34 protein-coding genes and 1 pseudogene are annotated in these 57,531 nt (G+C 65.0%); 5 read left to right on the forward strand and 30 right to left on the reverse strand.

The window, feature by feature from the left end:
• Positions 1-156 precede the first annotated feature (156 nt).
• From ACVOLO_RS13215 to glyA, 4 genes are all read right to left on the reverse strand, one after another.
• Entirely contained in the window at positions 157-624 is a 468-nt protein-coding gene (locus ACVOLO_RS13215) for a GNAT family N-acetyltransferase (RefSeq protein ID WP_481570772.1), read from the reverse strand.
• A 49-nt stretch (positions 625-673) separates the two neighbouring features.
• Entirely contained in the window at positions 674-1,597 is a 924-nt protein-coding gene (locus ACVOLO_RS13220; RefSeq protein ID WP_481570773.1) for a hypothetical protein, read from the reverse strand.
• A gap of 30 nt (positions 1,598-1,627) precedes the next feature.
• Complete coding sequence (gene nrdR / locus ACVOLO_RS13225) at positions 1,628-2,161, reverse strand: transcriptional regulator NrdR (protein WP_481570774.1); 534 nt, start codon at positions 2,159-2,161, stop codon at positions 1,628-1,630.
• A 94-nt stretch (positions 2,162-2,255) separates the two neighbouring features.
• Positions 2,256-3,509, reverse strand: coding sequence for a serine hydroxymethyltransferase (gene glyA, locus ACVOLO_RS13230; RefSeq protein ID WP_481570775.1), 1,254 nt, complete (start codon positions 3,507-3,509; stop codon positions 2,256-2,258).
• Positions 3,510-3,749: 240 nt separating this feature from the next.
• Between glyA and ACVOLO_RS13235 the strand changes: the two genes are divergently transcribed.
• Positions 3,750-5,447: a ShlB/FhaC/HecB family hemolysin secretion/activation protein gene (locus tag ACVOLO_RS13235; RefSeq protein WP_481570776.1), complete on the forward strand. Its 1,698-nt coding sequence runs from the start codon at positions 3,750-3,752 to the stop codon at positions 5,445-5,447.
• A gap of 11 nt (positions 5,448-5,458) precedes the next feature.
• A complete protein-coding gene (locus tag ACVOLO_RS13240) occupies positions 5,459-12,076 on the forward strand; it encodes an MBG domain-containing protein (protein WP_481570777.1) in 6,618 nt (2,205 codons plus the stop codon).
• A gap of 72 nt (positions 12,077-12,148) precedes the next feature.
• Here ACVOLO_RS13240 and ACVOLO_RS13245 read toward each other — a convergent pair whose 3' ends face one another.
• Positions 12,149-12,622: an RcnB family protein gene (locus tag ACVOLO_RS13245; protein WP_481570778.1), complete on the reverse strand. Its 474-nt coding sequence runs from the start codon at positions 12,620-12,622 to the stop codon at positions 12,149-12,151.
• Between the two features lie 217 nt (positions 12,623-12,839).
• Between ACVOLO_RS13245 and ettA the strand changes: the two genes are divergently transcribed.
• Together ettA and ACVOLO_RS13255 are read left to right on the forward strand one after the other, a co-directional pair.
• Positions 12,840-14,504: an energy-dependent translational throttle protein EttA gene (ettA, locus tag ACVOLO_RS13250; protein ID WP_481570779.1), complete on the forward strand. Its 1,665-nt coding sequence runs from the start codon at positions 12,840-12,842 to the stop codon at positions 14,502-14,504.
• Positions 14,505-14,919: 415 nt separating this feature from the next.
• Positions 14,920-16,236: an NCS2 family permease gene (locus ACVOLO_RS13255; RefSeq protein WP_481570780.1), complete on the forward strand. Its 1,317-nt coding sequence runs from the start codon at positions 14,920-14,922 to the stop codon at positions 16,234-16,236.
• A 22-nt stretch (positions 16,237-16,258) separates the two neighbouring features.
• On the opposite strand, the gene ACVOLO_RS13260 is transcribed toward ACVOLO_RS13255, so the two are convergent.
• The 5 genes from ACVOLO_RS13260 to ACVOLO_RS13280 all read right to left on the reverse strand — a co-directional run bounded on the left by ACVOLO_RS13260 (position 16,259) and on the right by ACVOLO_RS13280 (position 22,189).
• Positions 16,259-17,044: a DUF3667 domain-containing protein gene (locus ACVOLO_RS13260; RefSeq protein WP_481570781.1), complete on the reverse strand. Its 786-nt coding sequence runs from the start codon at positions 17,042-17,044 to the stop codon at positions 16,259-16,261.
• Positions 17,045-17,186: 142 nt separating this feature from the next.
• Complete coding sequence (locus ACVOLO_RS13265) at positions 17,187-18,200, reverse strand: fimbrial protein (protein ID WP_481570782.1); 1,014 nt, start codon at positions 18,198-18,200, stop codon at positions 17,187-17,189.
• Positions 18,191-20,809 carry a fimbria/pilus outer membrane usher protein gene (locus ACVOLO_RS13270; RefSeq protein ID WP_481570783.1) on the reverse strand — a complete coding sequence of 873 codons (2,619 nt, stop codon included), beginning with the start codon at positions 20,807-20,809 and terminating at the stop codon, positions 18,191-18,193. Before ACVOLO_RS13270 ends, ACVOLO_RS13265 begins: the two co-directional genes overlap by 10 nt.
• Before the next feature lie 51 nt (positions 20,810-20,860).
• On the reverse strand, positions 20,861-21,586 hold the full coding sequence (locus ACVOLO_RS13275) for a fimbrial biogenesis chaperone (protein WP_481570784.1): 726 nt from the start codon (positions 21,584-21,586) through the stop codon (positions 20,861-20,863).
• A gap of 72 nt (positions 21,587-21,658) precedes the next feature.
• The gene (locus ACVOLO_RS13280) at positions 21,659-22,189 is read right to left on the reverse strand and encodes a fimbrial protein (RefSeq protein WP_481570785.1); all 531 of its coding nucleotides are present in this window, start codon (positions 22,187-22,189) and stop codon (positions 21,659-21,661) included.
• Positions 22,190-22,590: 401 nt separating this feature from the next.
• On the opposite strand from ACVOLO_RS13280, the gene ACVOLO_RS13285 reads away from it, so the two are divergent.
• Positions 22,591-22,935 (forward strand): hypothetical protein, encoded by a 345-nt coding sequence (locus tag ACVOLO_RS13285; RefSeq protein ID WP_481570786.1) that lies wholly within the window; start codon positions 22,591-22,593, stop codon positions 22,933-22,935.
• Between the two features lie 253 nt (positions 22,936-23,188).
• On the opposite strand, the gene pncB is transcribed toward ACVOLO_RS13285, so the two are convergent.
• The 20 genes and pseudogenes from pncB to ACVOLO_RS13385 form a co-directional block, all read right to left on the reverse strand.
• Positions 23,189-24,373 carry a nicotinate phosphoribosyltransferase gene (gene pncB, locus ACVOLO_RS13290; RefSeq protein ID WP_481570787.1) on the reverse strand — a complete coding sequence of 395 codons (1,185 nt, stop codon included), beginning with the start codon at positions 24,371-24,373 and terminating at the stop codon, positions 23,189-23,191.
• 247 nt (positions 24,374-24,620) lie between these two features.
• Entirely contained in the window at positions 24,621-25,454 is an 834-nt protein-coding gene (locus tag ACVOLO_RS13295; protein ID WP_481570788.1) for a glycosyltransferase family 2 protein, read from the reverse strand.
• A complete protein-coding gene (locus ACVOLO_RS13300; protein ID WP_481570789.1) occupies positions 25,451-26,311 on the reverse strand; it encodes a glycosyltransferase family 2 protein in 861 nt (286 codons plus the stop codon). Before ACVOLO_RS13300 ends, ACVOLO_RS13295 begins: the two co-directional genes overlap by 4 nt.
• 50 nt (positions 26,312-26,361) lie before the next feature.
• Positions 26,362-28,566, reverse strand: coding sequence for a type II secretion system secretin GspD (gene gspD, locus ACVOLO_RS13305; protein ID WP_481570790.1), 2,205 nt, complete (start codon positions 28,564-28,566; stop codon positions 26,362-26,364).
• A 9-nt stretch (positions 28,567-28,575) separates the two neighbouring features.
• The gene (locus ACVOLO_RS13310) at positions 28,576-29,256 is read right to left on the reverse strand and encodes a type II secretion system protein XpsN (RefSeq protein ID WP_481570791.1); all 681 of its coding nucleotides are present in this window, start codon (positions 29,254-29,256) and stop codon (positions 28,576-28,578) included.
• A complete protein-coding gene (gene gspM, locus ACVOLO_RS13315) occupies positions 29,246-29,857 on the reverse strand; it encodes a type II secretion system protein GspM (RefSeq protein ID WP_481570792.1) in 612 nt (203 codons plus the stop codon). The genes ACVOLO_RS13310 and gspM overlap by 11 nt, the downstream gene beginning before the upstream one ends.
• Positions 29,832-30,959, reverse strand: a complete 1,128-nt coding sequence (locus tag ACVOLO_RS13320) for a PilN domain-containing protein (RefSeq protein ID WP_481570793.1) — start codon at positions 30,957-30,959, stop codon at positions 29,832-29,834. Before ACVOLO_RS13320 ends, gspM begins: the two co-directional genes overlap by 26 nt.
• Complete coding sequence (locus tag ACVOLO_RS13325; RefSeq protein WP_481570803.1) at positions 30,956-31,807, reverse strand: type II secretion system minor pseudopilin; 852 nt, start codon at positions 31,805-31,807, stop codon at positions 30,956-30,958. Before ACVOLO_RS13325 ends, ACVOLO_RS13320 begins: the two co-directional genes overlap by 4 nt.
• 2 nt (positions 31,808-31,809) lie before the next feature.
• Positions 31,810-32,454: a prepilin-type N-terminal cleavage/methylation domain-containing protein gene (locus ACVOLO_RS13330; RefSeq protein WP_481570794.1), complete on the reverse strand. Its 645-nt coding sequence runs from the start codon at positions 32,452-32,454 to the stop codon at positions 31,810-31,812.
• Positions 32,451-32,843 carry a type II secretion system protein XpsI gene (gene xpsI / locus ACVOLO_RS13335; RefSeq protein WP_481570795.1) on the reverse strand — a complete coding sequence of 131 codons (393 nt, stop codon included), beginning with the start codon at positions 32,841-32,843 and terminating at the stop codon, positions 32,451-32,453. The genes ACVOLO_RS13330 and xpsI overlap by 4 nt, the downstream gene beginning before the upstream one ends.
• Entirely contained in the window at positions 32,840-33,307 is a 468-nt protein-coding gene (gene xpsH / locus ACVOLO_RS13340) for a type II secretion system protein XpsH (protein WP_481570796.1), read from the reverse strand. The genes xpsI and xpsH overlap by 4 nt, the downstream gene beginning before the upstream one ends.
• A gap of 53 nt (positions 33,308-33,360) precedes the next feature.
• Complete coding sequence (gene gspG, locus ACVOLO_RS13345; protein ID WP_481570797.1) at positions 33,361-33,789, reverse strand: type II secretion system major pseudopilin GspG; 429 nt, start codon at positions 33,787-33,789, stop codon at positions 33,361-33,363.
• Between the two features lie 28 nt (positions 33,790-33,817).
• Entirely contained in the window at positions 33,818-35,035 is a 1,218-nt protein-coding gene (gene xpsF / locus ACVOLO_RS13350; RefSeq protein ID WP_481570798.1) for a type II secretion system protein XpsF, read from the reverse strand.
• A gap of 31 nt (positions 35,036-35,066) precedes the next feature.
• The gene (gene gspE / locus ACVOLO_RS13355) at positions 35,067-36,731 is read right to left on the reverse strand and encodes a type II secretion system ATPase GspE (protein WP_481570804.1); all 1,665 of its coding nucleotides are present in this window, start codon (positions 36,729-36,731) and stop codon (positions 35,067-35,069) included.
• Between the two features lie 359 nt (positions 36,732-37,090).
• Positions 37,091-38,962: a S8 family peptidase gene (locus ACVOLO_RS13360; protein ID WP_481570799.1), complete on the reverse strand. Its 1,872-nt coding sequence runs from the start codon at positions 38,960-38,962 to the stop codon at positions 37,091-37,093.
• A 155-nt stretch (positions 38,963-39,117) separates the two neighbouring features.
• Positions 39,118-47,184, reverse strand: a complete 8,067-nt coding sequence (locus ACVOLO_RS13365; RefSeq protein ID WP_481570800.1) for an ESPR-type extended signal peptide-containing protein — start codon at positions 47,182-47,184, stop codon at positions 39,118-39,120.
• Between the two features lie 601 nt (positions 47,185-47,785).
• Complete coding sequence (locus ACVOLO_RS13370; protein ID WP_481570805.1) at positions 47,786-49,276, reverse strand: YadA family autotransporter adhesin; 1,491 nt, start codon at positions 49,274-49,276, stop codon at positions 47,786-47,788.
• A pseudogene (locus ACVOLO_RS13375) lies at positions 49,262-52,519 on the reverse strand (hypothetical protein); the annotation flags it as partial. The gene ACVOLO_RS13370 and the pseudogene ACVOLO_RS13375, both read right to left, overlap by 15 nt.
• A 518-nt stretch (positions 52,520-53,037) precedes the next feature.
• Positions 53,038-54,915 (reverse strand): S8 family serine peptidase, encoded by a 1,878-nt coding sequence (locus ACVOLO_RS13380; protein WP_481570801.1) that lies wholly within the window; start codon positions 54,913-54,915, stop codon positions 53,038-53,040.
• Positions 54,916-55,016: 101 nt separating this feature from the next.
• Positions 55,017-57,531: YadA family autotransporter adhesin (locus tag ACVOLO_RS13385; protein WP_481570802.1), on the reverse strand; the 2,515-nt coding region annotated here is incomplete at its 5' end.

The following is a 57,531-nucleotide window of genomic DNA, read 5'->3' on the forward strand; positions in this document are numbered from 1 at the left end:
AAGCTGCGGGTTCGTGTGTGGCGGGGTGGGTCGCGCACGCTTTTCGACGCCGGCGGGCGCGGGCGTGCGCCCCCGGGACCCCAAAACCCGCTGCCCCTCTCCGGGCGCCCCCCCCGCCCGCTCCTACAAGCACCCCATGGAACCGGCGAACAGGCTCTACGTAGCCTTGGTCCCAACCGCCATCACCGTGATCGCCAGCGGCCCCAGCTGCAACTGCGTGTGCACGTGCCAGCCCAGGCTCAGGTACCAGTCCACCATGGGTACTTCGCAGTACAGATACAGCGTCGGCACCCCCAACGCGGCGGCCTGAGTGATGCAATGACGCACCAGCTGCGCGCCAACGCCCTGGCCGCGTGCGCGCGGCTGCACATACAGCGAGGCAAGCCAGGGCGACCAGCCCCGGATCTGTTCGTGATCGTCGTGCAGCAGGCTCACCGAGCCCAGCCAGCCCTGCTCATCCTCCGCCAGCCATGTGCAGGGAATGGCGTCACGCTGTTGTGCGCGCAACTCGGCTTCGGCCTGGGCCAATGTCCAGTCCGGCAACAGCGTGCCGAAGGCCTGCACATGCGCAGCCGCGATTACCGGCAGCAGTTCGCCCCGGTCCTGGAGATTGATGATCTTCATCGGATTCAACTCAAGCCGCCACGCTCGCTAGCCTGTGCAATCAAGAATGCTAATCGCTCACGCGCTGGAACACACCCACGCCCAAGCCATCAAAGCGCGCGCCATCCTCCGCCTGCTCCAGCAGCAAGCCCATCGCTGCCGACTCGCACAGGCCCAGCGCGCAGCCGTCAAACAGCACCTGGTAACTGGGCCGCAGCGGCGGTTGCAAAGGCAGGCGCAGCGGCGCTTCCATGCCAGGGAAGTGCAGGCGCAGGCCAGTCACCACCTGTCCCGGCATCGGTGACGGAAAGCGATCGGTATTTTCCCCCGGCAACTTGCCTTCAGCGGCCAGTTCGCCCTGGGCCAGTTCCAACACCACCTGCACGCCTTCGCTGGCCACACCACTCATGGGATCGTGGAGATTCACATACAGTGGCCTGCCAGCTACGTGCGTGTCCGCCAGTTGCGCCTGCAGCTCCTCATGTTCGTCCTGGCCCCTGCGGTCAGCCGGGTTCGGATGTGCCTGCTGCAGGTCGGCAAGCAACTGCTGCAACTGCGCGCGCTCTGCCGACCTGAGTTCATACGGCACCAGTTGCACGGTGTCGGCGAGGTCATCGTGCGGATGCAGCAACAACATGCCGTCCACCAGCGACCATTGCCCCTTCGAACTGCGCGGCATGGGAGGCATCGCCAACTGCAACGCATAGCTCCCGCCGCCGTCCAACTCCAGGACGGAGCCCACAAAACCCTCTTCGACGATGCGATAACGCCCTGCCAGCGCCTGTGGCGTACAGGCATCCCCCACGCAGGAAGTTGGATTGCGCTGCGTTTGATCCAGCGCGGCGGCAGCGTTGAAAGCCTGCTGCGCAGCCAGCCGAGCGCGCTCGGCCAGATCAGAGGGGCGGGACTGCGCCTGCGCCGCCAATGCCAGCCACAGCACGGCCACAGCCAGTCCATTGCGTGAAAGCCGCCGCCCCCTTGATTGCATCGCCACTTCGGCCTCCCTACCGAGCCAACGGACCGATCAGCGCTTGCCGCTCTTGCCTGCCCGTGCCGCTTCCGCCCGCGCATTCGCCAACAACGGCAGCTGACCCTCGTCACTGGAATGATCCCGCTCGAGCTTCTCGATCTCGTCGCGGAAATCGGCCACGTCCTCGAAACTGCGGTACACGGAGGCAAAACGCACGTAGCCCACATGGTCGAGCTTGCGCAGCTCGTCCATCACGAAACCGCCCACCTTGATGGAGGGCACCTCGCGCTCGCCGCACATGCGCAACTGGTGCACCACCGCGCGCACCGCCGCTTCGATGCGTTCTTCGGACACCGGGCGTTTCTGCAGCGCACGGTCAAAGCCCACGCGCAACTTGCGCGCGTCGAATGCTTCGCGGCCACCATCGCTCTTGATGATCACCGGCAGTTTCAGCTCGATGGTTTCCAACGTGCTGAAACGCTCACCGCATGCCTCGCAGCCACGCCGGCGCCGGATGGTGGCGCCGTCCTCGGAAACCCGCGAATCAATGACGCGGGTATCGATGTGCTGGCAGAAGGGACAATGCATTGTCAGGAACCCACAAAAAGGAACGAGGGACCCATGGGCGCAACCGCGTTATGCATTACCTGTCCCCCGTTCCTCATCGCTGTTTGCTCGCCTGTCAGCCGTAGACCGGGTACTTGCGGCACTGCGCGCTGACCGCATCACGCACGCGCGCGATCACGGCTTCATCAGCCGGGGCGTCGAGCACGTCGGCAATCCAGTTGGCCAGGTCCACGCAGTCCGCTTCCACATAGCCGCGGGTGGTGATGGCCGGGGTGCCCAGGCGCAGGCCCGAGGTCACGAACGGCGAACGCGGGTCGTTGGGCACCGAGTTCTTGTTGACGGTGATGTGGGCCTTGCCCAGCGCGGCTTCGGCATCCTTGCCGGATACCTCCTTGCCGATCATGTCCACCAGCATCAGGTGGTTCTGGGTGCCGCCGGAGACGATCTTGTAGCCACGCGAAATCAGCGTGGTGGCCATCGCCTGGGCGTTCTTCACCACCTGCTGCTGGTAAGCCTTGAATTCCGGCTCCAGCGCTTCCTTGAAGGCCACCGCCTTGGCGGCGATGACGTGCATCAGCGGGCCACCCTGGATGCCGGGGAACACCACGGACTGCAGCTTCTTCTCGATCTCTTCGCCGGCGCCCTTGGCAATGATGATGCCGCCGCGCGGACCACGCAGGGTCTTGTGGGTGGTGGAGGTGACCACGTGCGCATGTTCGATCGGGCTCGGGTACACGCCGGCAGCGATCAGACCGGCGACGTGCGCCATGTCCACGAACAGGTAGGCACCGACCTTGTCGGCGATGGCGCGGAAGCGCGCCCAGTCGATGACCTGCGAATAAGCGGAGAAACCCGCCACCACCATCTTCGGCTTGTGCTCCAGGGCCAGGCGCTCGACCTCGTCATAGTCGATCAGGCCGGCTTCGTTCACGCCGTACTGCACGGCGTTGAAAATCTTGCCCGAGGCATTGACCTTGGCACCGTGGGTCAGGTGGCCGCCGTGGGCCAGGCTCATGCCCAGGATGGTGTCGCCCGGCTGCAGCAGCGCGAAGTACACGGCCTGGTTGGCCTGCGAACCGCTGTGCGGCTGCACGTTGGCGTAATCGGCACCGAACAGCTGCTTGAGGCGGTCGATGGCCAGCTTTTCAGCCACGTCCACATATTCACAGCCGCCGTAATAACGCTTGCCCGGGTAACCCTCGGCGTATTTGTTGGTCAGCTGGCTGCCCTGGGCTTCCATCACCATCGGGCTGGCGTAGTTTTCGCTGGCAATCAGCTCGACATGGTCTTCCTGGCGCTGGCATTCCTGGGCAATGGCCTTGGCCAACTCGGGATCGTAGGACTCGATACGGACATCACGCGAGAACATCACAGCTCCTGGTACGGGGGCGAGGGAGCTGCCGATTGTAGCCCGTTCCCGGCACCAAACCGCCCCTGTTCCCGCATTGCGGCGGCGGGCCGCTGCGCCAGACAAACCGTGACTTTAATCACAAAACCACCGAACTCCCTGAATCCGGTGAGGGCCGGCCTCCGGTTTTCGCGGTTAACCAAGTAAGCCGTCAGCTTTGCCAGGCGCACGGCACCCCTGAATGACAAGGAACACGCTGCAATGCCCTGCCCCGGCCGCCCGCTGTATTACCGCCCTTTCCGCACACTGCCACTGGCTGCAAGCCTGCTTGCACTGGCGCTGGCCACCGCCGCCGGCCAGCCAGCCTGGGCACAGCCGGCCGACGCCGCCGCGGGCAATGCCCACGTGGAGGCCACGTTGCAGATTGCCCGGGTCAGCGTGGAAGGCGTGGGCGAGCACCCGGCCAGCGGCATCAGCCAGGCCGCCATTGATGGCATCGCCAACCAGGCCTTGCGCGAAATCAGCCCAACATTGCCGGCGGCGCTGAATTTCGCGCAGATCCAGCAGATCAGCGCCCGCATCACCCAGGCCTACCGCGATGCCGGCTTCCTGGTATCGCTGGCCTACGTGCCGCCGCAGCAGATCGGCGACAGCCAGACGCTGACCCTGAAAGTCATGGAAGGCCGCGTCGGCCGGGTGCTGGTGCAAGGCAGCCAGCGATACCGCGAAGACCAGCTCACCGCCAGCAGCCTTGGGCTGATTGGCCGGCCGCTGCGCAAGGCCGAGCTGGACCGCGCCCTGCTCTACGCCCGCGACCTGCCCGGCGTGTCGGTCACCTCGGTACTGCAGCCAGGCCAGAACGAGGGCGAGACCGACATCATCCTGGTCGCCACCGACAGCGCGCGGCCTTACGAGATCACCGCCGGGCTGAGCAACCACGGCACCGACAGCACCGGCAAATACCGCGCCGAGCTGGGCGTGAGCGCGTTCAACGCGCTGGGCGCGGGTGACGTGCTGGCGGCCAGCGTCGGCTACGGGCTGAACCCGGCCGACAGCTGGCAGGCGGCGTTGTCGCTGAGCATTCCCTCGTCCCAGGTGGATGGCCTGAGCGCCATTGCCGGTGTCAGTCGCAGCGAAATGGAACTGAACTCCGGGCCGTTCGCCGCCCTCGGCATCAACGGCCCGACCACGCAGTTTTATGCCGGTGGCGATTGGAAGTTCATCCAGCGCACCGACCTGCAGGTGCAGGCCTCGGCCCGGCTGATCCACGAACAATCACGGCTCAAAGGCCTGGGCCTGGAGTTGTCGCGGCATGCCTTCAATGTGGTCGATGCGGGCCTGAGCCTGCGCCATACCGACCGCCGCTGGCGCGGCATCAACCTGGCGCAACTGTCGGTACGCAAATCCTTTGACGACCAATCTTCGCCGATGAACTGGCTGTATCCCGCCCACGCATCCTACTTCTGGGTCAGCCGCCTGACCGCTGCGCGCCTGCAGGCGCTGCCTGCCAACCAGCGCCTGCTGCTGCGCGGCAGCGCCCAGTTCACCGACGACGCGCTCACCCCACTGGAGCAGTTCAGCGTGGGCGGGCCGACCAGCGTGCGCGCCTATCCGCTGTCCGCCGCCTTGGGCGACCGCGGCGTGCAGGCCACGTTTGAGTACCAACTCAGTGCACCGGGTTTTGCCGACCGTGCTTCGCCGTTCAACGGCCGCCGCTGGGGCGATCTGCTGGAACTGTCGCTGTTCTACGACTGGGGCCGCACGTCCCCCGCCGCCGACAACCGCCGCCTCGGCATCCTGCCGACCACCCTGGAAGGCGCCGGCGTTGCGCTTGGCCTGCACCTCCCCTGGCAGCCCGCGCTGAAGCTGGACCTGAGCGCCGCTAAACCGACTGGCAGCTACCGCGCCCCCGATGCTGATGACGTCCAGGTGTGGGCGCGCATCGGCATGAATTTCTGAGGATCTGGACCATGAATCGCATCTACCGTCTTGTGTTCAACCACGCCCTGGGGCAAATCCAGGTGACCTCCGAAATCGGCGCTTCGCCACGCGCGACGACCGGCGTCAGCCGCCGTCTGCCCGCACATCTGCGCCTGCTGCCGTTGGCGCTGGCACTTGCTTGCGCTGGCGGGGCACAAGCCGTGGAGCTTCCGCAGGCTGGGAGCGCCACTGGCGCAACGATCGACTACGGCGCAGCCGGCTCGAACACGATGACGATCAGCCAAGCCCAAGCCAAAGCACTGATCACCTGGGGTAGCTTCAATATCGGCCAGGGTGGTGCCGTCGACATCTTCACCCCAGGTGCAAACAGCGTCACCTTGAACGTGGTGCACGGTGGGTCGCTCAGCAGCATTGATGGTGTGCTGACATCGAACGGTCATGTGTTTCTTATCAATCCTGCCGGCATTGCATTTGGTAGCAACGCGCAGGTGAATGTTGGTGGCCTGGTGGCCAGCTCGTTGAAGTGGAATGAGGTCGAACAGGGCGAGAAATATCAGTTCGACCAGACCGGCGCAGCAGCAAGCGTCAGCACTGCTGCAGGGGCGCAGATCACCAGCACTGGCCCGGTAGTGTTGATGGGAGCGTCTGTCTCCAATAGTGGTTCTATCGCTGGCAGCACGGTGAATCTGCTGTCAGCTGGCGGTGTCACTCTCCAGTACGACCCGCTGGAAGGCCTTACTGCGCTGTTGGGCGCAGCAACCAGTAGTTTGCCAGCCGGCACCTCTGCCGCCGTGAGCAACACCGGCTTCATCACGGCCGGCGGGGTCGTACTGCAGGCAAGATTGGATCCAGCGCTGGCAGCGTCGGCTATCAATCTCGGTGGCGTGGTAGAGGCGACGCAGCTGCTTTCTGCAGATGCTGTCGGCGGGGGGCTGCAAATATCAGGTGATGTCAACGCCGAAAGCATCCGATTTTCCGGTGACAAAGGCGTCAGCCAAAGTACCGGGCGCCTGGTCTCCAGCAGGGGGCTTGAGCTGGCCGTCACCGGCGACGCCGCACTGAGCAGTGCGACCAACGAAGTAGCCAGAATCGGCGGGGTAGTCAGCGGAAATCTTGCTTTGAGCAATTCCGTCGATCTCTCCCAGACCGGGGCGCTGGAGGTAGCGGGTACCACCACACTGAACAATGCATCCAAGGCTGTAGCGTTGACCAATGCCGGCAACCGCTTCGGCGGGAATGTATCGCTGAGTGGCGCAAATGTAGGCATCCGCGCCTCTGGCACGTTGGCCTTGGGCAATGTCCAGGTTAAGTCACTGAATGCAACCGCTGGATCCATATATTTGCCTGCCGCGATCAGTAGTACTGGGGGGCAGAATTACAACGGCGCCGTAGTGCTGGGCCAGAACACCAGTCTGTCCAGCGCACTGGGTGCAATCATATTCGGCGGAGTGATTGATGGCGCCCATGCCTTGTCGATCACAGCGCCCGGGTGGGTCAGTTTTGGTGGTGCGGTGGGAGGCTCAACAGCGCTGACGTCGCTGGATGTCTCCGATGCAGTGAGAATATTGTTGCCGTCGAACGTCACCACCACCGGCATGCAGCGCTACGGCGGTCCAGTTGACTTGTCGGGGACGACGTTTCTGAACAGCCAATCGGCAGGTGCCATCGACTTCAGCTCCACCATCAACGGCGCATATGGTTTGACCGTCAATACCGCGGGAGCCACCACCTTCACCGGCGTCATAGGTGGGACTGAAGCCCTTGCTTCGTTGACCACCGATGCAGCAGGTACTACCCGGTTTGGCGGCAATGTGCGAACAACGGGAAGCCAGACCTACGGCGATACCGTTTCGCTGGGCGGGCCTGTCACGCTGAGCAGCGCGGCGGCAGGCAATATCGCGTTCGGCAGCAGTGTCAGCGGCACGTCCGGCTTGACCGTCAACACCGCCGGGCAGACCGCATTTGGCGGCGCTGTAAACCTGGGTTCGCTGATCACCGATGCTGGTGGCACTACCCAGCTGGGCGGCAATGTGACCACCAGCGGCGCGCAGGCGTACGGCGACGGACTGGAACTGACTGGTGATGTCACGTTGGCCAGTACGCTTGGTGAGTCCATCAGTATCAATGCAGGTGCCAATGGCGGGCATGCACTGGCAGTAAACACGGCAGGAACCACTACGCTGGCTGGCGGTTTTGGCAGCACTACTGCATTGGCATCGCTTGCTACCGGCACAGGTGGCACGACGCGCTTGGCGGGTGTGTTCAATACTCTGCGTGACCAGGCTTATGGCGACAATGTCGTGCTATTCGGCGGCACCACGCTATCCAGTTCTGCCGGTTCCATCGGTTTCAGCGGTGCGGTGGACGGCACATATTCGCTGACGACAAGTGCAGCGGGGGCAACGCGGTTTTCGGGTGCTGTTGGGGCAACCAATGCACTGGCATCACTGGCAGTCTCTGCTGGGTCGTTCAGCGCGCAGGGCATCAGGACCAGCGGCAACCTCAGCCTCAACGTACTCGGCGGTATCGTGCAGGCTGGAGCTTACAACGTTGGCGGCGATGCCAGCTTCACTTCGGGCGGCGATCTAACGCTGACAAATGCTGGGAACCTATTCACAGGCAACGTATCGCTCCACGGCAGCACCGTCTCCATCAAGGCAAGCACCGCGCTGGACATCAGTCGGGCCCAGGCTACCAAGCTGAATGCAGATGCCGTGGGCGCGCTGGCACTGGATGACGCGACCATCGCAGGTGGTGGCGCCATTCTTAGCGGCAAGGCAATGTCGCTGGGTTCCATCACGGTTACCGATGGCGGCGGCCTGGGGGTTTCTGGCTCGTCCATCAGCCAATTCGGGGCACTGGACGTTTCGGGTGCAAGTGCATTCAACGCGGGTGCCGGCAACATCACATTGGGCGCCCTCAATGCGTTTGGCGGTCGTGTCGATCTGGTGGGCCGTGATGTCCTCATCAATGCAGGCAACCTGCTCAGACTGGGCAGTGTCAGTGCACGCAACCTGGATGTTGGTGCAGCGCAACTGCAATTTGGCAACAACATAATAACGACAGGCTACCAACGCTACGTCGGCGCACTTGGATTGACGCGTGACACCTCGCTGCTCGCGGGGGGAGATATGAGCTTTTCCGGCAGCATTGATGGGGGGTGGGGACTTACGCTGGACTCCATCGGCACGGTCCAAATTGCTGCAGATATAGGCCAATCGACAGCGCTCTCCAGCCTGTGGGTGTCCGGCCCAGCGGCCATCGATAGCGCAGTAACCACGATTGGCGAGCAGTGGTTCAACGACGCGTTGCAGTTGACGGGCGACAGCAGCCTGACCAGCTTGCAGGGCAACCTGACTCTGGCAGCCGTGGATGGCCCGCACGCATTGGCACTGAATGCAGACAATGGCGCGGTGCGTGTCGGATCGGTCGGCGCAAGCAATGCACTGACCCACCTGCAGGTCGACAGTGCCGCGCTCGGCTTCCTGGGGACATCGGTAACGACCCGCGGTGCGCAGCAGTACGACGCATCAGTGGTGATGACCAAGGACGTGGCCCTTGCCAGTACCGGAGCAGGCGACATCGGGTTTGGCGGCAGCATTGACGGTGGCTATGCACTGCGGGTCAATACAGCCGGTGCGACCCGCTTTGGCGGAACGGTAGGAGGGGTGGTCGCGCTGGCATCGCTGACGACGGATGCCGCCGGCACTACCGAGCTGGGCGGTGGGGTCACTGCAAGTGGCGACATTGCATTCAATGATGCGGTCAGCCTGAGAGCACTCACCAGCGTGCGCAGCCAGAACGGTACAACGACCTTCGGAAGCACCGTTGTCGGGCCTTGGGCACTGGCCGCAACAGGTGGTGCCGGCACCGCATTCGGAGGCGCGGTCGATGTGCGGAGTCTGCTGGTACAAGGTGGCGGCACCACGATGCTGGGAGGCGACGTAAGCGTCGATACCAGCGCCGTGTTCAATCGTCCCGTTTTATTGACCGATGATGTGACCGTGGACGCGGGGATGGTTTCCTTTGCGGGCGGGATCAACGGTGCGCATGCACTGGACATCAACGCCAGTGGTGCGGTGACCATCGGCGACCACGTTGGCGCGACTACTGCGTTGGACGCGTTGGCCGTGCGCGGCGCATCGCTGAATGCCATGGGCATCACGACAACCGGCAACCTTGCCGTGGATGTTGTCGGTGACATCACCCAGGCAGCCGCGTATTCGGTGGGAGGTTCTGCCAACCTCAAATCGCAGGGCAACATCACCCTGGGCAACGGCGGCAACCGCTTCAGTGGCGTGGTATCTCTGAACGGTGGCGCGGTACAGATAAACAATGCGTCTGGACTGGACCTGGATGCTGTACAGGCTGACAGCATTGTTGCTACCGCCAATGGCAGGCTGGACCTTGGCAATGCCTCGATTGCCGGAAACACCACGTTGTCGGGCAGCAGGATCGTCTTCGACAATGCCGCGATCCTTGGCAACCTGAGCGCAAACAGTGGCAGCGCCATCGAACAGACCGGACGTTTGACCGTCGCCGGCACCAGCCAGCTCAATGCCGTGGGCGACATCACGTTGGCCACTGCACTGAACGCGTTCGGCGGTGTGGTCGAAGCACGCGGTGCAGATGTGGAGATCGCCACCTCAAACGCGCTTTCAATGGGCAGCGTCCATGCTGACAACCTGAACGTCAGCGCCACCGGGAATCTGCAGCTCACTGGCCCGATCATCGCGGACAACGTTGATCTTGCAACGGATGGCAACTTCGACAATCGCGCCGGCGCCAACGCGATCCAATTGAATGGCAATGGCCGTTGGCATATCTACCTGAGATCTCCAACGTCCGCGCACAACTTCGGCAACCTGGACAGCGGCAACACCGCCATCTGGAATACCAGCGCATTCGCGGGAATCTCTGCGGCTGGCAATCGCTACCTGTTTGCCTGGCAGCCGACCCTGACCGTGACAGGCGCAGTACTTCACAAAATCTATGGCGACGCCGCTGACCTGACCAACGCCTTCACCACCAGCGGCTTGATGGGCGGCGTGGCCGGTGCGTATCTCGGCGACAGTTTTGCCGGGGTGTTTTCAGGCATGCCGCACCTCACCTCGACAGGCGCAGGCAGCCACGTCAACGCTTCCACGTCGCCACATGCGATTGATGTAACCCAAGGCACCCTGGATGCCGGCAGCTCCGGCTACGCACTGACGTTCGCTCCGGGGCAATTGTTCGTAGACCGCAGGGCACTCAACATCACCGCGCAGAATGGCAACAAGACCTACGGACAGAACGGCGGCTTGGCTGGCTACCGCGTGGATGGCTTGGTCAACAGCGATGCCGTGTCATCGGTCGATATCAGCAGCAACGGCACTGCCGCCACCGCCAACGTTGGCGACTACACCATCACCGCCCGCAACGGCGATGGCACCGGCCTGTCCAACTATGACATCACTTACATCGATGGCGTGCTGTCCATCGGCAAGGCCGGGCTGACCATCACTGCAGGAAACGGCAGCAAGACTTATGGCCAAAACGGTGGATTGAACGGCTACCGCGTTGATGGCTTGCTCAACAACGACAACGTGTCATCGGTTGATCTGGGCAGCAATGGCAGCGCCGCCACCGCCAACGTCGGCGACTACACCATCACCGCCAGCAACGCCGATGGCACCGGCCTGTCCAACTACGACATCACTTACACCGACGGCGTGCTGTCCATCGGCAAGGCCGGGCTGACAATTACGGCAGGAAACGGCAGCAAGACCTATGGCCAGAACGGTGGCCTCGGTGGCTATGTCGTCGACGGTCTGCTCAATAGCGATGCCGTGTCATCGGTTGATCTCCGCAGCAACGGCAGCGCCGCCACCGCCAACGTCGGCGACTACACCATCACTGCCCGCAATGCCGATGGCACCGGCTTGTCGAACTACGACATCACCTATGCCGACGGCGTGCTGTCCATCGGCAAGGCCGGGTTGACCATCACGGCCAACAACGGTGGCAAGACTTATGGCCAGAACGGCGGATTGAACGGCTACCGCGTGGATGGCTTGGTCAACAACGATGCCGTGTCGTCGGTCGATATCGGCAGCAACGGCAGCGCCGCCACCGCCAACGTCGGCGACTACATCATCACCGCCAGCAACGCCAATGGCACCGGCCTGTCCAACTACGACATCACCTACACCGACGGCGTGCTCTCCATCGGCAAGGCCGGGCTGACCATCACCGCCAACAACGGCAGCAAGTATGTCGGCCAGTCAACGCTGTTCAACGGCTACACCGCAGATGGTCTGGTCAATGGCGACACGCTCGATGGCGTCAAGCTGTCCAGCAATGGCAGCAGCGTGAACGCCCAGCCTGGCACCTACAGCATCGTTGCCAGCGATGCGCAGGGCGCCCAGCTCGGCAACTACGACATCAGCTACCGCGAAGGAACCCTGGAGGTCGTCGGCGTACCCACCGCGCGTGGCACGCAGATTGGCCGTGAGGTGGCCGCAAACCTGAACAAACCCTCCCCCACCGCACTCAGCGACGGGTCCGCTGCGTCGCTATACCGGCTGACCGATTCGGCCATCAAGCCGGCCAGCGACGCATGTACATCCCTTGGGGAAGTCCGTTGCCTCACCCGGCAGCCGGAATGACGGCCGGTTGCTGAAACGGAAAAGGCGCATCTTTCGATGCGCCTTTTCTCTGTGTGACGGTCTACACGCGGCTCAATGGTTGAGCACGATGTCGGCAATGATGCCGGTGGCGATGGCCACCATCAGCATGTTGCCGCGGTCATCGCGGATCCAGCGGTGGCCGTGTGGCGGGCGGCGCACGTGGTAGCGGTCGTAATCATTGATCACGTACACCGGGCCGCCGTAGTAGTTGCTGTAGCGGTGGCCACGCTGGAAACCATAGGGGCGGTACACCACGCGTGCCGGCGGGGCGTAATAACGGCGGTCGTTGTAGCGGGCGTCGCGATAACCCTCGCGGTAGCCGTTGCGGTAGTGGCGGCGGTCATCACGCCATTCGCGGCGGTCATGCCGATCGTGGCCCCGGCCACGATCATGGCCACGGCCTCGGTCATCCCAACCGTGGCGGCCCCGGTCATCGTCCCGGTCGCCTGCGGCAAAGGCCGGAGCGGTGGCACCAAAAGCCATCAGGGTGGTCATCGCGGCGACAACTAGGCGGTTCATCTTCATGGGTGGCCTTCGCAGGTTGGGTGGACGGTTTCCATCATGCTCACACGATATGAACGGATTCCGGCTGGAATCGCTTACATGGTTTCCCATTCACAAATCAGCAAGCCGCTCCGCCCCAGCCGGCCTGCGTGGGCTTGCGGCTATAATTGCCCATTCCCTTCTGCCTTGGGCCCTGTCCAGTCCCGGACCGGGGGCGGGCGTGCGCTACGGAGACTTCATGTCCTCGCAATACATCTACACCATGAACCGCGTCAGCAAGGTGGTCCCGCCCAAGCGGCAGATCATCAAGGACATCTCGCTGTCGTTCTTCCCGGGCGCCAAGATCGGCCTGTTGGGCCTGAACGGCGCCGGCAAGTCCACCGTGCTGAAGATCATGGCCGGCGTGGACACCGATTTCGAGGGCGAAGCCCGCCCGCAGGCCGGCATCAAGGTCGGCTACCTGGAGCAGGAACCGCGCCTGGACCCGGCCCAGACCGTGCGTGAAGCGGTCGAGGAAGGCGTGGGCGAAGTGCTGCAGGCCCAGGCCGCGCTGGACAAGATCTACGACGCCTATGCCGAGGAAGGCGCCGATTTCGATGCATTGGCAAAGGAACAGGAGCGCCTGGAGGCGATCCTGGCCGCTGGCGATGCCCACACCCTGGAAAACCAGCTGGACGTGGCCGCCGACGCGCTGCGCCTGCCGCCGTGGGACGCGGTGATCGGCAACCTGTCCGGCGGCGAGAAGCGCCGCGTGGCGCTGTGCCGCCTGCTGCTGCAGAAGCCGGACATGCTGCTGCTCGACGAACCAACCAACCACCTGGACGCCGAGTCGGTGGAATGGCTGGAGCAGTTCCTGGCGCGCTACACCGGCACCGTGGTGGCCGTCACCCATGATCGCTACTTCCTGGACAACGCCGCTGAGTGGATTCTGGAACTGGACCGCGGTCGCGGCATTCCGTGGAAGGGCAACTACACCGAATGGTTGATGCAGAAGGACGAGCGCCTGAAGCAGGAAGACAACCAGGAAAAGGCCCGCCAGAAGGCGATCCAGAAGGAACTGGAGTGGTCGCGGCAGAACGCCAAGGGTGGCCGCACCAAGGGCAAGGCCCGTCTGGCCCGCCTGGAAGAGCTGCAGAGCGTTGACTACCAGAAGCGCAACGAGACCAATGAAATCTTCATCCCGCCGGGCGAGCGCCTGGGCAACTCGGTGATGGAGTTCAAGAACGTCTCCAAGAAGTTCGGCGAGCGCCTGCTGATCGACAACCTGTCGATGATCATCCCGCCCGGTGCCATCGTCGGCATCATCGGCCCGAACGGCGCCGGTAAGTCGACCCTGTTCAAGATGATCACCGGCCAGGAAAAGCCGGATTCGGGCGAGATCGTGGTCGGCCCGACCGTCAAGCTGTCCTACGTGGACCAGAGCCGCGACGCGCTGACCGGCAACCACAACGTGTTCCAGGAAATCGCTGGCGGCCTGGACATCCTCAACATCAACGGCATCGAGATCCAGTCGCGCGCCTATATCGGCCGCTTCAACTTCAAGGGCCAGGACCAGCAGAAGATGGTCGGCTCGCTGTCCGGCGGTGAACGTGGCCGCCTGCACATGGCCAAGACCCTGCTGCAGGGTGGCAACGTGCTGCTGCTCGACGAACCGTCCAACGACCTGGACATCGAAACCCTGCGTGCGCTGGAAGATGCGTTGCTGGAATTCCCGGGCAACACCTTCGTCATTTCGCATGACCGCTGGTTCCTGGATCGTATCGCCACGCACATCATTGCCTTCGAGGGCGACTCGCACGTGGAGTTCTTCCAGGGCAACTACCGCGAGTACGAAGAGGACAAGAAGCGTCGCCTCGGCGACGATGCCGGTCCCAAGCGCCTGCGCTTCAAGGCGCTGAAGTAAACCTGCAAGACGACGGCCGCCCAGTGCGGCCGTCTGCTTTTCAGTCCGGCCACATTGGCTGCCGGGCATTGTGGTTCCCTCTCCCCAACCCCTCTCCCGTAAAGGGAGAGGGGCTTCAAGCTGCAATTGCAGGCAAATACCCGGCCTGCAGGATCCAAGCCCCCTCCCTTTACGGGAGAGGGGGGCTTTCAAGCTGCGATCGCAGGCAGATACCGGCCTGCAGGATCCGAGCCCCTCTCCCTTTACGGGAGAGGGGTTGGGGAGAGGGCAAGCACTGCGCGGGAAACCGCCATCGTTATGCTTTAGTCAAAAAGCTGAAGAGCGGGTGGAGCTCCCCCTCTTCCGCCCCTTCGGGGCACCTTCTCCCGCGGGCGGGAGAAGGACAGCCAGTTCCTCCTGCCCGTCGGAATTCCCCATGTCCCTGCTCGAACGCCTCTTCAAACTGCAGCAACACGGCACCAGCGTCCGCACCGAAGTGCTGGCCGGCCTGACCACCTTCCTGACGATGTCCTACATCGTCTTCGTCAACCCGGAAATCCTCGGCACCACCGGCATGGACCCGGGCGCGGTGTTCGTGGCGACCTGCCTGGCTGCAGCAGTGGGGTCGGCGGTGATGGCACTGGCGGCCAACTTCCCGGTCGGCATGGCGCCAGGCATGGGCTTGAATGCGTTTTTTGCTTTCACCGTGGTCGGTGCGGCCGGCTTGCCGTGGCAACAGGCGCTGGCGGCGGTGTTCATTTCCGGGCTCCTGTTCTGGGTGCTGACCTTGACCGGCGTGCGCGCGTGGCTGGTGGCCGGCATCCCCTCGTCGCTGCGCTCGGCCATCGTGGCCGGCATCGGCTTGTTCCTGGCCATCATTGCGTTGCAGAAATCCAACGTGATCGTCGCCAACGAAGACACCATGCTCACCCTCGGGCCGCTCAATACCGCACCGCCATTGCTGGCGCTGGGCGGCTTTCTGCTGATATCGGTACTGGAGGCGCGCAAGGTACGCGGCGCGATCCTGATCGGCATCCTCGCCGTCACCGGCGTGGCCTGGGCCATCGGCAACGTGCAATACCAGGGCATCGTGTCGCTGCCGCCCAGCCTTGCCCCGACCTTCCTGCAGCTGGACCTGCCCGGCCTGCTGCACCACGACGGCGGCGCGCCGCTGGCGGTGCTGCTGCAGGTGGTGCTGGTGTTCGTGCTGGTGGAAGTGTTTGATGCCACCGGCACGCTGTACGGCGTGGTCGGCCGGGCCGGCCTGTTGAAGCTGGCCGACGGCAAGAAGCGTTTTGGCCGCGCCCTGCTGGCCGACAGCAGCGCGATTGTCGCCGGCTCGCTGCTGGGCACCAGTTCCACCACCGCCTTCGCCGAAAGCGCCTCCGGCGTGCAGGTCGGTGGCCGCACCGGGCTGACTGCGCTGGTGGTCGCCGCGTTGTTCCTGGCCGCGTTGTTGTTCTCGCCACTGGCGGCGATGGTGCCGTCCTACGCCACCGCACCGGCGCTGTTGTTCGTGGCCGGGCTGATGCTGCGCGAGCTGGTGGAAGTGAAATGGGACGACCTCACCGAGTCGGTCCCGGCCGCACTGTGTGCGCTGGCCATGCCGTTCACCTACTCCATTGCCAATGGCCTGGCCTTCGGCTTCATCGCCTATGCTGCGCTGAAGGCCGGCACCGGGCGCTGGCGCGAGGTGCGCCCGGCGGTATGGCTGGTGGCCGGCTTGTTTGTGCTGCGTTACGCGCTGGAGTGAACCGCGCTGCGATGCGGCTGGCTCACGCTCGCCACGTCACCACGATCGTTGCAACCAGCACCAGCAAGGTGCTGGTGACCGAGAACACCCCCAGCGCCACCACCGTGCGCCACAACGTGGACAGCAATGGGCGCGTGGCGAAGAACTGCATCAACGAAGCAGCGCTGTAGATCATGCCCATCAGGCCCGCCAACGACTGCGCATAGGGCAGCCAGCGGTACAGCGGGATCAGCAGGAGCCAGATGACGAAGGTCTGCACGGTCAACAGGGTGGTTATCACCAGCCACTCCGGGTAGTTCAACCTGCTGAAACGGCGGAACACCAGCCAGAACGTCAGCGCCTCGAATGGCAACAGCATCAGCGTGAACGCCGCGAAATGCCCACTGATCCACTCGCCCACCGTTCGCGAAGCCAGCATGAACTGCTGCAGCTGCTCAGGTACCGCCTGGCCTGTGGCAATGGCCTGGTGAGCGCCCCCGTCGATCAGGCTGCCGCCGCTGACCAGCTTGTTGAGCAGCACCACCGCCGCCGACATCATCGTGATCAGCAACAACGGTTTGACCTGGTTGCCGCGCCGCCCCTCGATGTAATCGCGCAACAGCACCCCCGGCCGCAGCATCAACTGCTTGAGCGAATACAGGATGCCGCGGTCCATGTGCAGCACGCTGTGCTCCAGCTCATGGCCGAGGAAGTGCCAGTCGATGCGATGCACCGGCGTGGGCTGGCCGCAGTTTGGGCAGAATTTCTGCCCGGTGCCGGCAACGGCCCACTCACAATTGATACACCTGCTGTTGTCGTGCATCCCCATGCAGCCTTCCCCGATGGCAAGGCCGCATTCTAGAACGGCGGCGTTGCGCGCAGCCATCCATCAGCGTGGCAGGGCAGTGCGCACCCTGCACGACATCGCCGCGCTCGCCTGCGGTTCACGCATCATGCGCTGCCATGCCGGCTCAGAGATACTGGATGGTGTAGGTTGCCGTTCCCCTGGCCTTGCCGCCGGTCACCGGGCCAGCCGTGGTCTGGATGTAACGCGCACGCAGCGGCAAGTCCACCGTTGTCGTGACGCCGGGTGCCGTGCCACCGGGTTGGCCAATGGTGATCTTCTGGTTGAAGACCACCGGAGTTTCACTGCCCCCCACCGGCCGCACGATCTGTATGCCCACCCCTGTGGCCGAATCAGCGCCACTACTGATCCGCAATACGCCTGGCAGGTTGGACGGATCACGCACGGCATCCAGGCTCACTCCCACCAGTCGCAGGTCCGGGCCCTCGCAACGCAGGCGGATACTGAAATCCCTGGCAGGCCCGACACTGCCCACGCCCTTGAACGTCGAACGGGGTTCATCGCCCATGTTCACCGTGAAATCCGGGTTGCCCGTCGTCGCCACGCAGGAGACGTTGCTGATCTGCACCAGCGTCTCGATCCGCAGTTCCGCGAACGGCCGGAATACGGTATCGCCATTCAAATACCCTCTTGCCAGCAACGTGCCCATCGGAAAGATCGGGCCGGTGCCCACGTTCTGTGCGGTTCTGACCAGATTGATCGTGTAACCACTGCCGGCCAGCCTCATGTCCGAGGTCTTGGCAATGTCCAAGCGCCACGGCACCGGCTTTTCGTCAACACGGATACGGATACCCACCCCGGGGACATTGGTCTTGTAGACACCCGTGAAGCCTGGCTGAGGTTGCAGGCTGGGCCCTATGCTCCATTGCATGTTGCCATCGAATGCACAGGTGGCAACCCGGTACGGTTCCCAGTCGGCAGCAAAAAAAGACTGGAACGAGAAACCCACATCCCCCTTCACCGGCACCACCCGATTGCCAACCGTATCCAGACTCACATTGTGTGTTTGATCCAGCGCATGCATCCTGCAAAACGCACCAGCGGAGAACGCCAGCGTACTGCCCAACAACAGCACTGCTCCGGCGATGCAGGCCCGGCGTGGTGAACGGATCATCGGCATGTTGCCTCCAGAGTCATGAAGCCGGCTGACGATGCCTCGCCCTGCCCGTTGGTTTGGTAGTCAAAGCTGCAACGCTGCTGTGCCTGCGTGCCCCATGCAATCTGCAGTGCGCCGGCATCGTGCTCGCTGCGCACATAGACCTTGCCGCCCTGCCCGACCATGCCCAGCAGGTTGCCCTGTGCATCGGTGACCTGCGCGCCGAGTGGCAACACATGGCCGTCCGCACTTCGCACCTGGATCAACAGCGCGCGGCCCTTGCGTGTCTCAAAACGCAGGCGGCTGATGGCGCCGGCAAATGGCGCCACCGACTGGCTGCTGGCCTGCAGTTCCACCTCGTGCGACATGTCGCGCGGGTCCAGGGTGATGGTGCTCAAGCGGTACGGCATGACATAGGGCACCAGTGCATAGCCGCGTCCATCCACGCGCAGGCCGCTGGCATTGGTCACCCGCGCATCACGCGCGCCCGGTGCCTGTACCAGCACCATGGTGTCGCCGCGTTGCGGAGCCAACGTGATGCCACCGGCATGCATCAGGACGCTGCCGGTCGCCCCCAGGGTGGCCTGGCGGAAATCACTGGCATGGTTGTAGGAGCCACTCAGTGTTGCGTAACGGCCGCTGTAGGCCGCATAGACCGCGCTTGCAGTGCCGCCGTCGCGGCGGTCCGTCAGGGTGGCGCCATAGGACAGGCTGTGGTCCTCGCCATGACTGCCGGCGATGCCGATACGGCTGTTGTCGTAGCGTCCCTCCCGCGTACCGATATCGGCGGTGAGCGAATGCAGCCGGCTGCCACGGCCCAGTGGCACGCTCACGCTCAACAGGTACTGGGTATCGGACGTGCCGAACAGGTCATCCTCGGTACGGACCGCCGAAAGCCCATAGCTCAGCGACCGCCAGCTGTTGTTGTAGCCCACCTGGTACTGGCTGCTGGTGCCGGGCCTGTCGTGGAAATCCCGCACCGAGCCGCTTGCATACAGTGCACCACCGCGCTGCCCCAGTGCCTGGTTCACGGTCAACTGGAACTGGCTGCGCTGGCGCCCGCTCAGGTCCGGGTTCCAGCCATTGGCCTGTGCGGCACGCGCGCGCAGCATCTCGTTGAGGCTGAAGAAGCCACGGGTGGAGTAGCGATATGCGGCCAGGGTGAAATGGGTGCCGGTCTGGGTGATGAGGTTGCTGTAACTCACCCGTGCGCTTGAACCCTGCCGCGTGTCGTTGCCCAGCAGCGTCGCCCGCGCATGAGTGACATCGGCGGACACGGCGCCGATGGACGTGGCCACGCCGGCGCCATACAGCACCGATGCGTAGTCCTCGCCCAGCATGCTGCCGCCGTACAGGGTGAGATGGTTGCCCATGCCGCGCTGATAGATGCCCTGCGCCATCCAAGGCGTATCGTTCACCTGTTCCTCGCGCACCTGGCCCACCGTCAACGCATAACGCGACACGCCGGCACGCAGCATCTGTGTCACCGAGCCATAGGGCACCTTGAACACGCGCTGCCGGCCATCGGCTTCAACCACGCGGACTTCAAGCCCACCGCCGTAGCCGGTCGGGTACAGATCATCAATGACGAAGTTGCCCGGCGAAACCGTGATCGAGTGGATCAACTGCCCGTTCTGGCGGATCTCCACCTTTGCGTTTGTTTCGGCGATGCCGCGCACCACCGGCGCGTAGCCGCGCAGCGAATCGGGCAGCATCCGGTCATCACTGACCAGGCTCACGCCGCGGTAGCCGATCGAATCAAACAGCTCACCACTGGTGTGCGCCTCGCCCAGGGTCAACATGCTGCCCAGCGAGGGCAAGGCACGTTGCGCGTAGGTGGCGATACGCTGCCAGCGGCGGCCCTGGCCTTCAGCCCAGGTCAGGTTGGAATCGTGCCGCAGCTGCCAGCCGCCCAGGTTCAAGCCCGCATTCAAGCCCAGATAGGCATTGCGGTTGCGCGCACCGCCGGGCTGGCGGCTTTGATTGTCCACCGCATTGAACGCATAGCCGATGAAGGCAGCATTGATGCCGCGGTCCCACAGGGCCGGGTTGACGTAGCCCCGCGCCTGCCGGTGCAGATAGACCTGCGGAATGCTCAGGTCATAGCGCAGGTTGCCGCTGTCGTAGGTGCCAAACGCGTCCTTCATGCGCTCGCTCAACGCTACGCATGCATTGGCCGGCAGCGATGCGTCCTGCGCTGGCGTCACCAGTTGGCTGCTGTCCACACCCAGCTCTTCCAGCATGGCCAGCCCCAGGCAGGCATCAACCCTGCCCTGGGTGTCGGCCTTGAAATCCACGTCGCGGCGGCCCTTCCATTCGCCGTTGACATAGACATCAAGCCGATAGTTGCCCGCCACCATGGGATTGCCTTCGGCAAAGGCCCCCAGATCCACGTGTTTGCTTTGCCCCGACAACAGATCCGGGTTGAACTGCGCCCATGCCGGCGCGGTGCCTGCACTGGCACGGGCCATCAGGGCCTGCTCGCCCAGGTTCACCTCCGGCGCTGCCAGCACCTGCTGCGGCAACAACGCCGCAGCCAGCAGCACACACCAGCCCGGCACCACCGCGGCGGGCCGGGATGAAGCGCGCGCCAGGGCTTGCTGGACCGCCAATGCCAATCTGTTCGCAATCACGCAGACATTCCTTTGCGAGGGCCGTTATGCAGCCGTTGGTACCGCGATGGCTCAGTTGCCATCACCCACGGTCACAATGCGTTCCGCGCGGCCGCCGTAGTCATTGATGGTGGAAAAGCGCACCTGCCGAACGCCGGCCGATGCAGGGAAGTCCAGGCTCTGCCGTGGCGCGAGCATCACGCCCTTGTCCTCGATCAGCCGCTCGCCTGCAGCGGTGCCGATGTGCAGCTCGGCAAAACTCACGTGATAGGGCGTGGGGTTGTCCACATGCAGGCGATCACCGTCCACGCGCCAGCGCAGCGCAGCCGGCGCGTCATTGGCCTCGCCCTCCAGCCCCTGCGGCCGGTAGAAGAGCTTCACCCGCGAACGGAACGCCACCTGCAGGAAATTCTGTTCCTCGGCGCTGGGTTCCGGTGCCGGCGGTACATCCAGAATGTTGAGCCAGAACAGCGACTCCTGGTTTTCCGGCAACGAGGCGCCGGAGAAGATCAGCCGCAAGGCCTGGCTGCGCTCGGGCTCCACCCGGGCGATGGGCGGCATCAGCAGGAACGGCGCATCGCTGGTGTCCGGCGTCTGTTCCGGGTCACCACTGTCCACCCATGCCTGCACCAACGACGGCAACGTGCCGGCATTGCTCACCTGCACGGTGACCTCACGCGCCTGCTGTGGATACACCACCCGCGTGCCGTTGATTACCACCCCCGCATGCACGGTGGGGCACCACGACACCGATACCAACGCTGCCAGCAGCAGCGCCTTCAAGAAAAGAGCTTTCATCGAACCCACCTGCCCCCTGTTGCTCTATCCGATGGCCGGCACCGGAGTGCCAGCCATCGGCGATGGCTGCGATCAGTTGTAGACGAGCGTGTACTGCACACTGGTGTTCACGTCACCGGCCGTGGCCGCGGCGGTGGCGTAGTACTCGGCGAAGTAGTTCAGGTTGGCACTGCCATCTGCAGCCACGGTGACGCGCTGCGAGTTCGGCTGCGGCGACGCCTGCACCGGCAACCGCTGGCTGTTGTCACCCAGCAGCTGGATCTGCACGTTGCCTGCACCCGTGGGGAGGGCCACCTGGTTGTTCAAGCGGCCGCTGCTCAGGTCAACCGTATTGCCCGGCTCGAAGTAGGTGCCCACATTACCGGCCGAACAGCCGGTCAGGCTGATGGTGAACGGCGTGCGCCCGGCCACCGCGCCGGCCGTTGCCAGGCTGCTTGTCGAAACCGTCGGCAGCGCGACAGCAAAACTCGCACCGGCCGGGGTTCCGATGGTGCAGGTCCTGTCGGTGATGGTGCCGGTGAAGGTGATCGTGCCGTCAGCGGCACTGGCAGCCATCGGAGCCGCCGCCAACATCAACATCGGGAGAAGAGTGATCTTACGCATTGCTGGTACCTAACCCCACTAATAGGAATTGAAAAATAGAGGGGTGAAGCAAGGAGTACCTTGGTTCAAAACAGTTGCCCTTCCTTGCGCCACACCTACTGCCCGGAACCTCGCCATCGCGCAATTCCGTGACGCAAGTCTAGAAAAAAGTGTGGCTTCGATTATTCGGCAGCCTGCGGCCGCCCTGTTTGACAGCACTGTGCGAACCCGCTAGCCAGCACGCCACGCAACAGGCAGCGCGCGCCGTGGGACTGGCCGTAAACGGCGCCCCTGCCCGCATCGACGGTGCATGAAAACAATGCGCACCAAACCGTGTCGCCCGCTACAGATTTACATCTTGGCGCTGTTGCGCGCCTGCGGAATGGCGCTTACTCAGTTCTCCGAAGAAGCGGAGAAAGCACATGAAAACGGCTAATTTGCTGGGTGCGACACTGCTTTCGATCAGCGCACTGGCCACCGCACAAAGTGGCACGGTGCGCTTCAGCGGCCGTGTCGTTGATCCGGTATGCACACCTGCCCTGAGCGGACATCAACAGCTGCAGCTCAATGCCTGCCCGGCCTCGGCCAAGGACCTGCGCGTCACCCTGCAGCGGCAGGAACCCCGCGTTTTTTCGGCGGAAACAGCCGCAAAAGCACCGCAGCTGTCGGCACGGGTTCCAGGTACAGGCGAACGGACATTTTCCGACCGTTATCAGATCGACATCCCCAGGGGCGGGCCATACCTGGTAGTCATTGACTACCCGTGAGACAAACCGGCCCGCACCAACAGCACTGCCTTCAGCCAGAACCAGCCATGGCAGGCAACGCAAGGGCGCAGTGATGCCTGCCCCTGCTGCAGCATTCGCCTCTGCTGCCCGCACGGCAGCAGAGGCCTGCCCCGAAGTAGAAACTGTACCCACGCTGGCGCGGACAGTCCGCCGTCAAAAGGCGAGCACGGGCATGCCGGCCCCTCCTTGCGAGGTCACCGATTGCGCGCAACCGCGCAACAGCTGCGGTTGATCACTCGCTTTCGGGCAACGGCACCTGGAACACCTGCCGCAGGTAGGCCAGGTAACCCGGGTCATCGCACATGCTCTTGCCCGGCGAATCACTGAGCTTGGCCACCGGCTGGCCGTTGCAGCGGACCATCTTGATGACGATGTTCAGTGGTGTCGGGCCCAGGTCGTTGGTGAGGTGCGTGCCCACGCCGAACGCCACCTGGCAGCGGCCACGGAAGTAGTCGAACAGCTGCATCACTTTTTCGATGTTCAGGCCATCGCTGAACACCAGGATCTTGCTGGTCGGGTCCGTGCGGTTGGCCTTGAAGTGCGCCAGCATGCGGTCGCCCCAGCTGAAGGGGTCGCCCGAGTCGTGGCGCACGCCATCGAACAGCTTGCAGAAATAAGTGTCGAAGTCGCGCAGGAACGCATCCAGCCCCACCACGTCGGACAGCGCAATTCCCAGGTCGCCCCGGTACTCGCGCGCCCACGATTCCAGCGCCGCCACCTGCGAATCACGCAGACGCGGGCCCAGTGCCTGGAATGCCTGCAGGTATTCGTGCGCCATGGTGCCGTGCGGAGTCATGCCATACATGCGTGCGAAGTACACGTTGCTGGTGCCCACGAACTGCGCGCCCAGCGCATCGCGCAGCATGGGCAGCATGGTGCCGTGCCATTGCCGTGAGTAACGCCGGCGGGTGCCGTAGTCGGCGATGCGGCATTGCTCGAAACCGGGCGTGTCGCGCAGCAGTGCGGTCTTGGCCTGCAGCCGGCGCTCGCCCTCGCTGAAATCGGTGCTGCTGGTATTGCGGAACCACACCTCGTTGATGATGGCCAGCAGCGGCACTTCAAACATGATGGTGTGCAGCCACGGGCCGGTGATGTCCAGCTCGATCTCACCGGGCACGGTCTGCGAAGCGCGCAAGTCGATGTACTTGCGGTCCAGGTGGAACAACCCGAGGAAGTCGACGAAGTCCGGCTTCACAAAGCGCAGCCGGCGCATGTATTCCAGCTCCTCGCGCCCGAAGCGCAGGCTGCACAGGTGGTCGATCTCGGCGTTGATTTCGTCCAGGTACTGCGCAAGGTCAATGCCCTGCGTGCGGCACTTGAACCTGTACTGGACGATGGCGCCAGGGTGCTGATGCAGCACCGCCTGCATCATCGTGAATTTGTAGAGGTCGGTGTCGAGCAGGGATTGGATGATCATGCCCGGCATTATGCGCTGCCGGCGATGGCGGCAATGCGAAGACCCGGGCGCTTGTTCACCTGCCATGGCAGCGGCCTGTGCGCCAGGCGCAGTACCGGCAGCACGGTCGAACGCATGCATGCCGCAGGAGCAACCTGGGCCGCGAAGCCGATGAAGCCACATGGGCCGCTGCCCTATGCGATTGCGCGATGCATGCAGGCTCCGGGCACGGTCGTCTTCGTGGCCCAGGCCGTTCCTGCGCGGGGATTCAGCGCAGCAGCAGGCGCGGCACCTGCAGTGCGGCGTGTGCCCAGATCGCACACCACACGCCCGCACGTACCGGCAGGCTGCGCCGGGGGGCTTCAAACTTGCGAAAGTAACGCCACAGCCCCCGGTGCTTGTGCCATTCCACGAAGAATGGCCGCGCGCGGCTGGAGACACCACGCACATGCACCACCTGCAATGCGTTGGCGATGGCCACGGTCGCGCCGGCTTCACGCGCGCGGCGGCACAGGTCCAGGTCTTCGGCATGCAGGCGGTAGCCGCTGTCCCAGCCGCCCAGACGCACAAACAGGCTGCGGGGCATCAACAGCAACGCGCCGGACAGCGCCTGCACCTGTTGCAACGGCTGCGAATGATCCGCCGCCACCGCAAGCCGCGAGCCCGCACCCGGGCTGCGCAACATGGCGCCGAAATCCGGATCGCGCCGGCGCACCGCGGCATCGGCATTGCCTTGTTCGTCCACCTGCTCCACGCCCAGCAGGCAATCACCCAGGGGACGGCCGAGTTCACGCAGCTGTGCCAGCGTCTGCGGTTCCACCATCAGGTCGGGGTTGATGAAGGCCAGCCATGGCGCCTGGCAGTCGTCGGCACCCTGATTGCAGGCGGTGGCAAAGCCGGGGTTGTCGGGGTTGGCGATGAAACGCACACGCGCATCAACCAGCGCATGCCGCTGGGCGATATCCACCGAGTCGTCGCTGGAATTGTTGTCCACCACGCGGATCTCGCTTACATCCTGCGCCGCGCGCAGACGCTGCAGGCAGGCATCGAGCGTGCTTGAACTCTGGTAACTGACAACAACGACGGCAATCGACTCGCTCACACCTGCTCCGCACCTGGATTGGAACCACAGGCTTCAAAGAGATCGCGCTGGGCTTGCGGCATTATCGCCTGCCCGTACAGCGCCTGCAGGTGCTGGCGATGCGCGTCCAGCGGATCGTGCATCAGGAAGCCCGCCAAGCGTGCAGTCCAGGTCGGCCAGCGGTTGCCCAGCACTTCCATGTCGCCCTCGGCCGGCCGCCCTTCTTCCGTGCGGCCGACAAAGGCGTTGTCACACAGCACATTGCGCCAGCCCAGCCCGGACATGCGCAGGCTCAGGTCCACCAGCGCGGCATACCATGAGCCATAGCTGTGGATGTCCAGCCCACCGGCGCGCTGGCGGGCACTGCCACGGATCAACACGGCATGCGTCACCGCCGAGGGCAGTTCCGGGTGCAACAGGGGCATCGCCGACAACGCCTGCGCCAGCCGCTGCGGTTCGGCAGGCAGCGGGTTCACCTCGCCCACGCGTGGCCAGGACACCGACTCGCCGGCATTGCTCCACGGCGTGGCCGTGGCAATGGAAGCATCCCGTGCCAGGCAGGCCTGCAACTGCTGCAGCCAACCCGGCGTCGGCAGACTGTCCGGAGCCAGCACCGCCACATCCAGCCCATCACAGGCGCGCAGCATTTCATCCAGGTGTGCGGCTTCGCCCAGCGCGCGTGCGCGGCGGGTGTACTCGGCCTGCAAGGGCGTCTGTGCCAGCCAGTGTTCGACCACGGCCTGCGCGCGCGGCCCGGCCTGGGCGTCATCGGCCAGCCACACCGAGGTGCCTGCCGGGGTGGTTTGATCCAGCGCGGCAAGGCATCGATCCAGCGCGTCGTCGTCCACGCCCACCGGCAGCAACACGATCACTCCCACCCCCTTCGGTTCAGATCAGGCGCACCGGGCCGGGTGCGCACCGGCATGCATCACGGCTTCTGTCGCGGTCTATTGATCGGCTCCATCGCGCGGAACTTTTGGCTGTATTCGTCGGTGAGGTCACGCGACTCCTGGCCGTTGCGGACGATGGTCGGGGTCAACAGCACGATCACTTCGGTACGCCGGCTGCTGCGGGTCTTGTTGCCGAACAGCGCGCCCAGCACCGGGATGCGGCTCAACCCGGGCACGCCGTTGTGGCCATTGGTGGCGCTGTCGGTGATCAGGCCCGCCATCATGATGGTGTCACCGCTCTGCACCGCCGCTTCGGTGGCCAGTTTGCGGGTGGAAATCCGTGGATTGCACGAACTCTTGGAGGGATCGCAGTTGGTCGGCACATCCGCGGCGCTGCTCACTTCCTGCACCACGTCCATGAACACCATGCCGTCGCGGGTCACCCGCGGCCGCACTTTGAGAATCACGCCGGTGTCGATGTACTGCACCTGACTGTAGGTGTTGTCGCTCACGCCACTGCTGTTCACCGACACCGTGTTGATCGGCACCTTGTCGCCCACGTTGAGCGTGGCCTCGGCGTTGTTGCGCACGAAGATGGAGGGCGTCTGCAGCAGGCGCAGGTCGGTCACCTTGTCCAGCGCGCTTACCACCGCGGCGGCATTGCGGCCGAGGAAGGTCCAGCCCAGGCCGCTGCCGCCGGTAATGGCACCGGCGTAGGTACCCCAGATGTCACGCCCGGCCGCGCTGGGCAGGCCCGCACCGCCGTCAGCAACCGGCCGGTTGACCGCGTTCTCGAAGTACCAGTTGACGCCGTAACTCAGCTCGCCGTTCAAGGCCACTTCGGCAACCTGCGCCTCGATATGAACCTGCAGCGGCATCACATCCAGTTTCTCGATCACTTCCTGGATTGACCGCCAGGCCTGCGGTGTGGAACGCACCAGCAGGGCATTGGTTTCCTCCACGGCCGATACGCCCACCTGGTCGCCACCGACTTCCAGGTTGACGCTGACGTTGCCCTGCTCGCGCTGCGGCAGGCTCATGCTGCCATCGCTGCCACCGCTTGCCTTGCCATCCTGGCCAAGCCCGTCCGATGCGGCCGAGCTGCTGCTCTCCAGCTGCGACGGCACCGCACCGGGCACCAGCGAGACCGGCGCGCTGCTGCGGCTTCCTCCCGCTGCAGTGCTGGCCCCGAACACTTCGGCCAAACGCTCGGCAAGGTCCTTGGCCTTGATGTACTTCAACTCATACGAGAACAAGCGGGCACTGCCGCCTGCGCTGTCGATGCGGTCCAGCCATTGCTGGATCTGGTCCAGGTAACGCGCCTGCGGTGTGATCACCAGCACCGCATTGGCGTTTTCCAGCGGCATGAAACGGAACATTCCGGCGCTGGGTGTCTTGCTGCTCTCGCCGAACACCTTTTCCAGATCGCCGGCCACCTGCGTGGCGCGGCCGGACTGCAGCGGGAACACGCCCACCGACATGCCCGACAACCAATCCACGTCGAAGATTTCCACCGTGCGCAGGTAGTTTTCCAGCTCGGTGCGCGTACCGCCCAGGGTGATGACGTTGCGTGCGCCATCAATGCCGACAATGGCATTGGGCCGTGCGTAGGGTTCCAGCACCTTCTTCATTTCAGCGGCGGAGATGAACTGCAGCGGCACTACCCGCACCTCATACCCGCGAGCGGCCGATGCCGGCGCGGTACTCGGCGCCACCGTGCCAGCCAGTGACTGGTCCGCCGGAATCACGTTGTAACGGCCGCCGCTGTAGATCAGCCGGGCATTGTTCCAGCCCAGCACCATTTCCAGCAGGTTCAATGCCTGTGCCGGCGACACCGGCTTGGGCGTGGCCAAGGTGACCGTGCCCTGCACGGTCGGGGCGATGACGTAGTTCTGGCCCAGCATGTCGCCAAGGATGGCCTTGGTGACGGCCTGTACCGATTCGCCCTCGAAGTTGAACACCGCACTGCCGTTGCCGGCCGATGACAACACCGGCGACGGTGCAGCGGCAGCGGCGCGGTTGATGACGGTGCCATTGCCGCGACGAATAACCGCGCGGCCCTGTCCACTTTCGGCCTGTGGCGCCTCGGCCGATTCCAGCCCACGGGTGTTGGCCGGCTCGCCTGCCGCAGGCGTGGTGAGCTCGGCGCTGGGCGCGTTGCGGCGGATATCCGGCACCGGCGTGGTGGCACAGCCGCTCAGGGCGCCGATCAGCAGGGTGATGGGAACTATGCGTGACGTCATGCGCTCACTCTACGGGTTCTGGCGGCCGGAGCTGCCGTTCTGGTTCTGTTGCGCCTGCCGGCGACGGGCCTGGATGCGCTCGCGGATGGCCTGGATCTGCTCGGCCGTAGGCGCCGCTGCAGGTTCAGCGACAGGCGCACTGCTGGGCGGTGGCGGTGCTGCAGTGGCGGGGGCTGGCAGCGGCGGCGGTGTGTTTTCGCCCTGCTGTGCCGGGCCCGTACTGAACACCTGCAATTCAAGATTGAGCGTGCCCGATGGCCCGCTGACCACGGCACTGCGGGGCTGCAAGGACAACAGTTGCCAGCCTTCCTGCGGTTCGCCGCCCATGCGCAGGCGCAGCGACTTGCCCTGCTCGGTGGTGAGCGTGGCCATTTCCAGGCCCGGGGTGATCAACACACCGCTCAACCGCACCGAGCCAACCGTGGCCTGCCCGCTTTCGCCCATGACAAACGGATGCGGCCGGCGATCACTGGCAAACAGGGGCCTGGCCAGGGCTTCGGCGTTGTCCACCGCGCGCGCGGCCGCCGCATCGGCAGCCGGCACGGCCGGCAACGCCCGCAGCTGAGCCGGCACCGGCGTCCCAGCAAGGCGGCTGCCGAGCCCGAACAATGTGGCCGCCCAGACCGCCAGCGCCCAGGCGCCAACCGCCACCAGCAACCAGGTGCGCAGGCCCGCGACGTCATTGCGCATCGGTCACCTCCGCAGCGGGGGCGGCGACGCCCGGGCGCAGATAGCCACTGAGTTCAAAGTTCACGTCCAGGCCATTGCCTCCTTCTGGCCCCACCGCCGAGGCGAGGATGTCCAGACGGTCCACGCGCAACTGTGGGGTGCCGGTTTCCAGGGCCTGCAACACCGTCATCCATTCGCTCATGCCACAACGCAGACGCGCCTGCACCGCAACGCGTACGAAACGGCCGCTGGTATCGGCCGGCAACGGCGAACGGTCGCTGATGGCGCAACTGCGGTTGTCGGGGCTGGCCTGTCGCGCCGCCTCTTCCAGGCGCTGCACCAGCCGCGAGGTGGCCAGCTCGGCCGACGCTTCGGACATGAAGCCAGGTTGTTCGGCCAACACCTGTTGTGCCTGCTGCAGCCGCTGCGCCACCTTCGGTGCCTGCAGCAACTGGATGCCGATGCGCTGCTGGCGTTCGTGCAGGCTGGCGATCTGCGCATCCACCGCCAGCACCGGCTGCGTCCACAGCGGATGCACGACCAACAGATAGACCGCGCCGATCACGGCAAGCAACAGGCCCAGGGCCAGCCAACGGTCACGGCGTGTGGGCTGCGGCGCCATTGGCGGCCTCCGGTCGGGGTGCCAGCAGTTCGGCAGTGAGGGTGAAGCGCTCGCGCTTGCTGCCACCACCGGCCTGCAATACGCCGGTCAACGACGGTGTCTTCCACAGCGTGGAGCCTTCCAGTTTTGAGACCAGCGATGAGGCACTGCCGCTCATGCCGATCAACTGCAGACGGCCGCCTTCGATGGAAAGTTTTTCCAGCCAGGTGTCATCGTCAAGCCGACGACTGAGTTCATTGATGACCTCGGTGGCACTGGGCTGCTGCGCGCGTTGCGCGGCAAAGAAGGCGTGGCCATCGACCAGATCCTGCAACTGCTGCCGCTGCGCGGCGACCGCGCGGGCACGGACGGCGTTGGACTCCACCTGCGCAGCCAGCTGCGTCGCTGCCGTGCGGCGGTTGTCCAGCAGTTGCCAGCCCGCCAGCACCAGCAGTACCAGTGTGCCCAGCACCAGCATGCGGTTGAGCCGGCGCATGGGATCCTGCCGTTGTCGGCGCTGCGCCGCGGGCAACAGGTTCACCCCCAGCGGTGCGCCGTCTGCGCCGGCCACATCCACGCCGTCAAGCTGGCCCTGCCACACCTCGTGCGGTGACAGCAGCGACTCGACGGCGTGACGAGGCGCCACCACCAGTTCGGTATCCAGCTGCCCATCGCCACGCCGCCCGAGCAGGCGCACATCGAAATACACCTGGTCTGCGTTGAACGGCGTTTGCCGGTCAATCTCAAAACCCAGCACATCATGCAGGCGCGCCTCGGCCGCCGCGGGCAGGCGCATCGGTTTGCGCAGCACCGCATGGGCCGGCAACAACGCAACGCGTGGCAGATGGGCTTCGCGCGCCGGCACGGCGGCATCCAGTGCCTGTGGGCTGGAGGGGTCCGGCAGCAATGCCAACGGCCGCAACTGGCCATCGTGTGCCTGCAGCACTTCAATGCGGCCCGCCTGCGGGGACAGCAGCAGGCGGGCATCCGACAGGCCCAGCAAGGCCTGCCAGCGCGGTGGCAACCATGACAGCAACGCGCACTTCCACCACGCCCAGAAGCCGCCGGCTCCCGGTGCGATGCGTGCTCCCCACTGTCCCAGCCTCTCGCGCAACGCCGTCATCTCGCCACCGCTCCCTGTTCCCACCGTAACACTGTGTACGCTGTACCCTGCGCGCCCTGCGGCGCCAGCCGGACCACGCCGCGCAGCACCGCCACCCGGCCGTTCCCCAGCTGCACCCGGCTGTCGACACTATAAGTGCCGCTGCCGCCGGCACCGCCCGCTGGAGTTTGGCCGATGCCGCCGGCGGCGTCTCCCCGTTCGCGCTGGGCGATCACCTGCGCCGCATCCATGCCCAGCGCCGTCAATACCGGCGCGGCGGCAAAGCGCGGATTGGGACGACTGCCGCCAAACACAGTCACCAGCGGCGCCATCTGCGTGTACAGCGCCGCATCCATGCCGAGCAGGCGCTGCAGTTCGCCAATGCTGTCAAAGCGCGCGTTCTTGGCGCCGTAGGGGTAACCGGCGGCGGCATAGTCCGCGCTTTCGGCACCGCCGCTGGGTTGCTTGAGATCATCGGCGTCGCGCCAGTCCAGGATCGCCCCCGCCACCTGGGTGGCACGCGCCGGCTCCACCGCGAGCGCGCGCAGCAGGCCTTCCAGCAGGGGACGATCGGCCTGGTTCAGATCCACCTTGCCGGTTTCATCGACGATGCGCAGGTCCACGCTGCGGCCAGCAAACTGCCAGCGGTAGCGACGCCCATCGGCATGCCAGCTGGGTTGCGTGGGCGTGGCACGCATGCGCGATAGTGCGTAATCAATGCCGGCGTGGGCAATCTGCTGGCCACCGCCCAGGTCGGCCGTCACCCGCCCCTGCATGTATTCCACGCGCGCACTCAGTGCGAAGGCGCCAATCGTCGCCGCCAACAGGGCGATCATCCACAACACCAACACCAGGGCCGCGCCGCGCATGTTCATTGCCAACTCCCCGGCGCGCCCTGCTGTGGCAAGGCCACCAGCAGCGGCGGCCACGGCGCGCCGCTGGCCGGCATCACTTCAATGGACACCCATTGCGGCATGCGCCCAGGCACTTGCCACTGCGCCTGCCAGTCACCGAGCTGATTGGTGGCCGGGTCGATGCCGCGATAGCGCAGGCGCACCTGCTTGAGATTGTCGGCCAGCAGTTCCATGCCGCGCGGTGGATTCTCCGGCACCTGCTGGCCTGCCTGCAGCAGGGTCAGGCCTATCTTCAACTGCTGCGACGGCGCTTCACCGCTGACTTCCAGGGTGTGCACATACGGGCCGCCACGGCCCAGATAATCAGGAACATCGGCAATGAAACGCATGCCTTGTGCGTCGCCACTGAACACCGTGGCAGCCCCGCTGATCCGGTCGGTTTCCATCGGCAGCGGCATCGCCGAAACCAGACGGCGGCGCAGGAAGCCTTCAACCCCGCGCATGCGCTCGTTCTGGCTGGCGATGGCTTCGCCACGCGTGCTGATGGCCAGTGTTGAACGCACGATGGCAAATGCCAGTGCCATGCCGGCGGCCAACAACACGGTGGCCAACAGCACCTCGATCAAGGTGAAGCCGCGCGCGGCCGATGCGGAGCGGCTCACGGCGTCGCCCCCGCCACGGCATCCGTGCGCAGGCGCAGCGTGCGCCACTGCAGTTGCTCGGCTGCGCTTTCGCCCCAACGCACCTGCAGATCCAGTTGCCACAGACGCGAGCCAGCCTGGCGTGGTTCAACATACGGCGCTACCTGCAGCGACCAGCGGTAGCGGCCCTGCTCCCATTCGCCCTGCTTTTTGCCGGCAACCAGCGGCCCATCCATGCCAATGGTGGCCAGCAAGGATTCGGCATGCAGGGCTGCACGCCCCTGCTCATCGGCCATGCGCACCTGACGCGCGGCGCCGGACAAACTGCCCAGCAGCAAGGTCGCCGCCAGGGCCATCAAGGCGAAGGCGACGATCACTTCAATCAACGAATACCCGCGCTGGTGCTTCACGCGCCGTCACCACGCAATGGGCCGGCGCGGACTTCGCCGGTGATCCAGCCGATGTCGATGCGCCAGACCGCGCGCTTTGCGACCAGCTCGATACGCCCGCCGGTGGATGCGCCATCCTCGAAAAAACGCACTACCCCCACGTCACTGCGGCTCTGCACCTGCCGCGCGCCGGTGTAGCGCACTGTCAGCGCGGCCGGCAGCTCCCCATGCCGCCCTTCCGCGCCTTGCCAGCGGCGGCTGCGCATGTCCAACTCGAACTGCTGCGGGACGCCAGTGGCAATCGCGCGGGTGCGTACATGGCGCAATTCGGCCGCCAGTGACTTGCCCGCCGCACGCAAGCGCATGCCCTCTAAGCCACCATTCAACGCCGTTGCCGCCAGCAATGCGATGGCGGCAACCAGGGCCAGCACCAGCAGCATTTCCAACAGCGACACCCCGCGCATCGCATCGCGACGGCGGCGCATTGCCGCCCCTGCGGGCAGGCGAGTGAGTGTGGAAAACCGGCACGGCATCAGGCTTATTCGTAGCGGATGTCGGCGTTGTAACTGTCACCGCCGGGCTGGCCGTCCTTGCCCAGGCTGATCAGATCGAACGGGCGCCCTTCGCCCGGCGCGCGGTACTCGATGGGATGGCCCCAGGGATCATTGAACTCGGCCGGCTTGGCATAGGGGCCCAGCCAACCGCTGCTGCCCGCCGGCTGCGTGGCCAAGTCATCAAGCTTGGCCGGCAGGCGGCCGGTGTCGAGCTGGAAGTTTTCCACCTTGCCGGCCAAGGTCTGGATCTGCGTCTTGGCGAGGTTGGCCTTGCCCCGGTCGGCACCGCCCAGCACGCGGCTGCCCACCAGGGTGAGCACGGCGCCAATCAGGACGATGACGATGATGATCTCCAGCAGGCTCATGCCGGCCTGGCGCGCGCGTGAGGCCGGTTGTTTCAGGGTTCGCTTCATGGGTTGCATCCTTGGTTGCATGTCACGTTCAGCCGATTGCATTGGTCAGGTCGTACAGCGGCACCAACACCGCGATGATCACCACGCCCACCACCGAGGCCAGCGCCAGGGTGATCACCGGCACCAGCGCGGCGAGCATGCGGTCGATGGCACGCGCGCTTTCCTGCTCGAAGGTGTCGGCGGTCTTGAGCAGCATGTTTTCCAGCGTGCCGGATTCCTCACCCACCTGGATCATCTGCTGCGCCAGCCGCGGAAAGCGGCCATTGCGGGCAAGCGATGCAGCCAGGCCGGCGCCGTTCTTCACCGCGTCGGCGGCGTCGGCAACATCTGCTGCCAAGGCGCGGTTACCCAGCACGTTGCGGGCGATGCCCAAGCCAGAGAGCAGCGGCACGCCGTTGCGCAGCAAGGTGCCCAGCGTGCGCGCAAGCCGCGCGGTTTCCAGCTTGGCAACCAGGCCGCCGATCATCGGCCGACGCAGCAGCCAACCGTCAAAGGCGAGACGGAACTCCGCATCACGGCGTTTGCGTTCCATCCACAACAGCACCAGCGCCGGCACCACCACGAACACCAGCCACCATTGCCGCACGAACAAACCAGCCGCAAGCACCGCGTTGGTGAACCACGGCAAGGTGACATCCAGGCTTTCGTACATCAGCGCGAACTGCGGCACCACATAGCCCAGCAGGAACAGCAGCGCGCCGCCGACCACCAGCAGCAGGATGGCCGGGTAGATCAAGGCATTGATGACACGCGCCTTCAGCTCCTGGCTGCGTTCCAGGTAGTCGGCCAGGCGCTGCAGGGTTTCGTGCAGGCTGCCGCCGGCTTCACCGGCGCGCACCATGTTGACGTACAGCCGCGAGAACAAGCCGTGCTGACGCTCCATCGCCTGCGACAGCGGCGCGCCACCGCGCACCGCATCGCGGATATCGCCGATCACCCGGCGCGAGCGCGCGTCCTCGGGCGTGTCCAGCAGGATGGAAAGTGCACGATCCAGCGGTTGCCCGGCACCGAGCAGGGTCGCCAGCTGCTGGGTGAACTGCACCAGTGCAGCACCGGAAAACGGCCGCTGGCGCCATTGCTTCCAACTGGCACCTTCCAGCGCGGAGCCGGTGGCGAGCCTGGTTTCCACCGGCAGATGGCCCTGCTCCTGCAGGCGTGCGATGACTTCGGCGTCGCTGGCCGCGTCCATCTGCCCGTCCAGCATTTCGCCATGGGCATCGAGCGCCTTGTAGCGGTACAGCGGCATCAGCGCAGCAGCTCCCGGTGCAGGCGACGGCTCATGCATCCTCCGTGACGCGCAGCACTTCTTCCAGCGTGGTTTCACCACGCAATGCCTTGACGATGCCGTCTTCGTACATGGTGCGCATGCCGGCTGCACGCGCCAGCTGCTCGATCTCGCCCATGCCGGCCTTGCGCATCACCGCGTTGCGCAGTTCGTCGTTCATCACCAGGAATTCAACAATGGTGGTGCGGCCCTTGTAGCCGGTGGGCGCAGCCGCGGAGGGCTGCGGCCGATACAGGTGAATGTCGCCCTGCGGCTGGTAGCGGCGCAGGTTGAAGCGTTCAATTTCCTCGGCCGAAGCGGGGTAACGCTGTGCATGCGTCGGTTCCAGCTTACGCACCAGGCGCTGGGCGAGGATGCCGTTGATGGTGGACGTGAGCAGGTAGTCTTCCACACCCATGTCCAGCAGGCGGGTGATGCCGCCGGCGGCGTTGTTGGTATGCAGGGTGGACAGCACCAGGTGGCCGGTGAGTGCGGACTGGATGGCGATGCGTGCGGTTTCCAGGTCGCGCATTTCGCCGATCATGATGATGTCCGGGTCCTGACGCACGATGCTGCGCAGCGCGTTGGCAAAATCCAGCCCGATCTGCGGCTTGGCCTGGATCTGGTTGATGCCTTCGAGCTGGTACTCAACCGGATCCTCGACGGTGATGATCTTCACCTTGTCGGTATTGAGCTGACTGAGCGCGGTGTACAGCGTGGTGGTCTTGCCCGAGCCGGTGGGGCCGGTGACCAGCAGGATGCCGTGCGGCTGGTTGAGCACCTTGCGAAACTGCGGCAGGAAATCCTCGGAGAAACCCAGCCGCTGGAAATCAAACACCACTGCCTCGCGGTCGAGCAGGCGCATCACCACGCTCTCGCCGTGCGCGGTAGGCATTGTGCTGACACGCAGATCCAGCTCCTTGCCCTGCACGCGCAGCATGATGCGCCCATCCTGCGGCAGGCGACGTTCGGCGATGTTGAGTTTGCCCATGATCTTGATGCGGCTGATCACCGCGGCGGTGAGGTTCACCGGCGGGCTTTCGCCATCAATCAACACACCATCGACGCGATAACGCACCTTGAGGCGGTTCTCGAACGGCTCGATGTGGATATCCGACGCACGCAGTTCCACCGCGCGTTGAATCAGCAGGTTCACCAGGCGGATGACCGGCGCTTCGGAAGCCAGGTCACGCAGATGCTCGATGTCATCCAGCGGCACGGCTTCGCCATCGGCCGATTCCAGAATGGTGCCCATCGCGCTGCGGCCCTGGCCGTGCCAGCGCTCGATCACTTCATCTATCTCACTGCGCAGGCCAATGACCGGCGCCACATCACAGCCGGTGGCCAGGGCGATGGCATTGCGTGCGTAGTCATCCTGCGGATCGGCCATCCACAGGCGGATGCGCCCTTGCTGCTCGCCCAGCGGCAACACCAGAAACTGCTTCAGAAAACGCAGCGGCACCGGCTCGGCGCCTTCCACCAGCTCCGGTGGCTGCTCGGGCAGTTCGCGGGCCGGCAGCAGGCGCAGGCCCAGTACCTTTGCGCAGGCTTCGGCGTGGTCGCGCTCGGACACCAGCCCCAGCCGGGCCAACAGCACCAGCAGATCGCCACCGGATTCCAGGTGCAACTGCCGGGCACGCAGCAGGTCGGCCTCCTTGAGCCGGCCCTGCGCGAGCAGCTCGGCAACGACGCTGTCGGCGGGCGTGGGCGCTTGTTGGACGTGGTGGGCTGCCGCGTTCACGCAATCCTCCTGTAGGTGCAGGAACTTTAGCAGTTCGGCCCTGCCATTCGGGGCATCACGTCGGACGGATATGCCGTCATTGCGCCCTGCGCATGGGTGCGCCAGCGAAGGCCGGCGGCAAGGCCTTTACTGTGCATCGGCGTGACATCAATACGGGTACATCCTCGCGGGTACACGACAGCGGCAGGGATGAGACCCAGGCACCGCGTGGCGGTGCTGCACACACGCCAGGCGTGGCCCCTCAAAAACACAGAACCCCGGCATGGCCGGGGTTCTGTGCTGCTACGGTAGATCGCTTACTGGCGGGCCACCAGGCTCACGCCCGAGTAAGAGGCCGCTCCAACCAGCTTGACGTAGTACGTGCCTGCCTTCGGCGTGGTGAAGCGCACGGTCTCGCTGTTGCCGGCACGGGTGGAATGCGCGTCGGAGGCTGCGGCGGTCGGCTCCTTGTCGTGGCTTACATACAACGACACGTTGCCGGTGCCACCGTAGGTCATGAAGGTCAGCACCTTGCCGGCTTCGGCCTCGAAGCTGTACAGCACTTCGTTGCCGGCGCTGCCCGCCAGGCCGGTGACGGCCACCTTGTTGACCAACGGCGTGGCAACCGGGCCGCACTCTTCCACGTTCGGATCGCACGGCGGCGTGGTGGCCTTGTCCAGCGCGGCCTTGATGTCCAGGATGCCGACACCGATCGGCGTCGCGGCCGGGATCGCCACCGGGAACGGCTTGACCGTGGACTTGAGCAGGTCGCGCATCTGCACCCAGGTCAGTGGCGTATCCACCACGCTCTGTACCATCGCCGCCGCAGCAGCCACATGCGGCGATGCCATCGACGTGCCGACCATGCCCATCGGCGCCCACTCGTTGGTCGGGCCCTGCGTGCCACGGTTGATCACCTGGAAGATCCAGCCGTTGTTGCCCGACTCGGCATTGCCGCCCGGCGCGGACAGGTCCACGCGCGGCCCGTAGTTGGAGTAGTACGTCTTGCCACCGTTGAAGCCGGTGGCACCCACCGAGATGACGTTGTTGCACGAGGACATCGTGTAGCTGCCGGCATTGGCATTGTCGTTGCCGGCCGCCACCACGATGATGCTGCCGCGGCTGATGGCCTGGTCAATCGCCTCCTGGTAGAGCGCCGGGCAACTTGCCGGCGAACCACTGCCCAGGCTCATGTTGATGACTTCGGCCGGGTTCGGGTTGGCCGGCAGGCCCGGCACGGTGCCACCGGAGGCCCAGATGATGCCGTCGGAGATGTCACTGCCGAAGCCACCGCACGAGCCCAGCACACGCACCGGCATCACCTTCGACTTGAAGGCCAGGCCGGCCATGTTCACGCCGTTGTTGGTCTCCTGCGCGACGGTGCCCGCGACATGGCTGCCATGCCAGGAACTGGTGTCGGCCGCGTGCTGGTCACCCGTGGCCCAGCCGGTGCAGTAGTTGGCTTCCACCCAGTCACCGATGTCCCAGCCACCTGCGACACGGTCATCGGTATCGCGACGTGAAATGCGCTTGTCGCTGATCATGTCGTAACCGGGGATGACATTGTTCTGCAGATCCGGGTTGCCCTGGGTGATGCCGGTATCGATCACCGCCACCACCACGCCATCACCCTGCGAGATATCCCATGCCTCGGTCGCATTCACGCCACTGAGTGCGTTGTAGAAGTTCCACTGCGCGAAGGTCTGCGGATCATTCGGGGTGAAGCTCGGTGATTCGGTGCCCATGTGGTGGTACAGACGATCGACCTCCACGCTTTCCACGGCCGGATTGGCCTTCATCTCACTGATGAACTGGGCTGACTCGGCGGTATCGAGCGAACGTGAGGTCTTGACCACCGCCCAGCCCGGGCTGCCCATGCGACGCAGCAGCGCGGCGCTGGCGGCCGGACGCGCGGCCGAGCGCCCCATGGCCGGCACCGCACGGTTCAAACCGGCGCGGGCGGCAGCGGCACTGATGCCCTGGTTGGCCCTGGCCGCATCACGCAGCTCGCTGGAACCGGCACGGTACTTGACGATGAAGCGGTAGCCACCTTCACCCGCAGCGGGCGCAGAGCTGAGCGGGCGCGTGGGCAGGCTGCCGGCAGTTGCCGCTGTCGCCATGGGAACGCCAATTGAAGCCATCAGCACGACACCTGCCACTGCCATTCCAAGCTTGGTCTTCTTCTTCATGTTCGATCTCTCGTCTGGTGGTACAGGGATGGAACTCCATTGCTGCATTGCCTTGCCGTCCTGGCTCGCACCGGATGCATCGGGGGATGACACCGGCGGTGGTCACGAACCTGGATGCCCCCGCCGCAGCGGACGGGGGCAAAACCTTGCCGTGGTTACCAGCCGAAGCCGGCACCGACACCTACCGAGCTGTCATCACTGCTGAACGCGCCACCGAAGGTGACGGTTGCACGGTCACTGATGGCACGCTGGTAACCCAGCGACAGCGCCGACTCGCCGCTCTGGAAACCGACACCCACGCCCACGCGGTTCTGGGTGCGGACGCCAGCGGCGCTGGTGGCCATGTTCAACATCGCCGCATTCATGGCGCCCTGCCGGTCGATACGGCGGTCAACATTGCGCAGGCGGTTGTCCATGTCATTGCGCAGGCCGCTGAAGCTGTCAGTCAGGCTGCTCATCTTGCTGTCGGTGTAGCTGTTGGCCGAGGCCACGCCCTGGTCCAGCTGGGCCTTGTTGACGGCATCGGTTGCCTGGGTGCCGGCGGCGACGTTGGTGATCTGACGCTCGTTGCCACTGCTGCCGACGGACACCGTATTGGCCCGGTTGGCTACCGAACCCTGGCCCAATGCCACCGCACCCTGTGCGGTGACGCTGGCGCCCTGGCCGATGGCCGTACCCGAAGCCGCACTGACCGACGCACTCTCACCCACGGCCACCGCGTTGGTTGCTGCTGCGGTGATGTGCGTGTTGGCACCTACTGCGGTGCTGCCATCGGCATCAACGCGGGCATTGCTGCCCAATGCGGTGTCGTTCGGGCCATGCGCATAGCTGTTGGCACCGGCTGCGGTACCCGTGGCGTGGTTGGCCTTGGCCTGGTCACCCAACGCTGCACCGCCGGTGCTCGCAAGGGTTCCGGTGTCGGTCGTGCCGGCAGGCGAACGCGGTCCGTTGCCGTTTCCGTTTCCGTTGCCGTTTCCGTTTCCGTTTCCGTTTCCGTTTCCGTTTCCGTTTCCGTTTCCGGCGATGCGGGTGTTGATCGAGCTGACCTGCTGGTCAAGTGCATTCAATGCAGCACCGACGTTGTTGTAGCTGCTGCCCTGGATCACATACGTCGGTGCGACGAACACACCCTGCATGCCGATGCCCGCGCCGCCGCCCAGGAAGCTGGCCATATTGCCCAGCGACTGGAACAACTGCCCGCCGTTGATCGCCTGCATGCTGCCGGCGGCAATACTGCCGGCGGCCACATTGTCCAGCGTGGTGCCCTGCAAGCCGGACAAGGTCATCGTGCTGCGGCTGGCGTCGTCGTAGGTCACCGCATTGGCGGCAACGCCCTCCACTTCGCCGATGCGGCCGTCGATGTCGTTGACCCGTGTTTCCACCGCACCCACGCGCGTGTTGGTGACATGCAGTTGGCCGCCGGTGACTGCATCGCTGCTGCCTTCGGCCACGCGGCCGTTGGCAACATTGATGATGCGGCGCGTGGCCGGGCCGGTACCGCCGGCACCCGCGCCCACCGACACCACATTGGCTTCGGTGGCACGCGAACCTGCACCCAGCGCCACCGAGTTGGCACCGGACACGCCCGCACCGGAACCAATCGCCACACCGTTGATGCCATTGCTGGCGAATGCACCGTAGCCAACCGCCACGCCATTGACCGCGGTGATCGAGGTCTGCCGTCCCAAAGCGGTGCTGTTGGCCGCGCGCGCCGAAGCATCGGCACCCACCGCCGTCGCACCATTGGCGTTGGCCAGGCTGGCCGTACCCAGCGCGGTGCTGCGTTCGGCGCTGGCCGTTGCACCGGAACCCGCCGCCATGCTGTTGCTGCCGCTTGCGCTGGCGACGCCGTCACCACTGGCCTGGAAGTACTTGTTGGTTTCACCGGCCAGGTCTGCCACGGCATCGAGCTGGTTCTTGTTCACCGCGTCCGTGCCTTCGGTACCGGCGGCGACGTTGGTGATCTGCCGTTCGGCACCTGCGCTGCCCACCGACACGCTGTTGTCGCGGTCCGCGACAGAGCCTGCACCCAGCGCTACCGAATTGGTGCCGCTGGCTTCCGAGCCCATGCCTATGGCGGTGGTCTGCTGACCAACGGCCCATGCATTGGCACCCACCGCCGTTGCATCGTCACCGAATGCCCAACTGCCGCTGCCAATCGCCACCGCATTGGTGGCGCCGATACCGAAGAAGCCGAAGCCGGTTTCTGCGCCGTCACCAATCGCCAAACTGCCTGCACCGAGCGCAGAAGCGTTGCGGCCCACGGCGACGTTGCCGTCTTCATACGCGGCTGCGTTGAAGCCCACCGCGGTGGTGCCAACGCCTTCGGCCAAGCTCTGCGAGCCGGTCGCGGTGCTGTAGTTGCCCAACGCATTGGCCACGGCACCGTTGGCGGTGGATTGATCGCCGCTGGCCTGTGCGCCCACGCCGGTTGCAGTTGCCGCGAACCCGTCCGCGTTTGCGCTGGCACCCAGTGCGGTGCCGCCCACGCCCGCCGAGGTCGCGCCGGTCTCCACCGGAATGCCACCGACATTGATCAGCGGATCTCCGTTTTCATCAACAGCGTTGCCGCCAACTGCGACGGCACCCGGGCCGATGGCCTGTGCGTTCTGGCCGAAGGCGGCTGCATTCTGGCCAGCGGCGAGCGCGTTCATGCCGACGGCGGTTGCGCCATCAGCGATCGCGTTTGCACCGCCGCCGAACGCCGACGTGCCGTTACCAATCGCGTTGGCGGCTTCGCCGGAAGCGGTGGCGTTGTCGCCTTCGACATACGCACCGGCATCACTGTCCGCGCTGCCCGTGGCCTTGAAGTACTTGGCGACCTGCTGGCCTTCCTCGGCTACCGCAGCAACGTCATCGAGCTGTGCCTTGTTCACCGCGTCAGTGGCTTCGGTGCCGGCGGCGACGTTGGTGATCTGCCGTTCTGCACCCGCACTGCCGACCGACACGCTGTTGTCACGGTCCGCGACCGAGCCTGCACCCAGAGCAACCGAATTGGTGCCGCTGGCTTCCGAGCCCATGCCGATGGCGGTGGTCTGTTGACCAACGGCCCAGGCATTGGCGCCGACCGCCGTCGCATCATCACCGAATGCCCAGCTTCCGCTGCCGATGGCCACCGCATTGGTGGCGCCGATACCGAAGAAGCCGAAGCCGGTTTCCGCACCGTCACCGATGGCCAAGCTGCCTGCACCGAGCGCGGAAGCATTGCGACCCACGGCAACGTTGCCGTCTTCGTACGCGGCGGCGTTGAAGCCGACCGCGGTGGTGCCCGCGCCTTCGGCCAGGCTCTGCGAGCCGGTCGCGGTGCTGTAGTTGCCCAGCGCATTGGCCACGGCACCGTTGGCGGTGGATTGATCACCACTGGCCTGTGCGCCCACGCCGGTTGCAGTTGCGGCAAAGCCATCTGCGTTTGCACTGGCACCCAGTGCGGTGCCGCCCACGCCCGCCGAGGTCGCCCCGGTTTCCACCGGAATGCCACCGACGTTGATCAGCGGATCACCGTTTTCATCCACGGCATTGCCGCCAACTGCGACGGCACCCGGGCCGATGGCCTGTGCGTTCTGGCCAAAGGCCGCTGCATTCTGCCCGGCTGCGAGTGCGTTCATGCCGACGGCGGTTGCACCATCAGCGATCGCGTTTGCACCGCCGCCGAACGCCGACGCGCCGTTGCCAATCGCGTTGGCGGCTTCACCGGAAGCGGTAGCGTTGTCGCCTTCCACGTACGCGCCGGCATCACTGTCCGCACTGCCCGTGGCCTTGAAGTACTTGGCGACCTGCTGGCCCTCTTCGGCCACCGCCGCAACGTCATCGAGCTGTGCCTTGTTCACTGCGTCAGTGGCTTCGGTGCCGGCCGCGACGTTGGTGATTTGCCGTTCGGCACCTGCACTGCCGACCGACACGCTGTTGTCGCGGTCCGCGACCGAGCCTGCACCCAGCGCAACCGAATTGGTGCCGCTGGCTTCCGAGCCCATGCCGACAGCGGTGGTCTGCTGACCAACGGCCCAGGCATTGGCACCGACCGCCGTTGCATCGTCATCGAATGCCCAGCTGCCGCTGCCGATGGCCACCGCATTGGTGGCACCGATGCCGAAGAAGCCGAAGCCGGTTTCCGCGCCATCACCAATCGCCAAGCTGCCTGCACCGAGCGCGGAAGCGTTGCGGCCCACGGCGACGTTGCCGTCTTCATACGCGGCTGCGTTGAAGCCGACCGCCGTGGTGCCCGCACCTTCGGCCAGGCTCTGCGAGCCGGTGGCGGTGCTGTAGTTGCCCAGTGCATTTGCGACTGCGCCACTGGCGGTGGATTGATCGCCGCTGGCCTGTGCGCCCACGCCGGTTGCAGTGGCGGCAAAGCCATCTGCGTTTGCGCTCGCGCCCAGTGCGGTGCCGCCCACGCCCGCCGAGGTCGCGCCGGTTTCCACCGGAATGCCACCGACGTTGATCAGCGGGTCACCGTTTTCATCCACAGCATTACCGCCGACCGCGACGGCACCCGGGCCGATGGCCTGTGCGTTCTGGCCGAAGGCCGCTGCGTTCTGCCCGGCTGCGAGCGCGTTCATGCCGACTGCGGTTGCGCCATCGGCGATCGCGTTTGCACCGCTGCCGAACGCCGACGTGCCGTTACCAATCGCGTTGGCGGCTTCACCTGAAGCGGTGGCGTTGTCGCCTTCGACATACGCACCGGCATCACTGTCGGCACTGCCCGTGGCCTTGAAGTACTTGCTGGTGGTTTCTGCCACCGTCGCCACTTCATTCAACTGGTTTTTGTTGACCGCGTCGGTGCCTTCGGTACCGGCAGCCACATGGGTGATCTGGCGCTCGGCACCGTCACTGCCCACCGACACGCTGTCGGCACGGTCGGCAACCGAGTTCGCACCCAGGGCCACGCTGTTGGCAGCGACTGCTTCGGAGTTTGCACCCAGCGCGGTGCTGTCCACGCCGCGGCTGGTGCTGTAGAAGCCAACCGCAGTGCTGTTGGCGCCGCTGGCCCAGCTTTCCGCACCCAATGCGCTGGCGTTGTCGCCCGGCGCGTAGGCAAAGAAGCCGATGGCCGTTGCCTCGGTTCCCGATGCTTCACTCAATGCACCAGAAGCCAACGCGTAATCGCCCGATGCGATAGCCCCAGCACCGACCGCGGTGGAGGTTTCACCGCTGGCCTGGGTGTCCACAAAAAAGCCAAGGCCCGGAATCAGATCCGCCGGGCCACCGATGGCAACGCTGCTGGTGCCGGTTGCCGCACTCTGCGTGCCCACTGCGGTGCTGTAGTCGCCGACCGCACTGGCCACCGCACCAAACGCGGCCGATTGCGCGCCACCCGCGAACGCACCCACGCCGGTCGCAGTGGCAGCGAAACCGTCCGCACTGGCGCTGGCGCCCAGAGCGGTGCCACCAACGCCGGCGCTGGTGGCGCCGGTATCCACCGGCACACCGCCCGAGGTGATCAACGGATTGCCATCAGCATCTACCGCGTTGCCGCCGACCGCGACGGCCGCCGGGCCGGTGGCCTGCGCGTTCTGGCCGATAGCTGCACTGTTCTGGCCTGCTGCGAGCGCGTTCATGCCAACGGCAGTTGCGCCATCAGCCACGGCATTGGCACCGCCGCCGAACGCCGACGCGCCGTTACCAATCGCGTTGGCGGCTTCGCCGGAAGCGGTGGCGTTGTCGCCTTCCACGTACGCACCGGCATCACTGTCGGCACTGCCTGTGGCCTTGAAGTACTTGGCGACCTGCTGGCCTTCCTCGGCCACCGCCGCAACATCATCGAGCTGCGCCTTGTTCACTGCATCGGTGGCTTCGGTGCCGGCCGCAACATTGGTGATCTGCCGTTCGGCACCCGTACTGCCGACGGACACGCTGTTATCGCGGTCCGCGACCGAGCCTGCACCCAGCGCAACCGAATTGGTGCCGCTGGCTTCCGAGCCCATGCCCACGGCAGTGGTCTGCTGACCGAAGGCCCAGGCATTGGCGCCCACCGCCGTCGCATCGTCACCGAACGCCCAGCTGCCGCTGCCGATGGCCACCGCATTGGTGGCACCGATACCGAAGAAGCCGAAGCCAGTTTCCGCACCGTCACCAATCGCCAAGCTGCCTGCACCCAGCGCGGAAGCGTTGCGACCCACGGCGACGTTGCCGTCTTCATACGCGGCGGCGTTGAAGCCCACCGCGGTGGTGCCAACGCCTTCGGCCAGGCTCTGCGAGCCGGTGGCGGTGCTGTAGTTGCCCAGTGCATTGGCCACCGCACCGTTGGCGGTGGATTGATCGCCGCTGGCCTGTGCGCCCACGCCGGTTGCAGTTGCTGCGAACCCGTCCGCGTTTGCGCTGGCACCAAGTGCGGTGCCGCCCACACCGGCCGATGTCGCCCCGGTTTCCACCGGAATACCACCGACGTTGATCAGCGGATCGCCGTTTTCATCCACGGCATTGCCCCCGACCGCAACGGCACCCGGGCCGACGGCCTGCGCGTTCTGGCCGAAGGCCGCTGCGTTCTGGCCTGCGGCGAGTGCGTTCATGCCAACGGCAGTTGCACCATCAGCGATCGCGTTTGCACCGCTACCGAACGCCGACGTGCCGTTACCAATCGCGTTGGCGGCTTCGCCGGAAGCGGTGGCGTTGTCGCCTTCCACGTACGCGCCGGCATCGCTGTCCGCACTGCCTGTGGCCTTGAAGTACTTGCTGGTGGTTTCTGCCACCGTCGCCACTTCATTCAACTGGTTTTTGTTGACCGCGTCGGTGCCTTCGGTACCGGCAGCCACATTGGTGATCTGCCGCTCGGCATCGACATCGCCCACGGACACCGTGTTCTCACGCGCGGCCCAGGAGTTGGTGCCGATGGCGACGCTGTTGGCTGCCTCGGCAACTGCATTGGCACCGAGTGCAACGCTGTTTTCCGCGTCGGCCCAGCTGTTGAAGCCGATCGCCGTGGTCTGGTCGGCCACCGCCCATGCGCCGTTACCGAATGCAGACGCCCCCGTGCCCGTGGCCTGGGTGCTGATCAGCCCGCCAAAGGTGGTGCCGCCGACGGCGGTGGATTCTTCACCCGAAGCGATGGCCGATTCGCCCACTGCCGTGGTGCTGGTGCCTGCCGCCGCAGCGCCAAGGCCCATCGCGACGCCGTAGTCGCCGCTTGCCTCTGCGCCATAACCCACGGCCGATGCCAGATCACCGGAGGCAACGCTGTAGCTGCCGATTGCGGTGGTGCCACGGCCCGAGGCCTCCGCGCGAAAACCATTCGCCAGCGCCTGCAGTCCTGCGGCATTGGACTGCGCACCCTGTGCGGTAGCGAACACACCGGAGGCTTCGGCACCCGCGCCCAGCGCGGTGCTGTCATCGCCACTGGCCACGCTCGATGCGCCCACTGCCGTCGCGTTCTCGGCATCCGCCAGGGCGCTGTCGCCGACCACCAGGCTGTTGTTGCCGGTCGCGATGCTGTTGCTGCCAACGGCCGTGGCGTTGTCACCCACGACGAGGTTGGAGAAGCCGATCGCGTTGCTGTTCTGCCCTTCCACCTGGTTGAAATTGCCCACCGCCGAGCTGTTCTCGCCGTTGGCGGTATTCACGTAACCCAGTGCGCTGGCGTAGTCGCCGGCGGCGACGTTGTAACTGCCCACCGCGACACTTTCCGCACCGCTGGCCACCGAGCCCACACCCGCGGCCGTAGCGCCGGCACCACTGGCCTGTGCGTCGTCGCTGCCGTCAGCGGCACCGTTGGCCTTGAAGTAACGCCCAGCCAGCAGCGCCCCTTCAGCGGCGGCATTGAGTTGATCCAGGTTGACCGCATCGGTGCCCTGGGTGCCTGCGGCGACGTTGCTGATCTGGCGTTCGCTGCCTACCGCGCCCACCGATACCGTGTTCGCACGCAACGCGACCGAATTGGCGCCCAGCGCCACACTGTTGTCGCCCGATGCCACGGTTGCAGCACCGATGGCCACGGCGTTGTTGCCGCTGGCCTGTGCATCGCCGGCAATGGCGCAATCCACCAGCGTCGTACTGCCGAGCACCATGCACTGCGCAGACCCACCCACCTCCAGCGATTGGGCCAGCGCCAGCGGCGTCACCGCACCTGCCCCCAATCCCACGACAATGGCCAGCGACAAGGTCCGCAATCGGCATGAGGGCGCGTGGCGCTCATCAACGGTCGCCCCCGGTGAGCCGGATGTGGCCAGTTCCGAGGCCACCACCAGCTGTCCCAATGCCTTGTTCCACACCTTGCGATAAATCCGATTCATCGTCACTGCTCCATGAAGTGGGCTGGGTTTTCTTTGCCGCGCAGGAAAGCGCCATCACCGGGCTGAACAGGCCCAACGATCCCCCTGAGGTGTTTTTGATCCCGCTTCCCGGGCATGCCGGGCACGTGAGGCTCACGCCTGTCGTGGCACTCCCTTGCGATCCATACGCATGGGTTTGCTACAGGATGGTTTGAGTGTTGAACGACCGTTCATCCAGCGTCAAGCATTTGACGTAGGGGGGTCGTTTTGTGAAGTGACCCACAAAATCAATGTTTTCGCGCCGGCCAATTTTGAGAAAGCTCTTATGAAACAAGCCGATGTACCCCTGAAACGCCAAGACAGCCAGCGTTCTGCAGCATCACGCACGGCAGATGAAGAAAAAGCCCGTAAGCCTTGGCCTGCGGGCTTTTCACTGCTTTTTTTGGTTTCAACGGAAATTTTTTCGACTGCACCTATTCAGCAGCTCGATTCTTTTGCGCTGCGCAATAGTCGCCCCGCCGAGGGCCCCGGCGGGGAAGTCTTCCCGGACCGATCGGAGCCAGGTGGAAGATGCCGATACACGCCGCCCTCGACGCCTGTTCAGCAAGGCCGGCATGTTCAATCACCAACCAAAACCCGCCCCTATGCCGATGGCGCTGTCATCGCCACCGAAAGCGCCCCCGAACGTCAGCGTGGCACGCTCACTCAGCGCACGTTGATAGCCAATCGACAGCGCCGATTCACCGCCCTGGAAGCCGATGCCCACGCCAAGGCGATTCTCCGTGCCGATTCCCGCCATGCTGCTGGCCATGTTCAACATCGCTGCGTGCATCGCACCCTGCCGGTCGATGCGACGGTCCACACGACGCAACCGCTCGCCCAGGTCGCTGCGCAGGTAATTGAAACGGTCCTGCAGGCCTGCGAATGTGCTGTCGGTATAGGCGTTTGCCGCCGCGATACCGCCGTCCAACTGCGCCTTGTTGACCGCATCGGTAGCCTGGGTACCCGCCGCGACATGGGTGATCTGCCGCTCGTGGCCGGCACTGCCAACCGACACGCTGTTGGCACGCTCAGCGATGGCGTTCTGCCCTATCGCCACGGCGCCTTTGGCACTCACGCGCGCGCCTGACCCAATCGCCGTGCCGCCGCTGGCGCTGACCTGCGCACCCTCGCCCACCGCAACCCCACCGTCGGCGCCGGCACTGATGCGTGTGTTGGCACCGATGGCCGTTCCGTCATCGGCCAACACAACCGCATTGCTGCCCAATGCAGTTCCGTTGTTGCCTGACACCTGCGCACCGCGGCCGATGCCGACACCGGATTCGCTCAGTGCCGCAGCGCCCTGCCCCAACACCACACCGCCGCCGGCATTGCCCCCGTTTCCACCTTCGGCAAAACGGCGATTGAGCGCAGCCACCTGTGCATCCAGCGCCATCAGCGCATCGCCAACGTTGCCGTAGCGTGCGCCCTGGATGACATAGCTTGGCGCGGCAAACATGCCCTGCATGCCAAGCGCAGCACCACCGCCGAGCAGGCTCGCCATCGAGCCCAGTGCGTCGTACAACTGCCCTCCATTTACCGCCTGTCTGCTGCCTGCGCTGAGGGCGCCTGCAGCGACGTTGTTCACCGTGGTTCCCTGCGCCCCGGACAGCGTCAGCGCATTGCGGCCCGCGTCATCGTAAGTCACCGCGTTGATGGCGGTGCCTTCCACATTCCTGATCCGCGCGTCGATGTCGCTCACGCGGCTTTCCACCGCGCCCAGCCTCTGGTTGCTGGCATGCAGTTGGCGGCCGGTAACCGCATCGGAGCTGTCCTCGGTCAATCGGCCCTCGGCCACATTCACGACGCGGCGCGCAACCGGGCCATCGCTGCCATCACCGCCGCCGACGGAGACCACATCGGCTTCAAGCGCCCGGGCGCCACTGCCCAGTGCCACGGAGTTGATGCCGCTGGCCAGCGCACGGTTTCCGGCAGATACGCTGCCATCAGCCGATGCCACGCTGTTGCTGCCAACGGCTATGGCGTTGTTGCCTGCCACCACATTGGCAACGCCGAACGCACTGCTGTTCTGGCCAGCGACATGATTGCGGTTGCCCAATGCCGAGCTGTTCACACCGCTGGCGACATTCTGGAAACCCACGGCGCTGGCATGCTCACCCGCGGCCACGGTGTGACTGCCCAGCGCGACGCTTTCCGCACCACTGGCCAACGACGCCACACCCGCGGCCATCGCATTGGCACCACTGGCCTGCGCATCATCGCTGCCGTCGGCGGCACCATTGGCTTTCACGTAACGCCCCGCCGCGCCAACGGTACCGACCACCGCATCCAACTGCGCCTTGTTCACCGCATCGGTGGCCTGCGTGCCCGCAGCCACATTGATGAGCTGCCGTTCCGCATTGACCGCGCCGATGGACACGGCGTTGGCGCGGTCGGCTACCGAGCCTGTTCCCAGCGCGACGCTGCTGTCAGCTACAGCGATGGCACGCCGTCCAACAGCCATTGCTGCAACACCGGATGCGAGCGCATCGTCACTGCCATCAGCAACACCATCGGTATGCAGATAGTGACCGGCAGCACCGGCCGCCAGACTGGCCGCATCCAACTGCGCCTTGTTCACCGCATCGGTGGCCTGCGTACCCGCAGCCACGTTGATGAGTTGCCGCTCTGCATTGACCGCGCCGATGGACACGGCGTTGGCGCGGTCGGCCACCGAGCCTGTTCCCAGCGCGACGCTGCCGTCGGCCACGGCGATGGCGCTGCGGCCGATGGCGGTAGCGCCTGTTCCGTTAGCCACTGCGTCATCACTGCCGTCAGCAAGGCCGTCGGATCGGAAGTAGCGAACCGCTGCTTCTGCAGCATCGGAAGCGGCACCGGATGCCGCAGCAGCCACCGCATCCAACTGCGCCTTATTCACCGCATCGGTGGCCTGTGTACCCGCAGCCACATTGACGAGTTGCCGCTCTGCATTGACCGCGCCGATGGACACGGCGTTGGTGCGGTCGGCCACCGAGCCTGTTCCCAGCGCGACGCTGCTGTCAGCTGCAGCGATGGCACGCCGTCCAACAGCCATTGCTGCAACACCGGATGCGAGCGCATCGTCACTGCCATCAGCAACACCATCGGTATGCAGATAGTGACCGGCAGCACCGGCCGCCAGACTGGCCGCATCCAACTGCGCCTTGTTCACCGCATCGGTCGCCTGCGTACCCGCAGCCACATTGACGAGTTGCCGTTCTGCATTGACCGCACCAATGGACACGGCGTTGGCGCGATCCGCTACTGCTCCCGTTCCCAGCGCCACACTACTGTCGGCTACCGCGATGGCATTGCGGCCGATGGCAGTGGCGCCTGTTCCGCTGGCCACCGCATCATCACTGCCGTCAGCAAGACCGTCGGATCGGAAGTAGCGAACCGCTGTTTCCGCTGCGTCGGATGCAGCACCGGATGCCGCAGTAGCCACCGCATCCAACTGCGCCTTGTTCACCGCATCGGTGGCCTGGGTGCCCGCAGCCACATTGATGAGTTGCCGCTCTGCATTGACCGCGCCAATGGACACGGCGTTGGCGCGGTCGGCTACCGAGCCTGTTCCCAGCGCGACGCTGGCGTCGGCCACGGCGATGGCGCTGCGGCCGATGGCGGTAGCGCCTGCCCCACTGGCAACTGCGTCATCACTGCCATCGGCGGCACCGTCGGATCGGAAGTAGCGCACCGCTGTTTGAGCGGCGTCGGATGCTGCATCGGATGCCGCAGCAGCCACCGCATCCAACTGTCCCTTGTTCACCGCATCGGTGGCCTGCGTACCCGCAGCCACGTTGACGAGTTGCCGCTCTGCATTGACCGCGCCGATGGACACGGCGTTGGCGCGATCCGCCACTGCTCCCGTTCCCAGCGCCACACTACTGTCGGCTGCCGCGATGGCATTGCGACCGATGGCAGTAGCGCCCACTCCTCTCGCTACTGCATCATCACTGCCGTCAGCGGGACCGTCGGATCGGAAGTAACGAACCGCTGTTTCAGCGGCGTCGGATGCAGCACCGGATGCCGCAGTAGCCACCGCATCCAACTGTGCCTTGTTCACCGCATCGGTGGCCTGCGTGCCCGCAGCCACGTTGACGAGTTGCCGTTCTGCATTGACCGCGCCGATGGACACGGCGTTGGCACGATCGGCCATCGAACCTGTTCCCAGCGCGATGCTACCGTCGGCCAACGCGATTGCGCTGCGGCCTATCGCCACGGCGCCGTCGCCTATCGCCGTTGCATCATCGCTGCCATCGGCGAATCCTTCGGAGCTGAAATGACGAATGGCCGCGCGCGCGGTGTCGGCCACTGCATCGAGCTGCGCCTTGTTCACTGCATCCGTCACCTGCGTTCCTGCCGCAACATTGATGATCTGCCGCTCGGCATTCACCGCACCTACCGACACCGCATTGGCACGCTCGGCCAGCGAGCCCGCACCCAGCGCCACGGCATTGGCGGCCGACACCATTGCCGCCGACCCCAGCGCCACAGCGTTGTCTGCATCGGCCACAGCACCATCACCGGCAACCAGACCATTGTTTCCGGTGGCCCTGCTGTTGCTGCCAATCGCTACGGAACTGCGGCCTTCCACGTTGTTGGAATAGCCGAAAGCGCTGCTGTTTTCGCCTTCAACCTGATTCAATGCGCCCATTGCCGAGCTGTTCACAGCACTGGCAGTGTTCATGTAACCCACCGCACTTGCGTAGTCTTCAGTGGCCGCGTTGTAGCTCCCCAACGCGGTACTCTCCGCACCCGTGGCCTGTGAACCCACGCCAGCAGCACTGGCGCCCAGGCCACTGGCCTTTGCCTGGTCGCTGCCGTCACCGACGCCGTTGGCCTGGAAGTAGCTCATCGCCAGATCCAGCTGCTCCACGTTCACCGCATCCGTTGCCTCCACGCCGGCGGCAACATTGATGATCTGCCGCTCGTTACCCAGACGGCCAACCGAGACTGTATTGGCGCGATCGGCCACCGCGTGGGCGCCCAGCGCGACACTGTTTTCAGCACCGGCCAAACTGAAGGTGCCAATGGCCACGGCATTGATGCCGCTGGCGTTGGCCGTTCCCACCTCGGCACAGTTCACCCGCGGCGCATTGGGAATGAAACTGGAAAAGCACTGCGCAACACCGCCAACGCCAACCGATTGTGCCCGCACCTCTGGTGGCACGGGCAACAGCAGTCCACATGCCAGCATGGGAGGCAGTGCCCGCAGCAATGTTCCTGCATGCGTTGCCGCAGCATCCGCACCGTTCCCCGGCGCAGGCCGGGCATAGACCGGCGCCACCTTCCCCTGCCCCAGGATCCGATTCCACACCTTGCGGAAATTGCGGTTCATGGCACGACTCCAGCGAGGCTGGATTCCCGGTCACCAACAAGCGCGAACACATTGGCTGCAGCGCCCAGGAATGCTTGCCGCATCTCAATGGATGGCTGCACCTGTCTTTCGTCCGACAGGCGTGGCTGGAGTGTTGGAAGGCCGCCTCGCCGACGTCAAGTTGTTCGTCATCAGGTACAGAGACGCCGGTACAGTTGGAGGCCTTGGGCTTGAGCGCCGTGCGTAGCAGGTAAACCCAGGCAGGGCGGTGCTGTTGAGAGCAGACCAGGTAGAGCACTGGACTGCCCGCCAACGGTTTCAATAAAAAACCCCCGCAGGTACTGGCCTGCGGGGCTCTTCAAAGTTGGTTGAATGCAGTGCAAACGCGGAACGAAACATCTGTTCAACAGCGGCCGGCAGAGGGCGTTCCCTACACCACCTCTCACGCAAACCCGGGGCGTTGCACACCGCCTGCATTGGAGAAAACGAAGAAACGAATCCCGGCATGGCCGGGATTCAAGGAGGCTGAAAACCGCAACCTATTGACGGGCCACCAGAGTCACGTCGCCATAGCCTGTCTTACCTATCAGCGTCACGAAGTATGTGCCAGTTTTGGGGGCGGTGAAGCGGATGGTTTCGCTGTTGCCAACACGGGTTGACCTGGCATCGGAACTGCTCGTTGTCGGTATCTGGCCAAAGCTGACATACAGCGATACGTCACCCCAGCCGCCATACGTCATCACCGTCAGCACTTGTCCCGCCTTTGCTTCAAAACTGTAGCGCTTCTCGCTGCCCTCGCCGCCTGTCAGGCCCAAGACGTTCACCTTGTTGACCAGTGGCTTCGCGACCGGGCCGCAATCCTTCATCGCCGGGTCACAGGGTTCTGCGGTTGCCTTGGCCAACGCAGCGCCCACATCGAGAATGCCGGCACCGTTGCTGACCGGGATTGTCACCGGGAACAGGCGCGCAGTCTCGCTCAGCAAGTCACGCATCTGCTGCCAGGTCAACGGCGTCTTCACCACGCTCTGAACCATTGCCGCTGCCGCAGCTACATGCGGCGAGGCCATTGAAGTGCCAAACATGCCCCCCAGCTGCCAGTTTCCATCTCCTTCCAAGGGCCGGGTGGTTCCCTTGTTGATCACCTGCCAGATACCACCTCGGATATCGCTATCAGCCATATCTCCCGATGGCGCGGCAATATCCACGCGGGGGCCATAGTTGGAGGCGAGATATCGGCCGCCGGCGTAACGCGAACCACCCACCACGATCAGGTTTTTGCACGAACCCATGGTGTAGCTGTCAGCCATTCTATTGCTGTTGCCCGCTGCTGCCACGATGATGGCGCCCAGGCTGTTGGCCTTGTCGATGGCCTCCTGGTAACTGGCGGGACAGGTCTCCGGCTCCACACCTCCCAGGCTCATGTTGATGATTTCCGCCGGGTTGGGATTCTTTGGTATCCCTGGCACCTCACCACCGGCCGCCCAGACGATGGCGTCAACGATGTCACTGTCGAAACCACCACAGGAGCCAAGCACACGCACCGGCATCACCTTGGCTTTGTACGCCAGCCCCGCAACCCCATGGGCATTGTTGGTCACCTGAGCAACGGTGCCGCCCACATGCGTACCGTGCCAGCCGCTGGGCCTGGCCTCGTGCCACTTGGATGTGGCCCAGCCCGCGCAGTAGTTCGCTTCAACCCAGTCCCCCTCGTCCCAGCCACCCGGCACGCGCCCATCGCTGGCGCGTCGGGAAACACGCTTGTCGCTGATCATGTCGTAGCCGGGCAGTACGTTGTCCTGAAGGTCTGGATTACCACGGGCAAAGCCGGTGTCGAGCACCGCCACTACCACACCCTCGCCCTGCGAATGCACCCATCCCTGCGGCGCACGCACGCCACCTTCCGTACCGTGGAAATTCCACTGATATCGCTGGTAATCCGGATCATTCGGCGTAGCTGCCACGCGGCCGTCCACCATCGCAACCTTCATGCCGTCGATCTCGATGGATTCAACCGCAGGATCCGCCTTCATCTCATTCATGAAGGCCGCCGCTTCGGCTTTGTCCAATCGCCGTGAAGCACGGACGACATTCCAGCCTGGCAGGGACATGGATCGCTGAAAGCGCATCGCCACCGCAGCCCGCGCCGGCGATGCGGCACTGGCACGCACCATGCGATCAACGCCGGCGCGCGATGCCGCCTGCATGACTCCGCTGTTGATCCGTGTGTTATCGCGCCTTTCAACGGCACCGTCGCGGTACTTCACCACAAACCGATACGCGCCACCGTCATCGCCGCCAACGGACTGTTCGACTTCGCGCAACTCTCCACCCTGCGCAGAACCTGCCGTGCAGTCGGGGACGCCCGACACAGCCATCATCGCACTCGCCAATGCCACACCAAACTTGGTTCTTTTCATCTATTGGTCCTTGATCACAGGGTTGACTACCGACATGCATGACCTCCCCCCAGATGCCCAGCGAGCGGGGCGGCAACCAGGTGGAGAGGAGCTACAACGAGTTACCAGCCGAAGCCGGCGCCGATACCAATGGAGCTGTCGTCACTGCTGAAGGCTCCGCCCAGGGTGACCGTGGCGCGGTCACTGATGGCGCGCTGGTAGCCGATGGACAGCGCCGATTCCCCGCCCTGGAACCCCACACCCGCACCCAGGCGGTTTTGCGTGCGCAGGCCCGCAGCGCTGGTGGCCATGTTCAACATCGCCGCGCTCATCGCGCCCTGGCGGTCAAGGCGGCGATCGAAATGCCGCAGGCGCTTGTCCATGTCGGTACGCAAGCCGGCGAAGCTGTCGTTCAAGCCGCTGATCTGGCTGTCGGTGTAGGCATTGGCCGAGGCGATGCCCCCGTCCAGCTGGGCCTTGTTGACTGCATCGGTAGCCTGGGTTCCGGCGGCGACATTGGTGATCTGGCGTTCGGCACCAGCGCTGCCCACCGACACCGTGTTGGCGCGATCAGCAACCGCACCTTGGCCCAGGGCAACGGCGCCCTGCGCGGTGACGCTGGCGCCCTGGCCGATGGCCGTCCCTGCCGTGGCAGTCACCGAGGCACTCTCGCCCACGGCCACGGCGTTGTCCGCGATCTCCGCGATGTGTGCGTTGGCACCCACGGCCGTGCTGCCGTCAGCATTGACCCGGGCGTTGCTGCCTATTGCCGTGTCATTGACGCCAACCGCCAACGCGTCATGGCCGATACCCGTACCCTTCACATCCGGCGCGGTGGCACGGTCACCCAGCACCACGCCGCCGCCGGTCTTGCCATCGCCACCACCCGTCCCACCGCCGTTCTTGGCCAGGTAGTTGTTGATCGTGGTCACCTGTCCGTCCAGAGCGTGCAGTGCATCCCCCACGTTGTTGAAGCTGGTGCCCTGGATGACATAGGTCGGTGCCACGAACACACCCTGCATGCCCATTGCTGCACCGCCGCCCAGGATCGTGGCCATGGAACTCAGCGACTGGTACAGCTGACCGCCGTTGACCGCCTGCATGCTGCCCATGCCAACGCGGCCTTCGGCCACGTTGTCGAGCGTGGTGCCCTGCAGGCCGGACAGGGTGATCACATCGCGGTTGGTGTCGTCATACACCACCGCATTGGTGGTGACGCTTTCTATGGTGCCAAGGCGGCCATCCATCTCATTGACGCGGGTTTCCACCACGCCCACGCGCTGGTTGGTCACATGCAACTGGCCGCCATTGACTGCATCGGTGCTGCCTTCGGCAACACGGCCTGCGCCCACGTTGACGATGCGCCGCGTCACCGGCCCATCAGTGCCGTTGCCACCGCCCACCGACACCACGTTGGCCTCAAGCGCCCGCGATCCAGCTCCCAGGGCCACCGAGTTGGCACCGGAAACCCCGGCATTGGCACCGATGGCAATGCCATTGATGCCATTGCTGGCAAACGCGCCAAAACCCAGCGCCACGCCATTGGCAGCCGTGATCGCGGTATTGCGGCCCAGTGCCGTGCTGTTGGCAGCACGCGCCGAGGCCCCGGCACCCACCGCGGTGGCACCTGTCGCGCTGGCCACGCTGGACATGCCCATCGCGGTGCTGCGCTCACCACTGGCAGCCGCGGCTGCGCCGGCGGCCACGCTGTCGTCACCACTGGCCACTGCAGCGCCTTCACCCTTGGCTTGGAAGTACTGATTGGTGGTGCCCATGGCACTGGCCACCTGGTCCAGCTGCGCCTTGTTCACCGCATCGGTGTCCTCCGTACCGGCAGCGACGTTGGTGATCTGCCGCTCGGCACCGGCGCTGCCCACCGACACGGTATTGGCACGGCCGGCCACCGAATAGGCACCCAGGGCCACGGCATTGTTGGCATTGGCCTGCGCCGAAACGCCCAGCGCCATGCTCTGCTGTCCGCTGGCCCGGGCACGGTTGCCCAGCGCGACCGAGCCTTCTCCGATGGCCGCCGCATCCGCGCCCATGGCCATCGTGTTCCTGCCGGTGGCCTGTGCACCCACGCCCAGCGCAAGGCTGCTCTCGGCGTTGGCCACGCTTGATGTACCCACGGCTATCGCCAGGTCGGCGCCGGCCATTGCGCCATCCCCCGCCGCAAGGCTGGAGCTGCCCGATGCCACCGCGCTGCTGCCTATCGCGATGGCGTTGTCACCGCCGGCCACGTTGTGATTGCCCACCGCCGTACTCTTGGCACCGCTTGCCTGCGAGCCGACACCGGCCGCCATGGCGCCCTCACCACTGGCCACCGCATCGTCGCTGCCATCGGCCAGACCCTTGGCGCGGAAGTAGCGCTGCGTGCCATCGGCAATACCTGCCACCGCATCCAGCTGCGACTTGTTCACCGCATCGGTGTCTTCGGTACCGGCGGCGACATTGGTGATCTGGCGCTCGGCACCGGCCTTGCCCACCGACACGGTGTTGGCACGATCAGCTACCGAATCCGCACCAAGGGCAATGCTGCTGTCGGCATCAGCTTGTGCGCCGGCACCCATGGCCACGCTGCGCTCACCGTTTGCAGCACTGGAAGCACCGGCTGCCAACGCATAGTCCGCGCCTGCA

The sequence above is a fragment of the Stenotrophomonas sp. STEN056 genome, assembly GCF_056759635.1.

Excerpts from the sequence above, each read along its gene's own strand:
- ettA (WP_481570779.1), top strand. The coding sequence starts at position 12,840 with ATGTCCTCGCAATACATCTACACCATGAACCGCGTCAGCAAGGTGGTC.
- ACVOLO_RS13215 (WP_481570772.1), bottom strand. The coding sequence starts at position 624 with ATGAAGATCATCAATCTCCAGGACCGGGGCGAACTGCTGCCGGTAATC.
- ACVOLO_RS13255 (WP_481570780.1), top strand. The coding sequence starts at position 14,920 with ATGTCCCTGCTCGAACGCCTCTTCAAACTGCAGCAACACGGCACCAGC.
- nrdR (WP_481570774.1), bottom strand. The coding sequence starts at position 2,161 with ATGCATTGTCCCTTCTGCCAGCACATCGATACCCGCGTCATTGATTCG.
- ACVOLO_RS13285 (WP_481570786.1), top strand. The coding sequence starts at position 22,591 with ATGAAAACGGCTAATTTGCTGGGTGCGACACTGCTTTCGATCAGCGCA.
- ACVOLO_RS13360 (WP_481570799.1), bottom strand. The coding sequence starts at position 38,962 with ATGAAGAAGAAGACCAAGCTTGGAATGGCAGTGGCAGGTGTCGTGCTG.
- ACVOLO_RS13245 (WP_481570778.1), bottom strand. The coding sequence starts at position 12,622 with ATGAAGATGAACCGCCTAGTTGTCGCCGCGATGACCACCCTGATGGCT.
- glyA (WP_481570775.1), bottom strand. The coding sequence starts at position 3,509 with ATGTTCTCGCGTGATGTCCGTATCGAGTCCTACGATCCCGAGTTGGCC.
- ACVOLO_RS13320 (WP_481570793.1), bottom strand. The coding sequence starts at position 30,959 with ATGACGGCGTTGCGCGAGAGGCTGGGACAGTGGGGAGCACGCATCGCA.
- ACVOLO_RS13240 (WP_481570777.1), top strand. The coding sequence starts at position 5,459 with ATGAATCGCATCTACCGTCTTGTGTTCAACCACGCCCTGGGGCAAATC.
- ACVOLO_RS13275 (WP_481570784.1), bottom strand. The coding sequence starts at position 21,586 with ATGAAAGCTCTTTTCTTGAAGGCGCTGCTGCTGGCAGCGTTGGTATCG.
- gspG (WP_481570797.1), bottom strand. The coding sequence starts at position 33,789 with ATGAAGCGAACCCTGAAACAACCGGCCTCACGCGCGCGCCAGGCCGGC.
- ACVOLO_RS13310 (WP_481570791.1), bottom strand. The coding sequence starts at position 29,256 with ATGCGCAATGACGTCGCGGGCCTGCGCACCTGGTTGCTGGTGGCGGTT.
- gspM (WP_481570792.1), bottom strand. The coding sequence starts at position 29,857 with ATGGCGCCGCAGCCCACACGCCGTGACCGTTGGCTGGCCCTGGGCCTG.
- ACVOLO_RS13280 (WP_481570785.1), bottom strand. The coding sequence starts at position 22,189 with ATGCGTAAGATCACTCTTCTCCCGATGTTGATGTTGGCGGCGGCTCCG.
- ACVOLO_RS13235 (WP_481570776.1), top strand. The coding sequence starts at position 3,750 with ATGCCCTGCCCCGGCCGCCCGCTGTATTACCGCCCTTTCCGCACACTG.
- pncB (WP_481570787.1), bottom strand. The coding sequence starts at position 24,373 with ATGATCATCCAATCCCTGCTCGACACCGACCTCTACAAATTCACGATG.
- xpsF (WP_481570798.1), bottom strand. The coding sequence starts at position 35,035 with ATGCCGCTGTACCGCTACAAGGCGCTCGATGCCCATGGCGAAATGCTG.
- ACVOLO_RS13365 (WP_481570800.1), bottom strand. The coding sequence starts at position 47,184 with ATGAATCGGATTTATCGCAAGGTGTGGAACAAGGCATTGGGACAGCTG.
- ACVOLO_RS13265 (WP_481570782.1), bottom strand. The coding sequence starts at position 18,200 with ATGCCGATGATCCGTTCACCACGCCGGGCCTGCATCGCCGGAGCAGTG.
- ACVOLO_RS13380 (WP_481570801.1), bottom strand. The coding sequence starts at position 54,915 with ATGAAAAGAACCAAGTTTGGTGTGGCATTGGCGAGTGCGATGATGGCT.
- ACVOLO_RS13325 (WP_481570803.1), bottom strand. The coding sequence starts at position 31,807 with ATGCGCGGCGCGGCCCTGGTGTTGGTGTTGTGGATGATCGCCCTGTTG.
- gspD (WP_481570790.1), bottom strand. The coding sequence starts at position 28,566 with ATGACGTCACGCATAGTTCCCATCACCCTGCTGATCGGCGCCCTGAGC.
- xpsH (WP_481570796.1), bottom strand. The coding sequence starts at position 33,307 with ATGCGCCGCCGTCGCGATGCGATGCGCGGGGTGTCGCTGTTGGAAATG.
- ACVOLO_RS13260 (WP_481570781.1), bottom strand. The coding sequence starts at position 17,044 with ATGGGGATGCACGACAACAGCAGGTGTATCAATTGTGAGTGGGCCGTT.